This is a genomic window from Arthrobacter sp. K410C (assembly GCF_059090105.1).
Window position 1 is genome coordinate 1 of the sequence record NZ_JBNHFJ010000001.1, and the last position, 56390, is coordinate 56390.

The 56390-nt window shown below is 66.2% G+C and carries 53 protein-coding genes, 2 tRNA genes, 3 pseudogenes and 1 riboswitch (1 of these 59 running past the window's edge); of the genes and pseudogenes, 13 read left to right on the forward strand and 45 right to left on the reverse strand.

Going from position 1 to position 56390, the window contains the following annotated elements; genetic code table 11:
* Positions 1-220 precede the first annotated feature (220 nt).
* From AC5RU7_RS00005 to AC5RU7_RS00015, 3 genes and pseudogenes are all read left to right on the forward strand, one after another.
* Positions 221-376, forward strand: coding sequence for a hypothetical protein (locus AC5RU7_RS00005; protein WP_494050588.1), 156 nt, complete (start codon positions 221-223; stop codon positions 374-376).
* A 572-nt stretch (positions 377-948) separates the two neighbouring features.
* Entirely contained in the window at positions 949-1227 is a 279-nt protein-coding gene (locus tag AC5RU7_RS00010) for a hypothetical protein (RefSeq protein ID WP_494050589.1), read from the forward strand.
* A gap of 340 nt (positions 1228-1567) precedes the next feature.
* Positions 1568-1930: pseudogene (locus AC5RU7_RS00015) on the forward strand (AMIN-like domain-containing (lipo)protein); the annotation flags it as partial.
* Positions 1931-2003: 73 nt separating this feature from the next.
* On the opposite strand, the gene AC5RU7_RS00020 reads toward AC5RU7_RS00015, so the two are convergent.
* Positions 2004-2288 carry a hypothetical protein gene (locus tag AC5RU7_RS00020; protein ID WP_494050590.1) on the reverse strand — a complete coding sequence of 95 codons (285 nt, stop codon included), beginning with the start codon at positions 2286-2288 and terminating at the stop codon, positions 2004-2006.
* A 65-nt stretch (positions 2289-2353) separates the two neighbouring features.
* On the opposite strand from AC5RU7_RS00020, the gene AC5RU7_RS00025 reads away from it, so the two are divergent.
* Both AC5RU7_RS00025 and AC5RU7_RS00030 read left to right on the forward strand, forming a co-directional pair.
* Positions 2354-2869, forward strand: coding sequence for a hypothetical protein (locus AC5RU7_RS00025; RefSeq protein ID WP_494050591.1), 516 nt, complete (start codon positions 2354-2356; stop codon positions 2867-2869).
* Positions 2870-3139, forward strand: coding sequence for a hypothetical protein (locus AC5RU7_RS00030; RefSeq protein ID WP_494050592.1), 270 nt, complete (start codon positions 2870-2872; stop codon positions 3137-3139).
* A gap of 59 nt (positions 3140-3198) precedes the next feature.
* Here AC5RU7_RS00030 and AC5RU7_RS00035 read toward each other — a convergent pair.
* From AC5RU7_RS00035 to AC5RU7_RS00070, 8 genes and pseudogenes are all read right to left on the reverse strand, one after another.
* Positions 3199-3926: pseudogene (locus AC5RU7_RS00035) on the reverse strand (PspA/IM30 family protein).
* A 79-nt stretch (positions 3927-4005) separates the two neighbouring features.
* Positions 4006-4395 (reverse strand): hypothetical protein, encoded by a 390-nt coding sequence (locus tag AC5RU7_RS00040; RefSeq protein WP_494050593.1) that lies wholly within the window; start codon positions 4393-4395, stop codon positions 4006-4008.
* A 19-nt stretch (positions 4396-4414) separates the two neighbouring features.
* Complete coding sequence (locus AC5RU7_RS00045; protein ID WP_494050594.1) at positions 4415-5050, reverse strand: hypothetical protein; 636 nt, start codon at positions 5048-5050, stop codon at positions 4415-4417.
* Positions 5047-5658 (reverse strand): hypothetical protein, encoded by a 612-nt coding sequence (locus AC5RU7_RS00050; protein WP_494050595.1) that lies wholly within the window; start codon positions 5656-5658, stop codon positions 5047-5049. Before AC5RU7_RS00050 ends, AC5RU7_RS00045 begins: the two co-directional genes overlap by 4 nt.
* Positions 5655-6116, reverse strand: coding sequence for a hypothetical protein (locus tag AC5RU7_RS00055; RefSeq protein ID WP_494050596.1), 462 nt, complete (start codon positions 6114-6116; stop codon positions 5655-5657). Before AC5RU7_RS00055 ends, AC5RU7_RS00050 begins: the two co-directional genes overlap by 4 nt.
* The gene (locus tag AC5RU7_RS00060) at positions 6113-6343 is read right to left on the reverse strand and encodes a hypothetical protein (RefSeq protein WP_494051365.1); all 231 of its coding nucleotides are present in this window, start codon (positions 6341-6343) and stop codon (positions 6113-6115) included. Before AC5RU7_RS00060 ends, AC5RU7_RS00055 begins: the two co-directional genes overlap by 4 nt.
* The gene (locus AC5RU7_RS00065; protein ID WP_494051366.1) at positions 6316-6558 is read right to left on the reverse strand and encodes a hypothetical protein; all 243 of its coding nucleotides are present in this window, start codon (positions 6556-6558) and stop codon (positions 6316-6318) included. Before AC5RU7_RS00065 ends, AC5RU7_RS00060 begins: the two co-directional genes overlap by 28 nt.
* Positions 6551-7015, reverse strand: a pseudogene (locus AC5RU7_RS00070) (ATP-binding cassette domain-containing protein); the annotation flags it as partial. The pseudogene AC5RU7_RS00070 and the gene AC5RU7_RS00065, both read right to left, overlap by 8 nt.
* Positions 7016-7126: 111 nt before the next feature.
* On the opposite strand from AC5RU7_RS00070, the gene AC5RU7_RS00075 reads away from it, so the two are divergent.
* Positions 7127-7351 carry a hypothetical protein gene (locus AC5RU7_RS00075; protein WP_494050597.1) on the forward strand — a complete coding sequence of 75 codons (225 nt, stop codon included), beginning with the start codon at positions 7127-7129 and terminating at the stop codon, positions 7349-7351.
* 120 nt (positions 7352-7471) lie between these two features.
* Here AC5RU7_RS00075 and nrdF read toward each other — a convergent pair whose 3' ends face one another.
* The 4 genes from nrdF to nrdH form a co-directional block, all read right to left on the reverse strand.
* Positions 7472-8446: a class 1b ribonucleoside-diphosphate reductase subunit beta gene (nrdF, locus tag AC5RU7_RS00080; RefSeq protein WP_494050598.1), complete on the reverse strand. Its 975-nt coding sequence runs from the start codon at positions 8444-8446 to the stop codon at positions 7472-7474.
* A gap of 88 nt (positions 8447-8534) precedes the next feature.
* Positions 8535-10655, reverse strand: a complete 2121-nt coding sequence (gene nrdE / locus AC5RU7_RS00085; RefSeq protein ID WP_494051324.1) for a class 1b ribonucleoside-diphosphate reductase subunit alpha — start codon at positions 10653-10655, stop codon at positions 8535-8537.
* 20 nt (positions 10656-10675) lie between these two features.
* Positions 10676-11146 carry a class Ib ribonucleoside-diphosphate reductase assembly flavoprotein NrdI gene (gene nrdI / locus AC5RU7_RS00090; RefSeq protein ID WP_494051325.1) on the reverse strand — a complete coding sequence of 157 codons (471 nt, stop codon included), beginning with the start codon at positions 11144-11146 and terminating at the stop codon, positions 10676-10678.
* 109 nt (positions 11147-11255) lie between these two features.
* On the reverse strand, positions 11256-11501 hold the full coding sequence (nrdH, locus tag AC5RU7_RS00095; protein ID WP_013601222.1) for a glutaredoxin-like protein NrdH: 246 nt from the start codon (positions 11499-11501) through the stop codon (positions 11256-11258).
* 476 nt (positions 11502-11977) lie between these two features.
* Between nrdH and AC5RU7_RS00100 the strand changes: the two genes are divergently transcribed.
* Both AC5RU7_RS00100 and AC5RU7_RS00105 read left to right on the forward strand, forming a co-directional pair.
* Positions 11978-12895, forward strand: a complete 918-nt coding sequence (locus AC5RU7_RS00100) for a LysR family transcriptional regulator (RefSeq protein WP_494050599.1) — start codon at positions 11978-11980, stop codon at positions 12893-12895.
* Positions 12896-12940: 45 nt separating this feature from the next.
* Entirely contained in the window at positions 12941-13447 is a 507-nt protein-coding gene (locus AC5RU7_RS00105; RefSeq protein WP_494009368.1) for a DUF2004 domain-containing protein, read from the forward strand.
* Positions 13448-13575: 128 nt separating this feature from the next.
* Here the strand turns inward: AC5RU7_RS00105 and metE are convergent, their stop codons facing one another.
* The 8 genes from metE to AC5RU7_RS00145 form a co-directional block, all read right to left on the reverse strand.
* Positions 13576-15906: a 5-methyltetrahydropteroyltriglutamate--homocysteine S-methyltransferase gene (gene metE / locus AC5RU7_RS00110; protein WP_494050600.1), complete on the reverse strand. Its 2331-nt coding sequence runs from the start codon at positions 15904-15906 to the stop codon at positions 13576-13578.
* A gap of 114 nt (positions 15907-16020) precedes the next feature.
* Positions 16021-16983, reverse strand: a complete 963-nt coding sequence (locus tag AC5RU7_RS00115) for a methylenetetrahydrofolate reductase (RefSeq protein WP_494050601.1) — start codon at positions 16981-16983, stop codon at positions 16021-16023.
* A gap of 400 nt (positions 16984-17383) precedes the next feature.
* Positions 17384-18142: a hypothetical protein gene (locus tag AC5RU7_RS00120; RefSeq protein ID WP_494050602.1), complete on the reverse strand. Its 759-nt coding sequence runs from the start codon at positions 18140-18142 to the stop codon at positions 17384-17386.
* Positions 18139-19128, reverse strand: coding sequence for a VWA domain-containing protein (locus AC5RU7_RS00125; RefSeq protein ID WP_494050603.1), 990 nt, complete (start codon positions 19126-19128; stop codon positions 18139-18141). Before AC5RU7_RS00125 ends, AC5RU7_RS00120 begins: the two co-directional genes overlap by 4 nt.
* Positions 19125-20135 (reverse strand): vWA domain-containing protein, encoded by a 1011-nt coding sequence (locus tag AC5RU7_RS00130; RefSeq protein WP_494050604.1) that lies wholly within the window; start codon positions 20133-20135, stop codon positions 19125-19127. Before AC5RU7_RS00130 ends, AC5RU7_RS00125 begins: the two co-directional genes overlap by 4 nt.
* Positions 20126-20596, reverse strand: coding sequence for a hypothetical protein (locus tag AC5RU7_RS00135; RefSeq protein WP_494050605.1), 471 nt, complete (start codon positions 20594-20596; stop codon positions 20126-20128). The genes AC5RU7_RS00130 and AC5RU7_RS00135 overlap by 10 nt, the downstream gene beginning before the upstream one ends.
* Positions 20586-21482: a DUF58 domain-containing protein gene (locus tag AC5RU7_RS00140; protein ID WP_494050606.1), complete on the reverse strand. Its 897-nt coding sequence runs from the start codon at positions 21480-21482 to the stop codon at positions 20586-20588. Before AC5RU7_RS00140 ends, AC5RU7_RS00135 begins: the two co-directional genes overlap by 11 nt.
* A 7-nt stretch (positions 21483-21489) precedes the next feature.
* Positions 21490-22497, reverse strand: a complete 1008-nt coding sequence (locus AC5RU7_RS00145) for an AAA family ATPase (RefSeq protein ID WP_494050607.1) — start codon at positions 22495-22497, stop codon at positions 21490-21492.
* A 139-nt stretch (positions 22498-22636) separates the two neighbouring features.
* Here AC5RU7_RS00145 and AC5RU7_RS00150 point away from each other — a divergent pair, with 139 nt between their 5' ends.
* Positions 22637-22840, forward strand: coding sequence for a hypothetical protein (locus tag AC5RU7_RS00150; protein ID WP_494050608.1), 204 nt, complete (start codon positions 22637-22639; stop codon positions 22838-22840).
* 7 nt (positions 22841-22847) lie between these two features.
* Here AC5RU7_RS00150 and AC5RU7_RS00155 read toward each other — a convergent pair whose 3' ends face one another.
* The 6 genes from AC5RU7_RS00155 to AC5RU7_RS00180 form a co-directional block, all read right to left on the reverse strand.
* Positions 22848-23720, reverse strand: coding sequence for a carbohydrate ABC transporter permease (locus AC5RU7_RS00155; protein WP_494050609.1), 873 nt, complete (start codon positions 23718-23720; stop codon positions 22848-22850).
* Positions 23717-24598: a carbohydrate ABC transporter permease gene (locus tag AC5RU7_RS00160; protein ID WP_494050610.1), complete on the reverse strand. Its 882-nt coding sequence runs from the start codon at positions 24596-24598 to the stop codon at positions 23717-23719. Before AC5RU7_RS00160 ends, AC5RU7_RS00155 begins: the two co-directional genes overlap by 4 nt.
* Before the next feature lie 3 nt (positions 24599-24601).
* The gene (locus AC5RU7_RS00165) at positions 24602-25954 is read right to left on the reverse strand and encodes an extracellular solute-binding protein (RefSeq protein ID WP_494050611.1); all 1353 of its coding nucleotides are present in this window, start codon (positions 25952-25954) and stop codon (positions 24602-24604) included.
* 116 nt (positions 25955-26070) lie between these two features.
* Positions 26071-27273: an ROK family transcriptional regulator gene (locus AC5RU7_RS00170; protein ID WP_494051326.1), complete on the reverse strand. Its 1203-nt coding sequence runs from the start codon at positions 27271-27273 to the stop codon at positions 26071-26073.
* Positions 27274-27458: 185 nt separating this feature from the next.
* On the reverse strand, positions 27459-28625 hold the full coding sequence (locus AC5RU7_RS00175) for a class I SAM-dependent methyltransferase (protein WP_494050612.1): 1167 nt from the start codon (positions 28623-28625) through the stop codon (positions 27459-27461).
* A gap of 61 nt (positions 28626-28686) precedes the next feature.
* Complete coding sequence (locus tag AC5RU7_RS00180; protein ID WP_494050613.1) at positions 28687-29769, reverse strand: FAD-dependent oxidoreductase; 1083 nt, start codon at positions 29767-29769, stop codon at positions 28687-28689.
* Between the two features lie 116 nt (positions 29770-29885).
* Between AC5RU7_RS00180 and AC5RU7_RS00185 the strand changes: the two genes are divergently transcribed.
* Complete coding sequence (locus AC5RU7_RS00185) at positions 29886-31208, forward strand: class I SAM-dependent methyltransferase (protein ID WP_494050614.1); 1323 nt, start codon at positions 29886-29888, stop codon at positions 31206-31208.
* 81 nt (positions 31209-31289) lie between these two features.
* Here the strand turns inward: AC5RU7_RS00185 and AC5RU7_RS00190 are convergent.
* From AC5RU7_RS00190 to AC5RU7_RS00250, 13 genes are all read right to left on the reverse strand, one after another.
* Positions 31290-31362 (reverse strand) — tRNA-Ala (locus AC5RU7_RS00190).
* A gap of 210 nt (positions 31363-31572) precedes the next feature.
* A tRNA-Ala gene (locus tag AC5RU7_RS00195) sits at positions 31573-31645 on the reverse strand.
* A 115-nt stretch (positions 31646-31760) separates the two neighbouring features.
* Entirely contained in the window at positions 31761-32162 is a 402-nt protein-coding gene (gene rsfS / locus AC5RU7_RS00200) for a ribosome silencing factor (protein ID WP_479771346.1), read from the reverse strand.
* 39 nt (positions 32163-32201) lie between these two features.
* Complete coding sequence (locus AC5RU7_RS00205; RefSeq protein WP_494050615.1) at positions 32202-33536, reverse strand: hypothetical protein; 1335 nt, start codon at positions 33534-33536, stop codon at positions 32202-32204.
* Between the two features lie 7 nt (positions 33537-33543).
* The gene (nadD, locus tag AC5RU7_RS00210; RefSeq protein WP_494050616.1) at positions 33544-34200 is read right to left on the reverse strand and encodes a nicotinate-nucleotide adenylyltransferase; all 657 of its coding nucleotides are present in this window, start codon (positions 34198-34200) and stop codon (positions 33544-33546) included.
* Positions 34201-34213: 13 nt separating this feature from the next.
* A complete protein-coding gene (locus AC5RU7_RS00215) occupies positions 34214-34444 on the reverse strand; it encodes a hypothetical protein (RefSeq protein WP_494009386.1) in 231 nt (76 codons plus the stop codon).
* A gap of 80 nt (positions 34445-34524) precedes the next feature.
* Entirely contained in the window at positions 34525-35901 is a 1377-nt protein-coding gene (locus AC5RU7_RS00220; protein WP_494050617.1) for a glutamate-5-semialdehyde dehydrogenase, read from the reverse strand.
* A gap of 26 nt (positions 35902-35927) precedes the next feature.
* Positions 35928-37079: a glutamate 5-kinase gene (gene proB, locus AC5RU7_RS00225; protein WP_494050618.1), complete on the reverse strand. Its 1152-nt coding sequence runs from the start codon at positions 37077-37079 to the stop codon at positions 35928-35930.
* Positions 37069-38658 carry a GTPase ObgE gene (gene obgE, locus AC5RU7_RS00230; protein ID WP_494050619.1) on the reverse strand — a complete coding sequence of 530 codons (1590 nt, stop codon included), beginning with the start codon at positions 38656-38658 and terminating at the stop codon, positions 37069-37071. Before obgE ends, proB begins: the two co-directional genes overlap by 11 nt.
* 115 nt (positions 38659-38773) lie before the next feature.
* Positions 38774-39037, reverse strand: coding sequence for a 50S ribosomal protein L27 (rpmA, locus tag AC5RU7_RS00235; RefSeq protein WP_009372867.1), 264 nt, complete (start codon positions 39035-39037; stop codon positions 38774-38776).
* A 58-nt stretch (positions 39038-39095) separates the two neighbouring features.
* Positions 39096-39404, reverse strand: coding sequence for a 50S ribosomal protein L21 (rplU, locus tag AC5RU7_RS00240; protein WP_142045052.1), 309 nt, complete (start codon positions 39402-39404; stop codon positions 39096-39098).
* A 262-nt stretch (positions 39405-39666) separates the two neighbouring features.
* Positions 39667-41217, reverse strand: coding sequence for a bifunctional hydroxymethylpyrimidine kinase/phosphomethylpyrimidine kinase (gene thiD / locus AC5RU7_RS00245; protein WP_494051327.1), 1551 nt, complete (start codon positions 41215-41217; stop codon positions 39667-39669).
* Between the two features lie 7 nt (positions 41218-41224).
* Positions 41225-41322: riboswitch (TPP riboswitch) on the reverse strand.
* A gap of 151 nt (positions 41323-41473) precedes the next feature.
* Positions 41474-44815 (reverse strand): Rne/Rng family ribonuclease, encoded by a 3342-nt coding sequence (locus tag AC5RU7_RS00250; RefSeq protein WP_494050620.1) that lies wholly within the window; start codon positions 44813-44815, stop codon positions 41474-41476.
* Positions 44816-45253: 438 nt separating this feature from the next.
* Here AC5RU7_RS00250 and AC5RU7_RS00255 point away from each other — a divergent pair, with 438 nt between their 5' ends.
* Positions 45254-45922 carry a vitamin K epoxide reductase family protein gene (locus tag AC5RU7_RS00255; protein ID WP_494050621.1) on the forward strand — a complete coding sequence of 223 codons (669 nt, stop codon included), beginning with the start codon at positions 45254-45256 and terminating at the stop codon, positions 45920-45922.
* Between the two features lie 71 nt (positions 45923-45993).
* Here AC5RU7_RS00255 and ndk read toward each other — a convergent pair whose 3' ends face one another.
* The 4 genes from ndk to ileS all read right to left on the reverse strand — a co-directional run bounded on the left by ndk (position 45994) and on the right by ileS (position 51642).
* Positions 45994-46407 carry a nucleoside-diphosphate kinase gene (gene ndk / locus AC5RU7_RS00260; protein ID WP_494050622.1) on the reverse strand — a complete coding sequence of 138 codons (414 nt, stop codon included), beginning with the start codon at positions 46405-46407 and terminating at the stop codon, positions 45994-45996.
* 79 nt (positions 46408-46486) lie between these two features.
* Positions 46487-46951: a DUF4233 domain-containing protein gene (locus tag AC5RU7_RS00265; protein WP_494050623.1), complete on the reverse strand. Its 465-nt coding sequence runs from the start codon at positions 46949-46951 to the stop codon at positions 46487-46489.
* A 2-nt stretch (positions 46952-46953) separates the two neighbouring features.
* Positions 46954-48312 carry a bifunctional folylpolyglutamate synthase/dihydrofolate synthase gene (locus AC5RU7_RS00270; RefSeq protein ID WP_494050624.1) on the reverse strand — a complete coding sequence of 453 codons (1359 nt, stop codon included), beginning with the start codon at positions 48310-48312 and terminating at the stop codon, positions 46954-46956.
* Positions 48313-48315: 3 nt separating this feature from the next.
* Positions 48316-51642, reverse strand: a complete 3327-nt coding sequence (gene ileS / locus AC5RU7_RS00275) for an isoleucine--tRNA ligase (RefSeq protein ID WP_494050625.1) — start codon at positions 51640-51642, stop codon at positions 48316-48318.
* A 367-nt stretch (positions 51643-52009) separates the two neighbouring features.
* Here ileS and AC5RU7_RS00280 point away from each other — a divergent pair, with 367 nt between their 5' ends.
* Positions 52010-53026 carry an endonuclease/exonuclease/phosphatase family protein gene (locus AC5RU7_RS00280; protein WP_494050626.1) on the forward strand — a complete coding sequence of 339 codons (1017 nt, stop codon included), beginning with the start codon at positions 52010-52012 and terminating at the stop codon, positions 53024-53026.
* 21 nt (positions 53027-53047) lie between these two features.
* On the opposite strand, the gene AC5RU7_RS00285 is transcribed toward AC5RU7_RS00280, so the two are convergent.
* Positions 53048-53806: an SDR family oxidoreductase gene (locus tag AC5RU7_RS00285; RefSeq protein WP_494050627.1), complete on the reverse strand. Its 759-nt coding sequence runs from the start codon at positions 53804-53806 to the stop codon at positions 53048-53050.
* 178 nt (positions 53807-53984) lie between these two features.
* On the opposite strand from AC5RU7_RS00285, the gene valS reads away from it, so the two are divergent.
* A protein-coding gene (gene valS / locus AC5RU7_RS00290; protein WP_494050628.1) for a valine--tRNA ligase crosses the window boundary here: on the forward strand, positions 53985-56390 show its 5' portion. 216 nt of this gene lie beyond the right edge of the window; 2406 of the gene's 2622 nt are visible here — the first part of the coding sequence; it begins with the start codon at positions 53985-53987; its stop codon lies beyond the right edge, outside the window.

The window sequence follows — 56390 nt, forward strand, 5'->3', positions numbered from 1 at the left end:
GACAAAGCTCGAGGGCCTGAGCCCGGTGCAATACCGTGCTCAGGCCCTCGCGGCTTAGGCTCTTACTTACCCAGTCCAACTTTCGGGGACCAGTTCAGAACGGGGCGCACCCTTTCTGTGTGGTGAGCACCAACTGCAGGTTCCATCTCCTGCAAATTCCGGCGCTGACACTGCGGAGTTTCACCCGGGCCGCCCTGTGGCGGAGTCCTAGACTTTCGCCATGCACCCCCTAATGGCGATCGGCTTGGTGCTCCTCACTGGCCTCGCCGGGATGGTGACCGTCCTGACGTTGCTGATTGTCTTGACCAAGGCGCGCCGGCAGCCGCCAGCTGAAGCCCGAGAAGAAGAGATGCCAGACATATCAGACGCCGCATGAGGCTGACGGGCTCGTTCCCGTGAGCTGGCTCAGGGGCATGGGCTGCCGCTATTGACTCCGGACAACCTCCGCGCTATACCTCAACTAAGTCCAGCAGCAGGCCCAGCATCAGCTCAGCCGGAGACCGCTGTGACAGCCGCCAACTACCCCAGCACACCGCATAAGTCTGCCCCTGGAGGGCGGGCGCGGGCCTCACCCACTCCCCTACGAACTCCAAGGTTCAGCCTGGGCTTACGTCCAGGCCCAATAGCCCACACCTTCCGGGCAAACGGCCGAACCCTTCAGTTCTAGGAGAGGAGTCGCAGTGGACGCGCTTCCAGCAGTGCTCCTTGTCATCGGTGCGGCCTTTGCCTGGATCGGCCTGACCGCTTTCGCCGCCCTCCACCTTCGCCGCAGACGGAACGGGTCAACACGGGTCGCTTCCGCAACGGGAGGAACGGACCACCACGTGAAGCCATGGGGCGCCCGACTTCACCGACACCGTGCCGCTGCCCGCCCTCGGAGGGTGAGCCTTCGACGGGCCCGGGGCAGCAGCACCACCCACCACTCCGGATAACCCTTAGGAGCAATCGTTGAATGCCGAAACGATCTTCGGATTCAGCCTCGGATACCTTGCCGTCCTGGTCGGCATCTTCCTCATCTACCTGCCGTATCTGATCCTTTTCGTACTGTTGCTGATAGCGGCCGGGATCCTGTATCTGCTGCTGTTGCCTTTCGCCCTGCTGGTGGGGAATCTGCGGCGACGCAGGCCGCGGCCAACGGAGGACAGCTCGTGGATCCTAACCCCGCGCGACAGGCAGCCCTCTGACCCGATCCGGCTGCCCCAACGGCACACTGCGGCGCCCCAGTGAGGTGATCCCCGCCAGAGCTGAAGGAGTGTTGCGTGACGACCGTGGGCCGGTTCCCCCAACCACTGGAACCGGCCCACGGCGGCGGCCTTCCCTGCTCGGGGCCGCCATCACCCGCCGCCACATCCTCGGGGCAGCAGGTGGTCCTAGCCCGCTTCCGGGCACGGGTCATCACCGGGTCTTGGCACGGGAGGAATAATGCCCCCAGAGGACGCGGAACGGCGGGTTAGCTCACCATCCACAAGGCGAAGGAGCTCCTGCGCCGCGGCCGACCTGTCCGTCTCGATCCTGAGGACGAACGCATGCCTTAGCCGGAGGAGTTCCGATACCGGCACGGCCGGCCGACCGGATGGTGGTTGACCTCAACGGCCCCGCGAAGGGCTACACGGTCCGCTACGTCCCGGAAATCATCCAGGACGGCACCGCGTTCACAATCCCGGTCTACGGCAACGCACGCCTGCAGGTCGTCGTGAACGCACCCTCCTACGACCAGAACGGCAACGTTACCTACAACCCGGCAGCGAAGGCTGAGCTGTCCAACGTGGCCGGCTACAAGACATTCCGGCAAGTGGTCTATGCGAATAGTTTCGAAGGTTCCACGAGTATCGGCCTGGGCGTCCGCGCCCGGCTGCCCTTCCGGGTCTTCACCTTGGACGGCCCAGGGTCCGGTTCCCGGCTGATTGTGGACGTCGCCCACTCCTGGTGACGAGCACGAAAGGTGCCGCGCTCCGCTGACCCGGGGTGCGGCACCTTTTCTGTCCGGCCAGGCTGTCCAGAGGCTACATCTGAAGCCGGAAGAAACTCTTCGGGTCGTCGGCGCCCAGTAGGCCGTGGTGGAAGACGATGGCGTCCACCGGCCGGGTGTCAACGAACAGGACCGCAACCTCCCGGGAGTGAACCACGGTGTAGCGGGTGAGGTCTTCCACCCACGAATGGATCCCGGTGTACTCCTGAACTTCCAACCCGTCACCGAGCAGGCCCCGCTCCTGAAGCAGGTCGTAGACAACATTCCAGGCGAGATCCAGTAGTTCGTGGATCGCCGCCTCAACAGTTGGAGCCGTCATAGGACCATGGTCCTCCCGGGCACCGACAGGACCGCGGAGCGACGCGCAGCTGTTAACGTGGAGGCATGACATTGGGGGATGCCGCTGTGGTGGCAATGGATCCGCGCGCACAGGCTTTTGGCTATGCGCAGCGCCGGGTGTGGGTCTTCTTTGCCTGGGGGTACGGGGCAATCATTGCGATAGCTGGCGCCGTCTATGCTGCATTGAGTGCACTCGTGGGTCAGGACCCGGAGACGGGGACGATCATGTTCCTGCTTGGTGCAGGGCTCTCAGTACTGGGCTGGCTGGTGACGTTGGGTGTCCGGTTCTCCAAAAAGACCCCGAAGCCTGCCTCCGACATCCCGCGCGTCGAGCAGGGCATCCGAATCAACCCCAAGGTCATTAAATTCTCCGTGGCCGGCGCCATCGTGATCGCTGCCGCCTTGATCCTGTTCACACCCAACGGCAGGTCTCCAGAGGTGCTCCCCATTACCGGGCTCATCGCCGCGGCACAGCTGAGCATCACCGGCGGCGTGGCCTACTCCGGGTGGCTGTTTAAGAACAGTGGCGAGCTGTACGCCCGCTGGCTGGAGCGCCGCTAAGTGGCCAACATTGAGGCCCGCCTCAAAAAGTTTTTGCGAAACGCCCACGCCAGGGTTTTCCTGATTGGCCTAGGCATGCTGCCGATCGGGTGGGTTCTTTTTGAACCCCTCGGCGGCCGTTCCAGCCAGGAGCAGTACCGCAGCAACGAGGACCTCTACACGTTGCTGTCACTGGTCGGCGTGCTGATTTTGGCCATCGGTTTGGTGTGCATCCTCGTCAGCATCTACGAGTGGGTGAGAGAGCTGTTTCGGGCAACGCGCGTGCGTTGAGCACTCCATACGCGTAAGGCTCCGGACCGTAAGGGGCCAGGGCCTTATGCGATGAGTTCCTAGTAGTCGATGGCCTTCCGGTCCATGGACTTCAGTGCGGCGAGTCGGGCTTCCACTTCGGTCTGCTCTCCGAGGTCTTCCAGGGATGCGAACTGGGCGTCCAGGGATGAGGCGGCGAGTTCCTGCTGTCCGCGGACGGTGGCTTCCTGGCGGCGGATGTTCTCTTCGTACCGGCCGATGGCCGAGGTCGGGTCTCCGGCATCCAGTGACTTGAGGGCGTCGTGGACCTGGGACTGGGCGGCAGCGACCCTGGCCCGGTTGACGAGCTGGTTCCGCTTGGCGGTCAGCTCATTGAGCTTGCCCCGCATCTGGTCCAGGCCCTGCTTGAGCTTGTCGACGACCTCGTTCTGCGCCGCCAGGCCGGGTGCCTGTGCCTTGGCGGTGGATTCGGCGGTCATCTGGCGCTGAAGGGCGAGCTTGGCGAGGGCATCGAACTTGTCGGCGTCCACACTGTTCCCGGCGGCGCGGAGCTCGTCGGCTTTGCGGGAGGCGGCGATGGCCTTGTTGCCCCAGGAGTTGGCGTCGTTCACAGCCCTGGCGTGGTCGTCCTCGGCCATGCGCAGGTTGCCGATCGTCTGTGCAACGGCTGCTCGGCTTCACGGATGTTCGCCGAGTAGTCCCGGACCATCTGGTCCAGCATCTTCTGCGGGTCTTCCGCGGAATCCAGGAGCGCGTTCAGGTTGGCCTTGGCGAGCTGGGCAACGCGGGCGAAAATACTCTGCTTCACGGGGGTCTTTCTATCGGGAATGATTCAAATTTTATGTGTACGGCAGCGCGGTGACCACACCCCGCACCCCTCGGCCCTACTACTCCCGCTGCCGGCGGCCGCGCACACGGATGACCTCGGCGATCCCGGCCAGGGCCAGCGGGAAGGCAACGGCGGCGGCCACGTGGCGCTTCAGGTCGTACGGGGAATCCAGCGTCGCCCAGCCCACCAAAATCCCCGGCAGCCCGACGCAGACGGTCACCCAGAGGGTGCTGCCTCGAAGGTGTGACCAGGTGGCGGCCGCGAGGGACAGCGCGCATCCGGCGAAGATGTAGCGGTTACCGACCCAGACCTCTTCCTGATCCGTCGAACGTGGCAGCCAGATGTGCCAGCCGGCGTGCCATATGCCGTAGCCGATCAGGACCAGCGAAGCGAGGACAAGCAGGAACCAGGCGAGCGTACTGATCCATCGCCGTTTTGCTTCTGACATGGCCTTGAACGCTGTCACCTTAGAGCGGCCCGTACCCGGCGTTGCCGTGGGGGTCACGCCAGGTGGCCAGGTCCTCTTCCACGGCTTTCCGCACGTTCGGGTCAGTGTGGAGCCGCCGACGGAAGGACTGCCGGGCCCGGCCCATCACTGTTGCGGGGGCTACGATGCACGCGCCCATGAGAGCCACGATGAGAAGGTACGCTCCGATCACTGCAACGCTTGTACCGTTCTCCACGGCGGTCGGGAGGGTTGTGGCCATACCGGCGCCAATGGCGGCGGACAGGACGGCGACTATGATGATGCCGCCGCGGGCGCTGCCAGGACCTCGTGTGATGAGCACTTTGTCCGCATTGGGCAGTCTGCCACGGACCCGCTTCCAGGCGATCAGGCCATGCACCAGGAGGGCGACACCCACGGGGCCGAGCACCAATACCGCGGCAGGGTGTCCATATACGGCTGAGAAGAATACGCCCGCCACGGCCAGGACAGGTCCGCCGGCGATCGCGCCACTCCAGGCCGCCGCCAGAGTGCCCTGGGCATCAGCCAGCTGCCGGAGGCGTGATGGGGCTTCCGTCGGAGTGACTCGGGCGAGTTCCGGGGAAAGCCAGTACTCGAGGGGGTGGGCCGGCTGCGCCGCTTCGTGAATAGGGTTCACTTTGGGCTTCCTTTCTGATCAACCGGAACAGTGGTTGCCCCACAGGTGAGTTGAAGTCCACCGGAGGTCTCCAAGCTGCAGTCCTGATCTTCCACCCGCGGCCAGCCGGAGATCTCGGGAGCGTCCCGGACCCGCTTGTAGTGGTACTCGTCGTGCTCCGTGTGGATGATGACGATGTCGCCGTCGAACCCATCCTGGGTGACAAGGACCGAGGTCCCGTCCGCGGCGGTGACTTTCACGGTGTCACTCACCCCGAACGCGCCAAGGACAGCGAAGAAAAAGTAGACGCCGAAAAAGGGAACGCAGGCCGCGGCGGCCACCCCGGTGGTCCAGCCGATGGTGCGCCGGCCGACCTTCTTGGGGACCCGGCTGATCAAGGCCGGGAGCAGGAGCGACAGCCCGACGGCCCCGGACAGGAGCGCCACAACCAGAAACCAGGAGGCGATGGAGTGCCCGGGAATTCCGATATAGAGGAGCAGTCCCTCCCGGACCGCTGCCCGGTATGCCGCATAAATGGCCTGGTACGCCCAGACGCACGGAGCCGCAGCGACGATGAGGCCGATCCCCCAGGCCTCGCGGCGGGTAAGGCGTCTCTTCCAGCCACTCACCGGCGGAACTTCAGCCGGTCGTCGGCCATGTCCGGGTCCCCGAGCCAGTACAGGAGTCTGCGGTCCGGGCCTCGGCCCTCGAAAGTCAGCTCAAACACCCGTCCACCTCCGGGTATTTGGCAGTAGACCTTGACCACTGGCTGAGCCCACATGAGTGATTGCTCCACCGACCACGTACCTACGTGGTCGGTTCGGTTCTCCCAGCGGAGTTTCGCTGTTTCGGCAAAGTCGTCGAAGAGGCCGTCAGGAACTCCATACCACGTGAGCGTCCCGTCCGGCCGTAACTCAAGGTCAGTCCTCTTCCCGTCTCCGTTGTCCGTGTGCCAGCTGCCAGTGACATCCGCTGCCGTCACGTTTTCAGGCGGCTGCGAGGGCTCCACAAGCCAGCACCCGGTGACGAGGGCGACAGTGGCGACCAGGCCCAGTACCCGCACGAGCAGCCTGCGCGGGATCATCATTTGGCGGCGGGTTCTTTGCGGCGGAAGGTCCCGGCGATAGAGAGCTTCTTGCCGTATTCGATGGAGCCGTAGCGGAAGAGGTGGACGGCGAGGTGGAGGATGAGGAGCCCGACGATGAACAGTTCGGCGATGACGATGGTGGCCTCCGTGCCGGAGAGGGTTCCGAAGCCGTTGCGGAGCATGGCGGTGACCGGTGCGGTCAGCGGGAAGTAGGTGAAGACCTGCACACGATCAGGGATTCCGGGTCGGAGATGATCAGGCTGTAGGCGTAGAAGGGGATGAACATCGCGGCCATGAGCGGGCCGAAGATGGTACCGGCTTCCTTCGCGGTGGGCATGATCGCGCCGATGGCTACGAGCACGCCGGTGAACAGGGTGAACCCGCCCAGGAGCAGCAGCGCGCCGATGATGAAGGGCCCGGGCTCGAAGACCAGGATGGACAATGGTCACGCCCAGTTGGACCTTCTGCTGCTGGCCGCCGGAGAGCTTGTCCAGCCGGGCCGTGGCTTTGTCGGCCAGGCCGACCCGCTCCAGGTAATCCTGGGACCAGGTCCGGGCCGCTGAATTGGACAGGCCCTTTAGCCAGCCGAAGTAAACCATCACGTCCAGGACGGCTTCCTTCTTGTAGAGGCCGCGCTCCTCCGGCAGGTACCCGAGGGGGGCACCGTCACGGGGTTCGAAGGTCTTCCCGCCGATGCGCAGGGTCCCGGCCGTTGGCTGGTAGATGCCCAGCAGGGCCCGCAGTGTCGTGGTCTTCCCGGAACCGTTGGAGCCGAGGAACCCGAAGGTCTCCCCTGCCCTCACATCGAAGGACAGGTCCTTGATGACCGTGGCGTCCCCGAAATCCATCCGGAAGTTTTGAATGTGCACAAGCGGCTCCGCCGCGTCCCCCAACGTCATGGCCCCAGCCTATCTGCCGTCGCCTCCGTCATTTATGACCGGCATGCGTAGCCCGATACTCACAGACGAAACGTCGCGCGATCCAAGGGCCAGGGACGTGTATGCCAAGTTTTGGACGAGGAAATCTTCGAGCTGCTTCTCCATCTGGAAGGCCAGCTGGCCCTGCAGCACGGTCGAGAGAGCCTGCACGAGGGACTCCGCGTGCGCGCCCAGTTGCGTGAGGGTGGTGACCTCGGCGTTGTGAGCCTCCAGCTGAAAGGCCGTCATGGCACCCCGGTGCTGGCGGCCAGGAGCGGGCTCATGTCGTCCCTGCAGGTCAAGCCCTTCCAAACTTAGTTGGCGCCGCGCCGATTTGATTGTCACGGCGCCAATTAACTTGTCAGTGGTGCCAACTAGGTCGTCAACTCACAGGTTTTCCAGTCCTGAATCGCCACTTCCGATCTCACAGGACGGACTTTAGAAGTCCCAGTCCTCGTCTTCGGTGTTGACGGCCTTGCCGATCACGTACGAGGAACCGGACCCGGAGAAGAAGTCGTGGTTCTCGTCGGCGTTCGGGGACAAGGCCGAGAGGATGGCCGGGTTCACGTCGGTGACGGAAGACGGGAACATCGCCTCGTAGCCCAGGTTCATGAGCGCCTTGTTGGCGTTGTAGTGCAGGAACTTCTTGACGTCCTCGGCCAGGCCCACGCCGTCGTAGAGGTCGTGCGTGTACTGGACCTCGTTCTCGTACAGCTCGAAGAGCAGCTCGAACGTGTAGTCCTTAATCTCCTGGCGGCGCTCCTCGGAAAGCGTCTCCAGTCCGCGCTGGAACTTGTAGCCGATGTAGTAGCCGTGGACGGCCTCGTCGCGGATGATCAGGCGGATCAGGTCGGCCGTGTTCGTGAGCTTGGCGCGCGAGGACCAGTACATGGGCAGGTAGAAGCCCGAGTAGAACAGGAAGCTCTCCAGCAGCGTGGAGGCCACCTTGCGCTTCAGGGGGTCATCGCCCTGGTAGTAGTCCATGACGATCTGGGCCTTCTTCTGAAGGTTCTCGTTCTCGGTGGACCAGCGGAACGCCTCGTCGATCTCCTTGGTGGAGGCCAGTGTGGAGAAGATGGACGAGTAGCTCTTGGCGTGCACCGATTCCATGAACGCGATGTTCGTATAAACGGCTTCCTCGTGCGGGGTCAGCGCATCGGGGATGAGGGAGACGGCGCCGACGGTGCCCTGGATGGTGTCCAGCAGAGTCAGGCCGGTGAAGACGCGCATGGTGAGCTGCTGCTCGGCCGGCGTCAGGGTGTTCCAGGACTGGACGTCGTTGGACAGCGGCACCTTTTCCGGCAGCCAGAAGTTGTTGACGAGCCGGTTCCAGACCTCCACGTCCTTGTCGTCCTGGATGCGGTTCCAGTTGATGGCCTCGACGTGGCTCAGAAGCTTGACCTTCTCGGTCATGTCATCCCCTCATTGTTGGGTGGTTCTCTAAGTTAAAGCGTACGACGGCGGGCGGTTGCCCGCCGTCGTAATCAACCTAAAACGGTTGTCATAGTGCGCAGCTGACGCAACCCTCAACCTCGGTCCCTTCCAGCGCGAGCTGGCGGAGGCGGATGTAGTAGAGCGTCTTGATGCCCTTGCGCCATGCGTAGATCTGGGCCTTGTTGATGTCGCGGGTGGTGGCGGTGTCCTTGAAGAACAGCGTCAGGGACAGGCCCTGGTCCACGTGCTGCGTGGCAGCAGCGTAGGTGTCGATGATCTTTTCGTAGCCGATCTCGTACGCGTCCTGGTAGTAGTCCAGGTTGTCGTTGGTGAGGTACGGGGCCGGGTAGTAGACGCGGCCGATCTTGCCTTCCTTGCGGATCTCGATCTTGGCGGCCACCGGGTGGATGGAGGACGTCGAGTTGTTGATGTAGGAGATCGACCCCGTGGGCGGGACAGCCTGCAGATTCTGGTTGTAGATGCCGTGCTCCATGACGGAAGCCTTCAGCTCGCGCCAGTCATCCTGGGTAGGGATGTGGTGGCCGGCGAACAGATCGCGGACGCGCTCAGTCTCCGGGAGCCATTCCTGCTCGGTGTACTTGTCGAAGAACTCACCGCTCGCGTACTTGGAATTCTCGAAACCGCCGAACTTCTGGCCGGTCTCGATGGCGAGCCTGTTGGACGCACGCAGGGCGTGGAACAGCACCGTGTAGAAGTAGATGTTGGTGAAGTCCAGGCCTTCTTCGGAGCCGTAGTGGACCCGCTCCCGCGCCAGGTAGCCGTGCAGGTTCATCTGGCCCAGGCCGATTGCGTGGGACTTCGCATTGCCCTCGGCCACGGACGGCACCGAGTTGATGTAGGACATGTCCGACACAGCACTGAGCGCGCGGATGGCCGTTTCGATGGAGGCACCAAAGTCCGGCGAGTCCATGGTCTTGGCGATGTTCATCGAACCCAGGTTGCAGGAGATGTCCTTGCCGACGGTCTGGTACGTGAGGTCCTCGTTGTACAGGGACGGCGTGGAGACCTGCAGGATCTCCGAGCAGAGGTTGCTCATGGTGATCTTGCCGGCGATCGGGTTGGCCCGGTTCACGGTGTCCTCGAACATGATGTACGGGTAGCCGGACTCGAACTGGATCTCCGCGAGGGTCTGGAAGAACTCGCGGGCGCTGATCTTGGTCTTCTTGATCCGGGAATCGTCCACCATCTCGTAGTACTTCTCGGTGACCGAGACGTCCGAGAACGGCACGCCGTAGACGCGTTCGACGTCGTACGGCGAGAACAGGTACATGTCCTCGTTCTTCTTGGCCAGCTCGAACGTGATGTCCGGAATGACGACGCCCAGTGAAAGGGTCTTGATACGGATCTTCTCGTCCGCGTTCTCCCGCTTGGTGTCCAGGAACCGGTAGATGTCCGGGTGGTGCGCGTGCAGGTACACGGCACCGGCGCCCTGGCGGGCACCAAGCTGGTTGGCGTAGGAGAAGCTGTCTTCGAGGAGCTTCATCACCGGGATGACGCCGGAGGACTGGTTTTCGATCTGCTTGATCGGCGCGCCGTGCTCGCGGATGTTGGTCAGCGACAGGGCCACGCCGCCGCCGCGCTTGGACAGCTGCAGCGCGGAGTTGATGCCGCGGGCGATCGACTCCATGTTGTCCTCGATGCGCAGCAGGAAGCAGGAGACGAGTTCGCCACGCTGCGCCTTGCCGGCGTTGAGGAAGGTGGGCGTTGCGGGCTGGAAGCGGCCGTCAATGATTTCATCCACCAGGCGGGTGGCAAGTTCCTCGTTGCCGCGGGCCAGGTGCATGGCCGCCATGCAGACGCGGTCCTCGTAGCGCTCCAGGTAGCGCTTGCCGTCGAACGTCTTCAGCGTGTAGGAGGTGTAGAACTTGAACGCGCCCAGGAAGGTCTCGAAGCGGAACTTCTTCTTGTAGGCACGGTTGAACAGTTCACGGATGAAGTTCATCGTGTACTGGTCCAGTGTTTCGCGCTCGTAGTACTGGTTCTTCACCAGGTAGTCGAGCTTCTCCTCCAGGTCATGGAAGAACACGGTGTTGTTGTTAACGTGCTGCAGGAAGTATTGGTGGGCGGCCTCACGGTCCGCCTCGAACTGGATTTCGCCGCTGGGTCCGTAGAGGTTCAGCATGGCGTTCAGCTCGTGATAGCCCAGGCCCTTGTAGGCGGCCGGCAACTCCGGCTTCTTGGCCCTGGTTACTTCTGTGTCTGCGACAGTCGTGTCCAAAACGTGTCCAATCCCTGGTTGACCCTGGCAACGTCTTCCGGCGTTCCCATGAGTTCGAATCGATAAAGGTGGGGTACCTGGCATTTGGCGGCGATGATGTCCGCTGCCAGGCAGTAGTTGTCCCCGAAGTTTGTGTTGCCGGCCCCGATCACGCCGCGGAGCAGCTGCCTGTTCTGCGGGTTGTTCAGGAACCGGATGACCTGCTTTGGGACGGACCCCTCTCCCCCGGTGCCGCCATAGGTGGGCACCACCAGCACGAACGGCCGGGTGGCAAGCAGGGGTGCGTCCCTGGAGTAGAGCGGGATCCGGGCCACCTCGCGGCCGAGCTTCAAGACGAAGCGGCTGGTGTTCTCGGATGCCGAGGAAAAATAGATGAGCTGGCTGTCTGTCCGGACTGGTTCCGGGCTATTCAGGAGCCGGGCCGGCGGGGACACCTCCACGCGCTGAGCCGCGTGGATCTGCGAAGCCGTGTAGCCTTGCTGTGCTGTTGGTGCTGCCGTGGGAGCCACCTCAGCTGGTTGATTGTTGCCGGCAGGAAAAGCAGGGCTCCTAGGCCACGGAGGAAACGGCCGAGAGGGCCAGTTCTTCGATCTTGTCCGGGCGGAAGCCTGACCAGTGGTCCTGGTCGGTGACCACAACGGGTGCCTGCATGTAGCCCAGGGCCTTCAGGCGCTCGAGGGCCTCGGCGTCCTGGGAGATGTCAACGCTCTGGTAGGTGATGCCCTTCTTGTCGAGCGCACGGTAGGTGGCGTTGCACTGAACACAAGCAGGCTTGGTGTAAACCGTTACGGTCATGGTCGCTGTCCCCTTTTGTCGAAATCGTCGCTGGCCCGGTGTCCCCGTCCAAGCTGTATGTCGATACTACATGTAGTGCAGACGCCTCTTTGGAACCCCAAGATGATGTATTACAAGTATGTCATTTAATGCACCGTTAATCCACAGGCAGGCCCCTTCAAAATGTCCGGAATCACGGCTTTTTCACGGACGGAATCCACACCCTGTGGAGTAGTTAGGCACAATTAACGCCCAGCGTGTCGCGCGAAAGACGGCGTGTCGTGACCTCCGTGCCGGACTGCGAAAGGGCCGAAAAGGGGCTCCGAAGTGACCTTCGGAACCCCCTTGGTGACCAACCGCACACGCCATGGCGGCCACTTGTACTGACGCCTGGAGGCACCCGACCCCCATCACCACCCCTAGTAGCTGCAGCCGCACAATTGCCTGTAGAGGGGAGGCGGCTTCTTCGCCAGCTGCTCCCGGAGTAGTGTGGGCTGGTGGTAAATCCGGTACACCTGAAGACCCTGATGGAGGTCACGCGGCTGGGCTCGTTCGCGGCTGCCGCATCAACCCTTGGCTACACGGCTTCGGCCGTATCGCAGCAGATGTCCGCCCTGGAGCGGGACACCGGGGTGGTCCTGTTCCAGCGTTCGGCGCGGAGCGTGGTTCCCACGGAAGCCGCCGTCGTCATGACCCGGCACGCAGCCAAGGTGCTGACGGACATCGAAGCGCTGATGGCTGCCGCCGCCAAGACCCAGGACAGCACCAGCCAGGAGCTCCGGCTGGGAATCTTCCCCAGCCTTGCCACATATGTCCTGCCGCGGATCCTGAAGAATCCGGCGTGGAAGAACCTGGGCATCGACCTCAGGGTGTCCGTGGCCGAACCAGGCCAGACCATTCAGGGGCTGCGCACCGGCGGCGACCTGGACCTTGCCGTGGTGTTCCAGGTTGGCCAGACCGGCGTGGCCTGGCCGGCCACCATCAACCGGCAATGGATCGGCGACGACGATTTCCGGGTGGTCCTGCCCGCCGGCTGGGGTTTCCGGCCGGACGCGAAGGTGGCGGCGGACCATCTCTCCGAGATGCCGTGGATCATGCACCATCCCGGGACCAGCGACGCCATGGTGATCGAGCGGCTCTTCGCCGGCTGCAACCTCCATCCCCGGGTGGTGGCGCACAGCGACGACTTCCACGCCAGCCTCGAAATGGCTGCCGCGGGGCTGGGGGCGGCACTGGTGCCCGAGCTCGCGCTGCGGAACAAGCCTGCCGGCGTGGTGGTCCTGGACGTTCCCGAGATCCGGCTGGCCCGCAACGTCTTCGCGCTGCTGATTAACGACAGGAAAACCGCCCGGGTGCAGCTCTTCGTCGACCTGCTGGCCGAGACCCTGGCCGGGATGCGGGCGTCGGTGAATTAGGCCTGAATGCTGGAATGCACTGCTCTTCGGGTCTATGTTGAGACTATGAGCAAGGTAGCGAGCCAGCACTTTGGAGAGATAGAGCTCAACCACGGCAGGGACCACTCCATCGCCGCGAAGCATGAGCTGCGCGGCCATCCGCTGGAACTCGACCTGAACATCACCGCCCACGACCACTTCGACGAAGCCGCACTGCGCAAGGTGGACTACCGGCTGCGGTTCCTGCCGGAACTGGTGGACGAAGTCCGGGACATGATCGCCGAGGAACTGGAGCAGGAAGGCACCAGCCCGCAGGAGTACCTGCATTTCCACTGCAATGCCCTCAAGGACGAGCACCTGCAGAAGGTCTTCGGCGTGGAGGAACGCAGCCAGCTCACCAACGCCGTGTTCCTCAAAGCATTGAAACTGGGGCATGTGGGCATCTACCCCGGCCAGCCCGAACGCTACTTCGTTTTGGATTTCACCCTCGGCGAGCACTTCACGGACGAAGTCCTGGTGGCCTCCGCGGATGAGGACGGTGTTGTTGACGACGAGATCCTCTGGGAGTCCTGAAACACCTGCTTGTTAAAGCACGACGCCGGCCGGCCACCTTTCGGTGACCAGCCGGCCGATCGCCCGCCTCTCAGGTCCGGCGCGCTGGGCGCACCGGACCTTGAGTCTCTGCGGGCTCTCTTAGTTCCCTATTTGGCCGATTCCAGCAGTTCCGCGCGGACCGTCTGGGTTGCCTTGACCAGGTTGCGCAGTGACTCTTCGGTCTCGGCGTAGCCGCGGGTCTTCAGGCCGCAGTCAGGGTTGACCCAGAGCTGGCGGGACGGGACGTGCTTCACGGCGGTGCTGAGCAGTTCGGTGACTTCCTGCTCCCCCGGTACGCGCGGCGAGTGGATGTCGTAGACACCGGGGCCGACGCCGCGGCCAAAGCCGTGCGACTCAAGGTCGTGGACAACCTCCATGCGGGAGCGGGCCGCCTCGATGGACGTCACGTCGGCGTCGAGGCCGTCGATCGCGTCGATGATCACCCCGAACTCCGAGTAGCAGAGGTGGGTGTGGATCTGGGTGGCGTCTTGGGCGCCCGCGGTCGCGAGCCGGAAAGAGTCCACGGACCACTTCAGGTAGTCGGCGTGGTCGGCCTTGCGCAGCGGAAGGAGTTCGCGCAGCGCAGGCTCGTCCACCTGGATGACCTTGATGCCCGCTGCTTCGAGGTCGGCGATCTCGTCACGCAGCGCCAGGCCAACCTGGTTGGCGGTCTCCGCCAGCGGCTGGTCGTCGCGGACGAAGGACCAGGCCAGGATGGTGACCGGACCAGTGAGCATGCCCTTCATCGGCTTGCTGGTCAGGGACTGTGCGTACTTCGCCCATTCCACCGTGATGGGGGCGGAACGTGTGACGTCTCCCCAGAGAATGGAGGGGCGGGTGCAGCGTGAGCCGTAGGACTGGACCCAGCCGTGCACCGTCACGTCGAAGCCTTCGAGGTTTTCCGCGAAGTACTGCACCATGTCGTTACGCTCGGGCTCGCCATGAACCAGGACGTCGTAGCCCAGTTCTTCCTGCAGGTCCACCACGCGCTTGATTTCATCCTTCATGAGCTGCTGGTACTGCTCGTCGCTCAGCTCGCCCTTGGTGTTGCGGGCACGGGCCGAGCGGATTTCGGACGTCTGCGGGAAGGAGCCGATGGTGGTGGTGGGCAGCGGCGGCAGGTCCAGCGCTTCCTCCTGGGCGGCTGCCCGGACCTCGTACTCGGCGCGGGTGAAGTCGGCGGCGGTCAGGGCTTCGGTGCGGACCCGCACGTCGGCGCGGCGCACGCCGTCGGCGGTGGCGCGGGAAGCGATGACGGCAGTTGCCTCGTCGATCGCGGCCTTCGCGGAGGCGGGATCCGCCAGGTAGGACGCCAGGGTCTTCACCTCGACGGCCTTCTGGTCGGAGAACGCCAGCCAGCTGCGGAGCTGTTCGGACAGCTGGGTTTCCTCGGCGACGTCGTGCGGGACGTGCTGGGTGGAGGTGGACGTGGAGACGGCGATCCTGCCGGCGGCAGCCTTCAGTGCGTCCAGCTTCACGGCCGAAGCGGCGAGGTCGTTGCGCCAGATGTTGTGGCCATCAACCACACCGGCAACCAAGATCTTGTTGCCCAGGCCCGCAAGGGCTGCCTCGGACGGAACGGCGCCCTTGAAGACGTCGATGTGCAGGGCCTCGACGTTGGTCGCCGCGAGGGTACCGAGCTGGTTGTCCAGGGAACCGTACGGCGTGGAAACGAGGATCTGGGGGCGGTTGGCGGCAGCGGTGAGGACCTCGTAGGCCCGTGCCACCCCTGCTTCAACTTCAGCGGCCGGGGTGTCCTGGTCAACGACCAGTGCGGGCTCATCCAGCTGGACCCAGCTGGCACCGGCGGCAGCGAGCTTCTCCAGTAGCTGGACATAGACGGGCAGGATGTCCTCGAGGCGGGACAGCGGCGCGAACCCGGCCGGGGCGTCGTCGGAGGCCTTGGACAGCAGCAGGTAGGTGACCGGGCCAACGATGTAGGGGCGGGTCTCGATGCCGTTGGCCAGGGCGTGGGCAAACTCGTCCACCTTGGCGGTGGAAGCCAGCGTGAACTTGGTCTCCGGACCGATTTCGGGAACCAGGTAGTGGTAGTTGGTGTCGAACCACTTGGTCATTTCCAGCGGCTGCTGCTCCTTGTTGCCGCGGGCCAGGGTGAAGTAACCGTCGATGTCGAGCTGGCCCTCGGCGTTGAGGAGCTGGCCGAAGCGGGCGGGCACGGCACCGAGGTGTGCGGTGGCGTCCAGGACCTGGTCGTAGTAGGAGAAGGTGCCGGGGACGGCTGCGGCCTCGGTCAGGCCGAGTTCCTGCAGACGCTTTGCGATGGTCAGCTGGATGTCCTTGGCTGCGGCGTCCAGGGCGGCAGCGTCGATCTTGCCGGCCCAGTAGGCTTCGATGGCCTTCTTGAGCTCGCGGCGGCGGCCGATGCGGGGGTAGCCGAGGAGTGAGGCGGACGGGAAAGGAGTGTTCTTTTCAGTCACGGCTAAGTCCTAAAGTTCGTAGTGCTGTGCATCGAAGGCACAGGGAGAAAGAGGGCAGCGCGGAGCTGCCGGACGCGGACAGCGTTCAGCTGTCAGGCCGGCAAGCGTGCTGCGTTAGCTGGCGAGCTGGCTGCGGACCGTTGAGGCCGCGCTGACGCCGGCACGGCCGCGTCGCGGAAGGGCGAGCTTGTCCAACACCTCCAGCGCGCTTTGGTGCTCGTTGAAGGTGTAGATGTGGATACCCGGCGCCCCGGCATCGAGGGCTGCGTTGGAAAGGTCGACGGTGGCGTCGACGCCTATGTGGAGTCGTTCCAGGTCGCTGTCGGCCGCCGCCAGCCTGGCCATCAGTTCGGGAGCCGGTTCCACGCCGGTCAGTTCACCCAGGCGGTTGAGCCGGCGGAGGCTGGTCAGAGGCATGACACCCGGGATGATCGGGATGGTGACCCCGGCCCGGCGAGCCCTGGTGAGGAGGTCGGCGTACTGATCCGCGTGGAAGAACACCTGGGTGATGGCGAAGTCGGCACCGGAACGCTGCTTGGCGAGCAGCACCTCGACGTCGTGCTCCTCGCTCGGCGATTCGGGGTGGCGCGCAGGGTAAGCCGCCACGCCAACGGCGATCTTTCCGGCACAAAGTAATGCCGAACGGCGCTGCTCCACCCGGCGGATGAGCTCGATCAGGTCCTGGGCATAGCGGAGCGAGCCGTCCGTATGCTGGCCGTCGCTCGGCAGGTCGCCGCGCAAGGCCAGGATGCCGCGCACCCCGGTGTCCAGCAGCTGGCCGATGACGCCCGCCAGTTCCTGCGGCGTGTTTCCGACGCAGGTCAGGTGGGCCAGTGGCCGAAGCGTGGTTTCGAGCAGGAGCCGGTTGATGAGCTCGACGGCGGTGTCCCGGTTGGATCCGCTGGCACCATACGTGACGGAGACATAGTCCGGCTCGGTGGTTTCGAGTTCACGGATGGTGGTCCAGAGCGTCTCTGCGGCTGCCGGCGAACGGGGCGGGAACAGCTCGTAGGAGAGCGCCACCGGAGCGGCGTCGGATAGATTCGGATGTGTCTCAATAAGGCTAGGTGGTGACATTTGCGTCCTTGGCTTTGGGCCATTGAGGTCTGCAGCCACAAACGTGACGGCAGTCGGCAATGAATTGAGTTTGGGGAACACACGGGAGAACTCCGCAGGACGCAGCCGCGACTGTTGCGCCTGAAATGAAGTTGTCCGTGAGCAAATGTCAGGCCCACATGGGGGCACCCACACCCTCCGGCACGGAGGATCGCTGACACGTTACCGCGGTAACTTGTATAAGACTCTAGGAGCGGGCGCCCGAGCATTCAAGTTGGCCTCCGAATTAAGACGCAGTCTTACGCCTTGTTTCATTGCTGAAACGGAATTTTCTTCGCCTGGATGGCTGCTTTCGCCTCCGGCTGCAGTCGTCCCCCGGGCCCTGCCCACACCTGGACAGTGATTGTCGCCTGCTGCAGCGCTACCAGGGTCGGTCAGGCCTCGTCTCCCCGCCGGTATCGCGCAGGTAGTCATCCCGCTCGCGGGCCGCGTTGCGTTCGCGCTCCGCCTGCCGGGCATTCTCCTCAAGCTGTTGCAGTTGGCTTTGCCGCGGAGAAGGCTGCTCCTCGGAGCTGTCCTCCTGTTGCGGGTCTCCCGGCGCCTCTGCCGGCTCCGCTGCGGCGGCAAGTTTCTCGGTCAGGCGACGCTCAGCCTCGGTCAGCTGCTTGCCGGCGTCCCGGGCATGGGCCCCGGAAAAGCATCCCGCCGGCGCAGCCTCCGCCACGTCCAGGGCTTCCGCATAAAGGGCAGCGGCCGACGACGGGTCCTCCGCCCGCAGCCTGCCGTCACCGATCATTTCAGTAGCGAGGCTGAGATTGACCCGTACGATGCAGTCGTCAAAAGAGCCGACCGGCGCGCCGGCCAGTGCGTCCTGGAAGAGGATCCGGGCGGCAGGGTAGTCTCCGGCCAGGGCTTTGGCGTCGCCGGCTGCGAACGGAGCCTTGTGCCGTTCGACGACGTTGGCCAGGTTCAACCCGTCAGCTGCCGCTCTGACAGCTGCAGCGTCTTTGGCGGCATATGCTTCCGCGGCCTGGCCGGCAAGCAGCCCAAGGCTGAAGAGCTTTGCGGCGATGCCGACTAGAACCAGCACCGGTACGGCGGACCACAGCAGAAGCCGCCGGCGGCGCAGCCGGATCCTGCTGTCCTCCGACGCGGCATGTGCCGGAATGGAAGGAATCATCGAACGTCCTCCCTGGCTTCGCCGGGGCGCCGGTCCATGCGGCTCCCCGCCGCGGCTCCGGGTGCCTTGGCGGGTTGCAGGGCGCGGAACCTGCGAATGACCACGCTGAATTCCACCAGCGCCAAGGCAAACGCGCAGGCCGCGAAGACCCAGTACAGCTCTGTCCTTCCCGGCAGCGAGGAATCATTCGAGGAAGACCCGGGGGTGCCGGGGCGGGCCTGCTGCAGCATGGGTGCAGCGGGATCGCCGGCAGCCCGGTGCACATACGGCACCTGCAGCTGCGACGCAATCTCCCGGAGCCTGCCTTCGTCGATGACCGATACTGCATCCCGCCCCTCCGCGTCCCGGACGTACCGGGAGTCCCGGGCGCCGCCGTCGGACGCCATGCCTGTGTTCTCCTTCATCCGTCCGCCAGCCGGGGTACCGTAACCGAGCACCGCTCCCCCGGACACCAGGCCGTTGCCCAGGCCCAGCGGCTGGGGTGCAGCGGAGCTGGTCTGCTCGCCATCGCCCAGGTAGAAGACGAGCCGCGGCCGTTCAGGGTGGCTGTCGCGTGCTGCGGCAAGGCGTTCGGCGAGAACCTGCCTGGCCGCGCTGATGCTGCTCCCCTTGGCGTAGGCAGTGACCTGGGGCTCGAGGACAGACGTGATCGTTTCCAGGGCAAGGGTGTCGGTGGTCAGCGGCATCCGGATGTGACCTTCGGTGTCAAACGTAAGCACGGAGAAGCGTGCACCCGGCAGCTCTGCCGCGATAGCCATGATGTCCCGCCGCACGCCGTCCATCCGGGTCCCGTTCCCGTGGTCTTCGGCCATCATGCTGGTGGTGGTGTCCACTACGAAGAACACGTTGAGGTCCGACGTCGCCGCCTGGGCTGTACCGCCGGGCAGGCCCGGACGGACCAGGGCCAGGAGCAGGAGCGCTGCCAGCAGGCCGCGGCGCAGCCAGGCACGCGAGGGCATCCTCAGGGGAATCCGCAGCCCGCTCATAGCCGCAACCGCCATAACGCGATGCACAGGACCAGCCCCGACAGGAGCGCAGCCGCCAGCGGGACCGCCGGCTCATCCGAGACAACGGCACGCGGAGCACCCTTAATTGCTGCTGTCTCCGTCTCCTCCACCGCCGACACTATCCCCGGGATGGCATCCGGATTGTCCAGCGCGTAATAGGCTCCGCCGGTGGATTCTGCGGCCGTCCGGAGCTGGGCGCCGGGCTGGCCGGAACCGGCGCCGTAGTCGAGGTCAGCCGGGTTCAGCGCGTAGACCCGTACGGCCCGGCCCGCCGCCAGCTGCGCAGCTTCCGCCAACGTCATGATGGGCTCGCCGGACAGGAGGTTGTCCGTGGCAAGGACCACCGACCGCGAGCGCTGGGAAGTGCCTGGTGCACCGCCGGCGCCGTTGTCCGGCTCCGGGAAACTGTTCAGGCAGGATGCCAGCCCGTCACCGATCAGGGACGAGCCGCGGCCGCTCCAGGTGCCGTCGAGGAACCCGGAGCTTCCGGGCTTTCCATCGAACGCGTCCCTCGCCAGCTGCAACTGTTCCTGGACGTAGCCGTAGTCATCAGTCAGGGGAAAGACCTGGATGGCCGTGCTGTCGAAAATGGTCAGTCCGATCCGTTCGCCGTCGAATCCGCGGGCCAGCCCCGCGTAGGTGTCCACCACCGCCGCGTCAGCGCTGCTCATGGAACCTGACGCGTCCAGGCACAGCATGATGTCCCGGTTGTGCTGTTCCGGCCGGACCATTGTGAGGCTAACCGGTCGGGCCGCCGCCACAGCTGTGGACACCAGGACTGACGCGCAGGCGAGTGCAGCAACCGCCAGCCACCGCCGGTGGCGGCGCAGCGCGGCCTGGTATTCCGGCAGCAGGGTGAGCCGGCCAGCGTGCGCTGCGGGCCGACGTCGGCCGCTGCCCTTGGTGCCGGCCCGGAAAGCGGCTATGCCGACGGCAGCGGCGGCGACCACCGCCAGCGGCAGCAGCCACCAGAACATCAGCCCCATGTGCTCACCGTCTCCCGTGCCCTGGCAGCGGCGTTGGCCACCGGGGGCAACGGCTCCTGGCCGAATTCACCCGGATATAACGCGCCGACGGCGGACGCGGCGGCAGGCAGCGGGTGCCGCTCCAGGTCCTGCCGGGTCATCCGGAGTGCGTCCACACCTGAGGCGTCCCGGATGAAGCTGCGCAGCAGGCGGCTGATCTCCTGATGGCTGGCACGCACGCCGCGGTGGCCGGCCGCGGCCTCGCGTTCCACGTCGTCGATGCGTTGCAGGTAGGCCGCCTTGAGCGCGGGAAGCTCAGTGAGGGGTACCGGGGGCGGGCTGTGTGCTGCCGTCCGCGGATGCCGGGTCGCAGCAAAGACGAAGACGTACCAGCTTGCCGCCACTGCCAGGAGTGCCACGCCGGCCCACATCCATACCGGGCTGTACTGGAGCGGCCCGTAGAAGTCGGGTTCAGCCGGCACGGCGGTGCCTCTCCAGGAGCGCGAACAGCGCGGTGACCACGTCCTGGCTGCCGCCCACTTCGCCTTCCGTGATGCCTGCCTGCCGCAGCATCTCCCTGCGTGCGGCATCCCGCTCGGCGAGCGCCTTCCCGTACGCGGCCACGACGGATGCGGACTGTGCCAGGTGCGCGGGTAGAAGGGTGGAGTCGGCAACGCTGTAGAAGTCCGCGACGGCGCCGCCCGGGCCGGGTTGCCTTGGCGCCAGTTCCGCGTCACGCACCGTGAGCCATAGGATTTCGTGCTGCGCGCGAAGGCGGCGCAGCAACCCGGCCAGGGCAGGGGTGGCGGCCACTTCGTCCGCGACGACGAACAGCAGGTTCCGCCCCTTCACCGTCCTGGCCACCTGATCCAGCTGGTCTTCGATCCTGCTGGGTGCCGCCCCAATACCGGAGTCCCCGTGCACCTGCCGGAGAAGCCGCTCCAGATGGGCCTCGCCCGCCTTGGCGGGAATGGAACGGGTGCCGGAGGAGTCGCCGCTGACCAGCCCCACCACGTCGCCATGCCGGTGGGCCAGGTAGCCCATCACCCCGAGTGCCATGACGGCGATGTCCTTCTTCGCCTCGCCCGTCCGGGAGACGGCCGCCATGTTGCGTCCGGTATCGGTGAGCAGCAGGAGCGTCTGGCGGCGGACCGCAACGTACCGTTTGATCAGCGGCGAGCCGTGGCGCGCCGACGCCTTCCAGTCAATGTCCCGGACCTCGTCTCCGGGCACGTAGGCGCGGAGATCGTCAAAGTCCAGGCTCCGGCCGCGGAACACTGACCCGTACTCGCCGTCGAGCAGGCCGCGAGCTTTGCGGTGGGCGAAGATCGCCATCTTCGATTTCACCCGCAGGAGGAGGCTGGCCATGCCGGCCTCAGGGGGTCTGGACGGCAGCGACGACGGCGTCGATCACCGATTCCACGGGCACCTGCTCGGCCACCGCATCGAAGTTGAGGATCAGCCGGTGGCGCAGCACCCGGTGGGCCAGCGCCTTGACATCCTCCGGTATGACATGGTCCCTGCCGTTCAGCAGGGCGACGGCCCGAGCTGCCTGGCTGAAGGCGATGCTGGCACGCGGGCTGGCGCCGAATTCGATGAATCCGGCGAGCCGCTGGTCGATGTACTGGTGGGCGTTGCGGGTGACGAAGACCAGCCCCACGATGTAGTTGATGATGGCGGGGTCGATGTAGATGCGGCGGACGATCTCCTGCACTTCGGCCACCGAATCCAGCGATGCTGCTGCCGCGGGTGCCTGCTCCGGAGTGTAGACGCCGGCGTCGATCCGCCGGATGATTTCGGCTTCCTCGGCCTGGGACGGGTAGCCCAGCACGTCCTTGAGCATGAACCGGTCCATCTGGGCTTCGGGGAGCTGGTAGGTGCCTTCCTGCTCAATCGGGTTCTGGGTGGCGAGCACCAGGAACGGTGACGGCAGCCTGTAGTCCTGGCCGCCGATCGAGGTTTGGCGCTCCTGCATTGCCTCCAGCATGGCGCTCTGGGTCTTGGCGCTGGAGCGGTTGATCTCGTCCAGCAGGACGATGTTGGCGTGGACCGGACCCAGCTGCGTGATGAAGGTCCCCTTGGCGGCGTCGTAGACCTGCGTTCCCACGATGTCGCTGGGCAGCAGGTCCGGGGTGCATTGGATCCTGCGGAAGTCCGCGCTGACCGCTTCAGCCACCGTTTGCGCCGCGGTGGTCTTGGCAAGGCCCGGGACGCTTTCCAGCAGGATGTGGCCACCAGTCAGCAGCCCCACCAGCAGTGACTCCCGCAGCCGGGACTGGCCCACGACCTTGGCTTCAAAGCTCCGGGAGATACTGGCGGCCACCTGTTGTGCCCGTGCCAGCTCCGCCGGTTCGATCCTCGCGGACGCACTGGTTTGAAGCACTGTCAATCCCCCTGGTGGCTGTTCGCGGCCGTGCCTGCCGGACGGCTGCACTCCGCCGCCATCCTATCCAAGTCCCAGGCCGGGGTTCCGGCAATGGGGACCCCTCCCCATCAGGGCTGCGCAGGTCTATCCTTTTGCCATGATTGAGCTTCCAGCCAGTTACAAGGAATTTCTTGCCGATAAGAGCGAGATGTTCGTCAGCACTGTAAGGCCTGTCCTGATGCAGTCCGCAGCAGACAAGCTCCATGGGGTCCGGGTAACCTACAACCCCGGCTCCACCGGCCACCAGGCCCACCTCGATGACAGCATTCCCTACGGGGTTGTGGTCGAGGACATCGACTGAGCAGACCCTAGCCCCGCACCGCTCCGGAAAGGGCGAAGGAACTGCCGGACCACCTTGCCACAATGATGTACAGGGCCAGGACCGGCAGTGAATAGAGGATCGAGAATGCGGCCAGCTGGCCGTACGCGACTGCCCCGTGCTGTCCGAAGAAGCTGTAGATGGACACGGCGGCGGGCTGCCGCGTCTCGGACAGCAGCAACACGAACGGGACGAAGAAGTTCCCCCACGCCTGGATGAACACGAAGATAAAGACGACGCCAAGGCCCTGGCGCATGAGTGGCAGCACGATGGTGCGCAGCGCCGTCATCCTTGAGGCACCATCCACCCAGGCGGCCTCCTCCAGGGACACCGGCACGCCATCCATGAAGTTCCTGGTCATCCAGATGGCCATGGGCAGTGTGGTGGTGGCCATGAAGAATATGGTGGCCGGCATGGAGTCCAGCAGTTCCAGCTGGACGAACAGTCCGTACACCGGAACCATGATGGCCGTGATGGGCAGGCAGGTGCCGAACAGGACCGCGTACAGGAACGGCGTGTTGAACCGGGACCGGTAACGGGACAGCGGATACGCCGCAAGCACGGCGGCCACCAGCGTGACGGCCCCGGTCCCGGCGGACAGCACCATGCTGTTCCACAGCGGCTGCAGCAGCAGTTCCGGGGTCAGGACGGCGGCGAAGTTCTCCAGCCCGGGCTGCCGCGGAACCCTGGTTTCGTGTCCGGCCTGCGGGTCCAGGGAACCCAGGACAAGCCACAGGAGTGGCAGCAGGAAGCACGCCCCCACCAGCAGCAGGACCAGGTCCGCCGGGGTGGTGCCGCGCCTGCGGCGGGGTGGCAGCGCCTGCACCCCGCGGGGCGGCAGCGTCCTGGCCGGGGCGGTCATGTCCGCGGCTCCTTCAGCAGCCGGATGTACACCACGCCGAACACAGCGCCGATCAGGATGAGCACGGAGGCCACTGCCGTCCCGTACCCGATATCACCGAACTTGAAGGCCTCCTGGTAGGCGAGGATGGGCAGCGTGGTGCTGGCGTTGGCCGGTCCGCCGGCCGTCATCACCCAGACAAGGGTGAACACCGCCAGGGTCTGCAGCGTGATCAGCATCAGGTTGGTGGCGATGCTGCCCCGGATCATGGGCAGCGTGATGAAGACCAGCCGCTGCCAGCCCCGGGCGCCGTCCATCTGGGCGGCCTCCGTTACCTCGGTGGGAACGTCGTTGAGTGCGGCCTTGTACACGAGCATGGAGAAGGCCGTGCCACGCCACACATTGGCCAGCATCACGGCCACCATCGGGAACGCATACAGCCATTCCGGCCTGCCGAAACCCAGGCTCCCGAGCAGCTGGTTGAGCGTCCCGTCCTTGCTGAAGTACGCGTAGGCGGCGAAGGCAGCCACGATTTCGGGCAGCACCCATGCGGCCACCACGGCCGTTCCAACGACGGACGAGACCGCAGGGCGTGCCCGGCGCATCAGTACTGCGATGGCCAGGCCCAGCAGGTTCTGGCCAAGCACCGCAGATCCTCCCACGAACAGGACCGTGAGCCACAGGGAGAGCGGGAAGACAGGGTCCGTGAGCAGCCGCTGGTAGTTTTCCGGGCCCACCCATTCAGGATTCCTCGCGCTGCGGCCGGTCAGTCCGGCGTTGGTCAGCGAGGCCTGGAAGGCCCAGAGCACGGGGCCGGCGAGGAACACCAGCAGGAGCAGGACGGCAGGAAGGACCGGCAGGTAGCGGACCAGCTGCCGTGCCCGGTGGCTCAGCAGCACAGGCTACTTCCGGACGGTCTTGTCGCCGCCCACTATATCCGTGACTGCTGCATCGTAGTCGGCGGCGGCCTGCTCGGGCGTCCGGCTGCCGGTGATGACCGCCTCGGTTGCCTCCTGGACCGCAGCGGAGATCCGGGGGTAATCAGACGTGGCCGGCCGGTACCGGGTGACCTTTACAAGCTCAGAGACATCCTTCACGAAGGGGTTCGCACCCTGGTAGCCGGGGTCCGCGGCGACGTCCGTCCGGACGGCGATCTGCGAGCTCTCCACGGTGAAAGCCAGGGAGTTCTTCTGGTTCAGCGCCGTGGAAAGGAACTTGAACGCCAGGTCCGGCTCCTTGGTTTCGGCGCCCACGGCCAGGGTCCAGCCGCCGGACATGCTGACTGAGCCGGGAGCGTCACCGTTCTGGGTGGGGAACGGGGCCACTCCCATGTCCTCTTCGTAGCCGGGCCAGGCGTAGCTGCCGCCCTCCTGCCAGAACGACGGCGCGTAGGAGCCTTCCACGGTGGCGCCCAGCTTTCCGTTGGGGAACCATTCGCCGAACACCTTCTTCCAGACGTTCGCGTCCAGTGCCTCCGCGGGCGTGACGGCCAGCTGTTCGTCATAGAGCGTCTTGAGGAAGCCCAGCGAGTCCTTGAACCCGGCCGAACCGACTACCCACTTCTTGGATTCCTCGTCGTAGAGGCTGGATCCGGTGCCGTAGAGCAGCTCGTAGAACCCCTGCATGACGGTGCCCTCGCCGGTTCCCTTGCCCGCGTACATGTTGAACGGGATGGCCGAGGGATCGTTGGCTTTGATCTTCCTGGCGGCGTCGAGGATGTCCTGCCAGCTGCGCGGCTGCCAGGGCTCACTGATGCCTGCGGCCGCGAGGACTTTCTTGTTGTACCAGATGGCCCGGGTATCGGTGCCGAGCGGCACCGCGTACGTGCCGCCGTCGTCCGCGCGGCCCGCTGCCTTGGCGGCGTCGTCGTATTTGTCCCAGTCCTCCCACCCCTCAAGGTGGGAGTCAAGCTTCAGGAGGTAGCCGGCGTCGACGTCCGAGCGGACCTTGAACGTGTCCTCGTAGAACACGTCGGGCGCGGTGGACGGCGAGCGCAGGGCGAGGGCCAGTTTGGTGCCGTAATCATCGTCGTTGCCCTGGATGGGCTGAAGCTCAACCGTGACGCCCTGGTTCGCCGCTTCGAACTCCTCCTTGGCTGCCTGGAACATCGTGTCCAGCGCGGTGAAGGAATCCGTCTTCTGGTAGGCGACTTTCAGGGTCTTGGACCCCTCATCCGGAGTACCCGGACTGCAGGCCGCCAAAGCAACCAGTGCCGCAGCGAATAATGACACGTTTTTCAGGGCCCGGCGACGCATGGTGCTCCATTCAGTTAATGCTGCGGACCCCGTTGTCAGCGGGCCCCAGCCGCGGCAATAAGCACATGCTAGATGGGTCGGATGCCGCAATCAAGGCACTGGTCCAATGCGTCGGATCAGCTCTCCAGGAGCAGCCGCTGGGCGCGGGGGGCAAGGGTGTGTTCAAGCACCAGCGAGGCGGCGCCAATGGCACCCACGTCCTCCCCCACCCCGGTGCCCACCACCTCGATGGGGTGGATCAGCCGGGCCGCACTGTTGGCGTCCAGCACCGGCGGGACCTTCGCCAGGAAACGTTCTGCCATGCCGCTCCAGAAGGGGCCGCCGAAGACCACCCGCTCCACGTCAAGGGTGTTGGTGACCACCGATACCGCCCGGGCAACCAGCACGGCGGACTTGTCGATGATGGCTGCGGCGCGCTGGTCACCGGCGTCGGCCAGTTCGCAGAGCCTGGCGAAGCTTTGCTGGATTTCGGCGCCGCTGTTCCCGGAACGGGAGCTGTCCAGGATCCCTGCAGCCTCGGCTTCCGCCACGAGGACCTGGGGGATGCAGGAGGATTTCACGCAGCCGCGCAACCCGCAGTCGCACTGGGGCCCGTCCGGGTCCACCACGATGTGGCCGATTTCGCCGGCATTGCCGGACGTTCCCCGCACCACTTCGTCATTGAGTACGATGCCGCAGCCGATGCCGGTACCCATGTACATGAAGACAAAGCTGCCGGCCCCGCTGGGCCCGCCGGCCCATGTTTCAGCGACAGCCGCGCTGGTGACGTCCTTGTCCATCAGGACCGAGTAGCCCGTGGCGTCCGACAGCGCGTTGCGCAGCTCCACGCGGTCCCAGCCCGGCAGGAGCGGCGGGTCCACCACATTCCCGTTGTCCAGGTCGATGGGACCCGGCGCCGCGACCCCGAGGCCGGCGATCCGGTCCCGGTCTACCCCGGAGTCCTCCACAAGCTGGGCGATCTCGGCCGCGATGGTGCTGATCACAGCGGACGGATCATTTCCTCCCGGCGTCCGGATCCGGGAGTGCCGGACAACGGCCCCCACCAGGTCAAGGACCACGAAGGTTGTCACGGCCGGATCAAGGTGGACGCCCAGGGCGTACATGCCGCGGGGGTTGAGGCGGAGGATGGTGCGCGGTTTTCCGGGCCCGGTGCCTTCCTTGCCGGCCTCCACGATGAGGTTCTGGTCAAGCAGCCGGCGGGAAATGTTGGAAATGGTCTGCGGAGACAGGCCCACGATCTGCGCGAGTTCAACCCGGCTGAGTCCGCCCGAGGACCTGCGGATGGCGTCGAGGATCACCGTGAGGTTGAAGTCGCCCATCCGGGGCAGGTTTGTTCCGCGCCTCGGTGAGGATTGGCGGATCTCGGTCACGGTGTCCCCTAAACTTCTTCGGCCACGTGGTTGTGGTGCTGCTTGAATCGTACGTTACGCGTGGACGCAGCCCCATAGGGCGCGACGGCGGTGCGGCCTACTTTGCGCATACATTTACCGGACCTTGCGTACCTTTACCGGAACTTGTGCTTGATGCTCCGGGTCACCAGGAACTTCGGGTTCTGCCCTTTGACCTCAGTGGGTCCCACCTGGCGCTCCAGCGCCGGCAGGTAGGGCAGATGCCGGTTATACACGGTCCACAATTCGCCTTCCGGAGCCAGCACCCGCCCTGCGGCTTCAATCATTTTCAGCCCGGCACCGGCATGCACGCCGGCCCCGACGTGGAACGGCGGATTGAGCAGCACCAGGTCGGCGCTGCCTGCCTCCATGGTGCTGAGCGCGTCATCCTGCAGGACGCGGATGCGCTCCTGCAGGCCGTTAGCGCGGGCAGTGGCCAGGGCGGAGGCCACGGCAGCGGCCGACTGGTCCGTGGCGGTCACGGTGGATCCGGGTGAATTCCTGGCGTACATGGCGGCGAGGATGCCCGTTCCGCAGCCGAGGTCAACAGCGTGGCGGGCCGGTTTCATGGCCGGCAGGAAGGTCAGCAGGAACCGGGTGCCGATGTCCAGTTTCGGGCCGGCAAAGACGGCCCCGTGCGCGGCGACCTCCAGGTCCAGTTCGGCAATATGCCCGACAACGGGAAAGCGCTCCGGTTCTTCGGTTGCCTTCACACCGGTGGCAAGGATGACACGGGACTTTTGCCGGGCGAGCTGCGGCTGGACCAAATCGAAGTATCTTTCCAGGACAGCATTCATACCGAGGGACATGTGTTTCACCCGGCCCCCGGCCAGCAGGATCACTCCTGCGGGCGCATGCCGGGCCACCGCAGCCACAATCTCCTCCAGCTCCGCCAGGGTCTTCGGCAGCTGCAGGAGCACGGCGTGCGCGTCTGCCAGGAGCCCGGGGCCAAGTGGCACCTGCTCAAAGGCCGGCACCGTGGCGGTGCCGCCGTCGTGCCCAGAAGCCAGCCACTCCGCCGCGTTGAGGCGCAGCGCCCGCTCCCCCGTGATCAGGTCCTGGTGCACGCGGACGGCTGCCGGCTCCAGCACCGCAAGCGCGCCGAGGGTCAGTGCGCCGTAGCGGTCACCGATGACAGCCACCTGGCTGCCCGGGACAACATGCTCCCGGGCAGTGTCCAGCAGCAGCCGGTCCGTGGCGTCCCACGCCTGGAGGTTGGGGGCCTCGACGTCGGGCCGCCGCCGGAGCAATTGGAAGACATCCTCGAGACGGTTGGTTGCCACTGATGCTGCTTTCTGCTGGTCCTGGGGCCCCGGCCTGCGCTCTTTGTGCCTGCGAGCGGGGTCAGCCCCACGTTACCGTCTCCGCTGCGGGAGCTATTCCGGGCAGTTTCAGGATGGCGGCCACGGCCGCACGGCCTGCCCGGTTGGCACCAATGGTGGACGACGACGGCCCGTAACCCACCAGGTGGACGCGCGGTTCGGCGGCCACCTGTGTCCCGTCCATGACGATTCCGCCGCCGGGACCGCGCAGGTGCAGCGGCGCCAGATGCTCAAGCTCCGCGCGGAATCCCGTGGCCCAGAGGATGACGTCGGCTCTCAGGAGACTCCCGTCTGCCAGGCGCACGCCGTCCGGCTCGATCGCCGTGAACATGGGTTGCCGCTCCAGCGCGCCGCGTGCCGCCGCAGCCCGGAGGGCGGGCGTCCAGATCAGCCCCGTCACCGACACCACGCTCTGCGGCGGCAGCCCCTTGCGGACCCGCTCCTCCACAAGCGCCACCGCGTCGTGTCCCGCCCGAGAGTCAAACTCCGCATCCCGCCACACCGGTTCCCGCCTGGTGAACCAGCTGGTGGAGGTCACCCGCGAAATTTCGTCCAAAAGTCCGACGGCGGAGATCCCGCCGCCCACGACGATGACGTGCAGGCCCGCGAACTGCTCGGCGGCCACGTAGTCCGCCACGTGGAGCTGCGTGCCGCGGAAGGTGGACTGCCCCGGGTAGATGGGCCAGAACGGCCGGGTCCAGGTGCCCGTGGCGTTGATGACCGCCTTTGCCGCCCACTCGCCGTCGGAAGTGGAAATCTCCAGCCTGCCCGCCGGGCCATCGTCTTCACGGCTGACCGAGCGGACCTTCACGGGGCGCCGGACGGCAAGGCCCAGTTCTTCCTCGTAATCCCGGAAGTAGCGGGTCAGGAATTCGGAACTCGGTTCGGAGGGGTCAACGGCGGGCTTCGCGATGCCGGGAAGGTCGCTGATCCCGTTGACGCTGGCCATCCGAAGGCTCCTCCACCGGTGCCGCCAGGCACCTCCCGGTCCTTCTTCGGCGTCGAGCACCACGTAGTGGAGCCCGCGGCGCTGCAGATGGTAGGCGGCTGAGAGCCCCGCCTGGCCCGCTCCGATCACGACGACGTCGACCCGGGCAGAATTCACTCCCCCATGATAGTCCGGCGGGGGGTTCCGGCTTTAGGGTAGGCCCAAGGGACCGGCCCGGAAGGGCACGGCAAGGTCACCCGGGGCGGCCCGGGCTGTACAGGAAGGCAGCCACCATGACGAGAGACCACGGTGCGGCAGCAAAACTGGCCAGGGCAATGGGCATCGTGCTGGGAACGGACCAGATACCACTGCGCCTGAAGGCCTGGGACGGCTCCGAAGCCGGCCCAGAGGGGGCACCCGTCCTGGAATTCCGTTCCCGCCGGGCCCTGCGCCGGATGCTCTGGTCACCAGGGCAGCTGGGGCTCAGCAGGGCTTACGTTGCCGGCGAGATCGATGCGCCCGGGGACGTCTTTGAGGCGTTCTCGGCGTTGAGTTCGGCCGGAAAGTTCGCCGAACCCGGCCCGTTCCGGCCGCCCACCCCCGCTGAACTCTGGTCCCTGGTCCGCACCGCCATCCGGCTGGGGGCCGTGGGCCCCAATCCGGCGCCACCGCCCGAGGAGGCACGGATCCAGCGCAAAGGCAGGCTGCACTCGCGCCGCCGGGACTCGGCCGCCATCTCACACCACTACGACGTCGGCAACGACTTCTACGCCCTGGTGCTGGGACCATCAATGGTTTACTCATGCGCCGTCTGGCCAGGGGATACCGGGGCTACGCGGGGCCCGGCCACAGGTGCCCGCCTCGTGGAGGGGCTGGACGCCGCCCAGGAAGCGAAGCTGGACCTTGTCTGCCGGAAACTGGAGCTGAAACCCGGAATGCGCGTGCTGGACGTGGGCTGCGGCTGGGGCAGTTTCGCACTGCAGGCGGCGGGAAAGTACGGTGCCACCGTGGTGGGCGTAACGCTTTCGGCGGAACAGGCCGTGCTGGCCCGGAAGCGCGCAGCCGACGCCGGGCTGACGGACAAGGTGGACATCCGGGTCCAGGATTACCGGGACATTCCAGACGGGCCGTTTGACGCAATCAGTTCCATCGGCATGTCTGAGCATGTGGGGCGTGAACAGACCCCCGGCTACGCGGCGGCACTGTTTGCGCTGCTGCGGCCCGGCGGCCGCCTGCTCAATCACGCCATTTCCTGGAACGCCGGTCCCACAAACCCGGACCCGGATTCGTTCATCCCCCGGTATGTCTTTCCTGACGGTGAAATGATCAGCCTCGGCGAGATGGTCACAGCCCTGGAGTCCGCCGGTTTCGAGGTCCTGGACGTGGAGGCGCTGCGCCGGCACTATGCCTTGACGCTGCGCGCATGGGTCCGGCGGCTGGAAGAGAACTGGGACCAGGCAGCCGCGCTCGCCGGGCTGGGCCGCGCCCGGGTGTGGCGGCTGTACATGGCTTCCAGTGCTCTGGGTTTTGAGAACAACCTGACCGGAGTGAACCAGGTCCTGGTGCAGCGGCCGGGCGGGGAGGAACCTCCACTGCGCCGGACAGCCTGGCTCTGACACCCACTCTGTCCTTAAAGCAGAAGAGGAACCATCCTTGACGGATGGTTCCTCTTCTTTTTCTCCTGATGGAGGATTGCGTGGAGCTGAGGGGACTCGAACCCCTGACCCCCTGCATGCCATGCAGGTGCGCTACCAGCTGCGCCACAGCCCCGAACTCTTGCCGTTCCGGTCGAATTCCCCGGAGCAACCTGACCAGCTTAATGCACTTTTGCGGCTGCGCCAAATCGGGGAAATCTTGGGGGTACGGGGGCTGCTGAGGGGGTATGAAACCCGTCCTGGGGACCGCATCCGGAGTCCGCGTACACCCAGGTAAAAAACAAAAAATCCGCCGGAATCATACGATTCCGGCGGATTTGCCCGGTGGAGCTGAGGGGACTCGAACCCCTGACCCCCTGCATGCCATGCAGGTGCGCTACCAGCTGCGCCACAGCCCCGGATTGTTGCTGCTCTTGCAAGCTTTTCCGGGTGTACCCCGAAGCAACTCAAATATCTTAGAACAGCAATTCCGAAAATTCCAAATCCGGAATATTCGCCGTGCTGGTGCGGCGGCTACTCGCCTTCGGAAGCTGCCGCTGCCTTCGCGGAGGCGTCATCACCGAGCTGGAGGTCCACCACGGGGCAGTCCTTCCAGAGACGCTCTAGTGCGTAGAACACCCGATCCTCTTCATGTTGGACATGGATCACAATGTCGGAGTAGTCCAGCAGGACCCAGCGGCCACCCGAGCGGCCTTCACGGCGCACCGGCCGCAGGTCCTGCTTGGCCAGCTCTTCCTCGATGCCGTCAACAATGGCGTTGACCTGGCGTTCGCTCGGCGCGGAGGCGATGAGGAACACGTCTGCCAGCGCCAGCCGCTCACTGACGTCAAGGGCCACGATGTCCTGGGCAATCTTGTCCGCGGCTGCCTTTGCGGCGGTGCGGGCTATGGTGATGGATGAATTCGATGCAGTCACGGGACTCCTTGTTGATTAAAAGTGTGGGGGGCTCGCCGGTCAGCTGGACATGCCGCTGACGATCAGGAAAATGCCGGAGACGAGGGCCACGATGCCGAAAAGCAGGATGCAGAGCTGCAGTACCCGGTTCCGCTTTGCCCTGGCCAGCCCGGCGGTGGCAGCGTCCAGGGGGTCCAGCCCGTAGGCCGAGCTGGCTGGGACCCTGGGCAGTTCCTCGACGAGTCCCTCGGACTGGTCTTCCGGGAAGACAACAGCCTTGGGACGGGTGGCCGCGCGGGCGGCAGCCTCGGCACGGGCGATGACCTGCGATCGGCCGGATGCGCTGTCCGCCGCAGCCTGGTTGGAACGGCTGGCCGGACGCCGCTGCTTCCCGGTGCCGGCAGGCTGGACCTTCGTACCGGGGCGGGTTGCAACGGGAACGTGGGAAGTGGCCGGGGGCTTCATCACGGGGCGGTCAACGCCGGGCACCTGCACGAACTCAAGCGGAGTGACCATGGCCAGGTTACTGGCTGTTGACGGGCCGGGCCGCACCCGGGAAGCGGTGTCTTTGGAGGCCGGATCCTTCCCCGGGACCGGTGGCGTGCCGGCCTGTTCGGCGAGTTTTTGCTTGGCCAGGGCACGGCGGTTCATGACGGCGGCGCGTTCGGCGAGGGCAATCTGCTCCGCCAGGATATCGGGGTCCACCGCTTCCGGATCCGTGGAGGCAATGTGCTCCATTTTGGCAATCTGGTTCCTGGCCTGCTCCGCGATCAGGGCCCTGGCGGCAAGGGCCTGCTCGACCGTCATTCCCTCAGGGCCGCCCGAACGGGCAGGGGCAACCGGCCCTCCTGCGGCGGCGGGCGGGTTCTTCGAGGCGAGCGGGGTCTTCGCGGCAGGCGGGGTCTTTGCGGCGGGCAAAGCAGCGCCTTGTGCTGCCTCCTCCTTCCCGTCAGTAGCGGCGGCGGGTCCGGAGGCACCGGCCGAAGGACCCACGGCAGGCGGCACGATGGGGTTGGCGGCGGTCAGCGCCTGTTCCTTGAGCTGCTGCAGGCGGAGCTGGCGGCGGGTGGGCGGACCACCGGCGGCGAGCTGGCCTTCTTTTTCTTCGAGCTCCTTGATGGTGCGCAAGGCTGCGCGGTCCCGAGCCCGGATCTGGGATGACCGCTGCATGGAGGCCGGTTCGGCAGTCTTGGCGGAAGCCGCCTCCCCGGCGGCAGCAGGAAGGCTCGCATCAGGGCCCGGGCCGGCCGGGCGCTTGGTGCCGGGCAGCGTGGCAGGCTGCCGGTCAGTGGCAGGGGCCAGCAGCTCCGGGCCTGTGGACACGGTCGCCTGCTGGGCATCCCTTGCCTTCCGGAGTTCCCGGCGGCTGCGGATGGGGGGCTGTTCCTGACTCATTGAGAACTCATTCAGTACTGGCTGGTTCACGTGCTTCGGCGGATGGCTGGTTTCGGCCCGCCGGCACCTGGGCATAGAGACCGTACTTGGCGATGTACTGCACCACGCCGTCCGGCACCAGGTACCAGACGGGGTCGTGTGCCGCTACCCGGGCCCGGCAGTCTGTGGACGAGATGGCCATGGCGGGCACTTCGAGCAGGCTCACGTCGTCCCGCCCCATGCCGTCCAGCACATGGCCCGGCCGGGTGACGCCAACGAAATGGGCCAGCGACCACAGTTCATCGATGTCCTTCCAGGACAGGATCTGGGCCAGGGCGTCCGCCCCGGTGATGAAGAAGAGATCCGCGTCCGGACGCTGCGCGCGCAGGTCACGGAGGGTGTCAATGGTGTAGGTGGGGCCGGGACGCTCGATGTCCACCCGGCTCACGGTAAACCGCGGATTCGAGGCCGTGGCGATGACCGTCATGAGGTACCGGTGTTCGGGCTCGCTGACCTGCTTGTGGGACTTCTGCCACGGCTGGCCGGTGGGGACGAAAACCACCTCGTCCAGGTCGAACTCGGCGGCAACTTCGCTGGCTGCAACCAGGTGGCCGTGATGGATGGGATCGAATGTCCCACCCATCACGCCCAGGCGCAGCCTGCGGTGGGGGCCGCTGTGGCGCAAAACGCGGGAGATGTTAGTGGCCCTGCCCGTGATCGTGCTTGTTCGGGTGCTGGCGGTGCGGATCCGCGTGCTCTTCGGTGGCAGAGTGGCGGTTGCCCAGGTTCTTATAGGAGAGTGTGACGAACATCAGCACCAGGAAGATGGCGAAGATAACCACGCCGAAGACCCACGGCTCAGCCCACAACGGCGCGAGTTCGTGTTCTTCGCCTTCGGCGACGGTCATGGCGATCTGCTGGAGCAGCATGTTCTCCCCTAGAGTTTCAAAGGTTGGTGGCAGCGGAAAAGTCCGCTGCTTTCTGGCGTCTGGTCTATGTTACCGCGTTGCTACCCGCGGACTTGGCCCTCGCCCTGCACGATCCACTTGGTGGTGGTGAGTTCGGTCAGGCCCATCGGACCGCGGGCATGCAGTTTCTGCGTGGAAATGCCCACCTCGGCACCCAGCCCCAGTTCCCCGCCGTCGGTGAACCGCGTGGACGCGTTGACGATGACGGCTGCCGAATCAACTTCGGCGATGAACCGTTCAGCGTTGGCCAGGTTGTTGGTGAGGATGGCCTCGGTGTGGCCGGTGGACCAGGCACGGATGTGGCTGACGGCCTCATCGAGGCTGTCCACCATGGCCACCGCCAGGTCGAGGTTCATGTACTCCGTGCCCCAGTCCTCATCCGTCGCCGGTTCCGACTCGATGGAGTCAGGCAGGGCGGCGCGGATGCGGTCGTCCGCGTGCAGCCGTACCCCGGCCTTGCTCAAGGCGGCAGCGACGGCGGGCAGCACGGTGGACCCGGAGTGGACCAGGAGCGTTTCAACAGTGTTGCAGACGCTGGGCCGCTGGGTCTTGGCGTTGAGCAGGATCTCCACGGCCATCTCTTCGCCGGCTGATTCGTCAATGAAGATATGCACGTTGCCCTCCCCCGTCTCGATGACGGGGACGGCGGAGTTATTGACCACTGTCTGGATGAGGTCGCGGCCGCCGCGGGGAATCAGGACGTCCACCCTGCCGCGGGCCCGCATGAGGACGTTGGCGCCGGCGCGTCCGTACGGGTCCACGGTCTGCACGGCGTCGGCAGGCAGGCCCACGGATTCGAGGGCCTCGCGCAGCACCCGCACCAGCACCTCGTTGGTGGCCTCCGCAGCGCTGCCGCCGCGCAGGATCACGGCGTTGCCGCTCTTGAGGGCCAGGCCGGCGATGTCAACGGTGACGTTGGGGCGGGCTTCGTAGATGGCGGCCACCACGCCCATGGGGACATTCACCTGGCGCAGGCGCAGGCCGTTGGGCAGGGTCTGGCCGCGGACCACGTTGCCGACGGGGTCCGGCAGGTTGGCCAGGTTTTCCAGTGCTGCCACCAGCCCGGCGATACGGGCCTCGGTCAGGGTCAAGCGGTCAAGCATGGCAGCAGAGGTGCCGTTGGCCTTGCCGGCGGCGACGTCCCTGGCGTTGGCGGCCAGGATTGCCTGGGCGTTCTCCTCCAGGGCGGCGCCCACTGCCCGCAGCGCCCGGTCCTTCCAGGCACGGTTGGCCATGGCCATCCGGCGGGCGGCGGTGCGTGAGCGATCCGCGATGGCGTGGACTGCGGCCTGGACGTCCGCATCGGAGAGCGGAACCGAAGCGGATTCCGGCGCTGCTGCAGGCGTGACCGGCTGCGCACCGGCAGCGGCAGCGTCTACGGAATTGTCAGCAGTGTTGGAAATCAGGGCCTCAGTCATGTTCCCAGTTTAGGCGAGCCCGCGGCTCAGACCAGAACCAGGTCGTCAACATGAACAACTTCGCGGTCGTAGCCGGTGCCCAGTTCCTCCCCAAGGTCCCGGGTGGACCGGCCGAGCATGCGGGGCAATTCCACGGACGAGTAATTCACCAGCCCGCGCGCCACCACGGTGCCGTCGGCACCTGCGATCTCGACGGCGTCGCCCGCTTCAAAATCCCCGTGCACCGCTGAAATGCCCGCCGGCAGCAGGGAGGTGCGGTGGTGCCGGACGGCCCGCACCGCGCCGTCGTCGAGGACCAGGCGGCCCTGCACGGACGCCACGTGCGCCAGCCAGAGGAGACGCACAGGCTTGCGCGCCCCGTTGACCGTGAACCAGGTGCCCACGTCCTCGCCATTCAGGGCGGCGGCCGCGTTGGGCGTGGAGGTGACCAGGGCGTGGATGCCGGAACCGGCGGCCATGGTAGCGGCCTCCACCTTGGTCATCATGCCGCCGGTGCCGACGCCGGCTTTGCCCGCCTTGCCGATGGTGACGCCTTCGAGGTCATGCGGGCCTTCGACCAGGGGAATCCGCTTCGCCCCGAGCGACGGCGGGCCGTCGTAGAGCGAGTCAACGTCGGACAGCAGCACCAGCGCGTCGGCCCGGACCAGGTGGGCCACCAAGGCCGCGAGGCGGTCGTTGTCACCAAACCGGATTTCGTGCGTGGCCACGGTGTCGTTTTCATTGACGACCGGAACCACGCCCAGGTTCAGGAGCCGGTTAAGGGCCCGGAAGGCGTTGGTGTGCTGGCTGCGGCGCATCAGGTCTTCAGCGGTGAGCAAAACCTGGCTGACCGTCACGCCGTGCGCGCCGAAGGCCTGCGTGTAGCGCGCCATCAGCAGTCCCTGCCCCACGCTGGCCGCGGCCTGCTGGGTTGCAAGGTCCCGCGGCCGCTTGGCAAGGCCCAGCGGGGCCAGCCCGGCGGCAATGGCACCGGAGGACACCAGGATCAGTTCCGTGCCCGCGTTGCGCTTGGCGGCCAGGGCGTCGGCGAGGGCGACGAGCGATTCCTCCGAGATGCCGCCCTTGATGCTCGTCAGCGACGACGAACCGACTTTCACCACCACCCGCCGGGCGTTGGCAAGCACACTCCTGTCCACCGAACCGGTGACCGGTTCCGTGGCGGCAGCCCTAGAACTCATTGTCTGCGTCCAGTCCACTCTCCTTGAGCGGCTTGGCAACGCGGCGGCTGCTCACGGACTCAGTCCAGATGCCGGCCTTACGCTCAGCTTCGAGTTCAGCGCGCGCGGCGGCCTTGGCATCCTTGCGTTCCTGCTGTTCCCCACGCTTCTGGTTGCGGGTGGGCCGGTCGCCGATATCGGCAAAACGGACATCCGTGCCGCGTGGCGAGGCCAAGAGTTCGGCGCCCGCCATCATGGTGGGCTCCCAGTCGAAGACGACGCCGTCATCCTCGCCGATCACCACGGTGTCGCCGGGCTTGGCGCCCTGCTTGAACAGTTCCGTTTCCACGCCGAGCTTCGCCAGGCGGTCGGCGAGGTAGCCGATGGCTTCCTCGTTGGTGAAATCGGTCTGCTTGACCCAGCGCACGGGCTTTTCGCCCAGGACGCGGAACAGCGGCTCGAGGTTCTTTTCCTCGCGGCGGATCCGGAAGCCGGTTTCGTTGACGGCGCGGGGCCGCAGCACGGCAGGCTGCACCTTGGGCGGCGCAGCTGCCACTGCGTCCCTGGCAGCCTTGACGATTTCTGCCATGGCAAAACCGAGCTGGCGGAGGCCTTCATGGCTGGTGGCGGACACCTCGAACACCCGGTACCCGCGGGATTCCAGCTCCGGCCGGACAAATTCCGCCATGTCCTTGCCGTCCGGCAGGTCCACCTTGTTGAGGGCAACCAGGCGAGGCCGGTGGTTCAACGGAACCACTTCGCCGTCCTGGCCGGCGTAGCTCATGTCCACGGCGTACTTTTCGAGCTCGGCCTCGATGATGGCGAGGTCGCTGAGGGGGTCGCGGTCCGATTCCAGGGTGCCGCAGTCAAGGACGTGGACCAGCGCGGCGCAGCGCTCCACGTGGCGCAGGAAGTTGTGGCCGAGGCCCTTGCCTTCGCTGGCGCCCTCGATCAGCCCGGGAACGTCGGCAATGGTGAAGCGGACGTCCCCTGCCTGCACAACACCCAGGTTGGGCACCAGGGTGGTGAACGGGTAATCGGCGATTTTGGGGCGGGCGGCAGACATGGCGGCGATGAGGCTTGATTTGCCCGCTGACGGGAACCCGACAAGCGCGATGTCGGCGATGGACTTCAGTTCCAGGACGATGTCCCGGGACTCACCCTCGATGCCGAGCAGCGCGAAGCCCGGCGCACGGCGCTTCTGGGATGCGAGAGCAGCGTTGCCCAGGCCGCCAATGCCGCCGGCCGCGGCCACATACTCGGCACCTTCGCCAACGAGGTCGGCCAGGACGGTGCCGTCCTTGGACTTGACCACGGTGCCGTCGGGCACAGGCAGCACGAGGGTTTCGCCGTTCTTGCCGCCGCGCCAGTCACCCATGCCGGGGCCCCCGTTGGTGGCGTGGCGGTGCGGTGCGTGGTGGTAGTCCAGGAGGGTGGTGGTCTGGTGGTCCACGCGCAGGATGACGTCGCCGCCGTTGCCGCCGTTGCCGCCGTCGGGCCCGCCGAGGGGCTTGAACTTCTCCCGGTGGACGGAGACGCACCCGTGGCCGCCGCTACCGCCGGATACGTGCAGTACTACCCGGTCTACAAAGCTGGCCACGTAAATCTCCTCAGTGCTGTTTTCGCGGCGCCGAAAGCGCCATCACGATTGTAATGCGGTTAAAAGAACAGTGGAGCGGGCCATCAGGCCCGCTCCACCGCTTTGATGCTGGTTGTTACTCTGCAGCTGCAGCAGCAACGATGTTGACGACGCGGCGACCGCGGCGGGTACCGAATTCAACGGCGCCCGGGGTCAGTGCGAACAGGGTGTCGTCGCCGCCACGGCCCACGCCAGCGCCCGGGTGGAAGTGGGTGCCGCGCTGGCGGACGATGATCTCGCCAGCGGAAACAACCTGGCCGCCGAAGCGCTTTACGCCGAGGTACTGAGCGTTGGAATCACGACCGTTGCGAGTGGAGCTCGCGCCCTTTTTATGTGCCATTTGAAATGCCTGCCTCTAAGTTCTGGGGATCTGCTAAAAACCTGAACAGTAACGAAGGTTACTGGATACCAGTGATCTTGACCTTGGTCAGTTCCTGGCGGTGACCCTGGCGCTTCTTGTAACCGGTCTTGTTCTTGAACTTCTGGATCACAATCTTCGGACCACGGAGGTCGTTCAGGATCTCAGCTGTAACAGTTACCTTGGCCAGGTCAGCAGCGGCAGAGGTGACCTTGTCACCGTCAACCAGGAGCAGTGCGGGCAGCTGAATGGTGCTGCCAGCCCCACCGGCGACGCGGTTCAGGGTAACGAAGTCTCCGACGGAAACCTTCTCTTGGCGGCCGCCTGCGCGGACAATCGCGTACACCACTTGGGAACTCACTTCTCTCGACGTTTCTAACTAAATTTGCGTGCGGAACCGGCTCTAACAGGCTGGCTTCTCGCTGTGCCTCAACGCCGTGGGGTCATAACCCAAGTGTTGGCGTAAGCACCGAAGAACTAGACTACGCTAATTTTGTCTTCGGCCGCAAATGAGGCTGGCTCCTGCGCGCCGGCTGTGATAGGAACCACAGGCCGGCCGGACAGCGGGGCCGCGCACCAACCATGGTACCGGCGGGACGGGCGCCACAGGCTCAGGCGTGCAGCCGCGGCGCGTCGAAAAAGTCCACTTCCAGGCGGCAGGACTGCTTGAAGGCCGTGACCATGTCCGCCCGCTCGGCGTCCGAGCCGCTTCGCCCGGCCGCATCCACAATGGCAATGGCCTTCCGGGTCGCTTCGGCGAAATCCTCGTCAGCGTACGTCCGGAGCCACTCCGCGTACGGGTGGCCGGCCGGTTCGCCCGCGGCGAGGAACTGGGCGTGGAGGGTCTTGCCCACCTCCGCATACAGCCAGAAGCACGGCAGGACGGCCGCGGCGAGCACCGCGTAACTGCCCGACGCGGAGGCCGCCGTGAGGTGGTCGACGTAGGACTTTGTCACGGGGCCAAGTTCGGCCTGGACGGGGCGCGTGCTGAGCCAGGATCGGTGCAGCTCGGACTCAACCTCCAGGCACTGCTGCGCGGATCCGGCCCAGAACAGCTGCTCCGCCTCCGTGGGGGCCAAGGCGCTTGCCCGTGCCAGCACGCGGGAGTAGCCGTTCAGGTAGATGGCGTCCTGGGCCAGGTAATAGGCAAATTCCTTCTCCGGCAGGCTGCCCGAGACCAGGCCGCGGATGAAGTCCAGGCGGTAGATGGCGTCCAGGTCCGCTTCAGCTTCAGTCCAGAGCAGGGCTTCGAATGACCCCGGCTGCGGAACTGCCCGCAGGTGGTGGAAGTGGTGCACGGGCCCGTTGCCGGCTCCTACCTCAAGCCGGGCGGAGTCCGCGAGCGCCCCCGCCAGCCAGGGCTTCACTTCCCGCAGCGACGCCTCCCAGTCCCCCCGCCGAGCCTGCACCGTGGCCATTGCAGAGGACAGCGAGCACCCCGTTCCGTGGCTGTTCCTGGTGGCCACCCGCTCCCCCGGTACCTCGATGACCTCCGCCCGCAGCAGGCCGGCGGTGTTGACCAGGGCGTCCGGGCATTGCGCACCTGACAGGTGGCCGCCCTTCACAAGCACGGTTGCTCCGGTGGCATCGGCCAGCTTTCGCCCTTGTTCCAGGGCCCCGGCCCAGGAATCCCGGGGTTCTTCGCCCACGAGCATGGCAAGTTCGGCCAGGTTCGGGGTGATGAGGTGGGCCAGCGGCAGCAGATCGCGGAGCGCTGCCTCGGCGGATTCCTGGAGCAACCGGTCACCGCTGGTGGCCACCATTACCGGGTCAAGGACCACGACGGCGGGACGCACCTTCTCCAGCCAGGTCCGGACCGTGGCGATCACCCCGGCGTCGCCCAGCATGCCGATTTTGACGGCGTCGATGCTGATGTCGTCACTGATGGCATCCAGCTGGCAGGCGAGGAAGGACGCGGGCGGCAGGTGGACGGCAGCCACGCCGCGGGTGTTCTGCGCGGTGAGGGCGGTGATGGCAGCCATGCCGTAGCCGCCGTGCGCCGCAATGCTTTTCAGGTCCGCCTGGATGCCGGCGCCGCCGGACGGGTCCGAACCGGCAATGGACAGGACGCGCGGCACGTCCCGGCGCAGCGCTGGCTGGGCGGGCGCGGCCTGGACGGTCGCATCCGGGATTGCGTCGGGCTGGGAAGTTTCCGCGGGCATAAAGAGGGTCGAAGACAAAGGACATCCCTTCGCCGGTACTAGCCGGACAGGTTCAACGGGTCTGGATCTCAGCCGGCCCTTCGCGCGGCACCCCGTGTCGGTTACCCAGCCTAGCCGCTGACCTGGGAGCCCGGGAAAAGTGACAGCCACCGCATGCAGGAAAGTCCCCGCCTTATGGGCCGTTCCCCCCGGAATACGGAGGGGAACGGTCCACGAGACGGGGACTTCCCGGGTTACCCAGTGGCCCTGCCTGGGCTTAAAGCTCAGAGGCAGGAACCCCCACGCCCAGGATGATGGGCGCCTCGGCGGGCTTGGGCGCGCCTTCCTTGCGTTCCTGCGAGGCCGATGCGGGTTCCGGGGCCTTGGCAGCATGGCTGTGTCCGGCGCTGGGTGCCGGAACGTTCTCGTGCTGCTGCACGCTGGTTTCGTTGGCGGCACCCTGGGCGCGGCTAGCGCTGCGGTTGCGCCGCGGCCGCCGCTGGCGGGACTGGTCCACCGTGTGGTCAGACCAGTCCTTCTCAGCTTCCGCAGGGGCAGCCGGCTGTTCCGCCTGTGCCGGAACCGCCTCGGGCCGCGTGGCTTCCTGTTCTTCCGCGGGGGTTTCGGCGGCAGGCGCCGGTTCGCCCAGGTGGGCGAAGGCTTCCGCGAGCCTGTCCAGGGTGAGGGCAGGGCGGGGCTGCTGCTCCTCCGCGTGCTCCACGAAGGGCAGGGCAACCTTCTCGCCGCCGAAGGTCAGGACAGCCGCAGGCCGTGGCGGGGTACCGGCGTCGTGCTTCTCTTCCACGGCAGGCGCCGCGGGCTGGGCCGACTGGGCCTGCCTGGCCGCCGCGACCTCGTCGTCGTGCAGGTGCGCCGCATGCGCAGCCGCCGCGATGTTGGCAAGGGCCAGCCTGGTGGCTTCAGCCTTGGCGTGGCGCTCGGCGTCGGCCGGGTCCGGGTGGACCGTGTGGACATGCACAGCGGGCGCCGGCGCAGCATCGGGTTGCTGGCCGCCGCGTCCGCGCCGCCGCTTGCGATCCGGGCGTCCCCCGGGCTGGCTGCTGTCGGTCCGCTGGCCCTCGTTCCGGTGGCTTTCGGCACGGGATTCCGGCCGGCTGTCGGTGCGCTGCACGTGGTGCTCGGCAGCAACGATGTTGGCGCGGCGGTGCTCCACGGGGTCGTCGTGGGTGACAACGCCGCGTCCGGCGCAGGCCTCGCACTGCTCGCCAAAGACCTCCAGGAGCCCGGTGCCCATGCGCTTCCGGGTCATCTGGACCAGGCCCAGGGACGTGACTTCGGCAACCTGGTGCTTGGTGCGGTCGCGGCCCAGGCATTCCACCAGGCGGCGCAGCACCAGGTCCCGGTTGGATTCAAGGACCATGTCGATGAAGTCGATGACGATGATGCCGCCGATGTCCCGGAGGCGGAGCTGGCGCACCACTTCCTCGGCTGCTTCGAGGTTGTTCTTGGTGACGGTTTCCTCAAGGTTGCCGCCGCTGCCCGTGAACTTGCCCGTATTGACGTCAACCACGGTCATGGCTTCGGTGCGGTCGATCACCAGGGAACCGCCGGACGGCAGGAAGACCTTCCGTTCCAGGGCCTTGTGGATCTGCTCGTCGATCCGCCAGGCGGCGAAGATGTCCTGGTCCTTGGTCCACTTCTCGAGCCGGCCCACCAGGTCCGGGGCAACGTAGGTGACGTAGGCCTCGATGGTGTCCCAGGCCTCTTCACCGGACACGATCAGCTTGGAGAAGTCCTCGTTGAAGACGTCGCGGACCACCTTGATGGTGAGGTCCGGTTCGCCGTACAGCAGTTCGGGGGCCAGCACCTTGGTGGAGGTGGACTGGCTTTCGATGCCTTCCCACTGGGCGCGGAGCCGGTTGATGTCGTGCGTCAGCTCTTCCTCGGACGCCCCTTCGGCCGCGGTGCGCACAATGACGCCGGCCTGCTCCGGGAGGCGGTCCTTGAGGATGCGCTTGAGGCGGTTGCGTTCGACGTCGGGCAGCTTGCGTGAGATGCCGGTCATGGACCCGCCGGGAACGTACACGAGGTAGCGGCCGGGCAGCGAGATCTGGCTGGTCAGGCGAGCGCCCTTGTGACCCACCGGGTCCTTGGTCACCTGGACCAGGACGGTGTCGCCGGACTTGAGCGCGTTTTCGATCCGGCGCTGCTTGCCTTCGAGGTTGACGGCCTCCCAGTTCACCTCACCGGCGTACAGGACGGCGTTGCGGCCGCGCCCGATGTCCACGAATGCTGCCTCCATGGAGGGCAGCACGTTCTGGACCTTGCCCAGGTAGACGTTGCCGATCAGCGAGTCCTGCTGGGTCTTGGAGACGAAGTGCTCGGCGAGGACACCGTCCTCGAGGACGGCAATCTGGATTCTGTCGTCGCGCTGGCGGACGATCATCTGGCGGTCCACGGATTCCCTGCGGGCCAGGAACTCCGCCTCGGTGATGACGGTGCGGCGCCGGCCGGTATCGCGGGACTCACGCCGGCGCTGCTTCTTCGCTTCCAGGCGGGTGGAACCCTTGACGCTGGTCACGCGGTTGCTGGCGGCCTGCTCGGTCACCGCGCGCGGGGCGCGGACACGGGTGACGGTGTTGGGGGGATCGTCGTCCCCGCCGCCGGTCAGTTCGAGGTCCTGGTCGCCGCGGCGCCGCCGGCGCCGCCGGCGGGATGTGACGCCCTCTTCCAGGAGGGCGGACGCTTCGTCGCCCTCCGCTTCGGCGTCGTCGCCGGCTTCGCCGTCAGTGGCAGCCTCCGCGTCACGATCTTCGAGGCGGCTGCGGCTGCGGCGGCCGCGGCTGCGGCGCCTGCGGCGGCCGGCGGAATCGTCGGCGTCGCCGTCCTCGGCGTCGTCCTCTTCCACATCCTCCGGGACGGCCGGAGCCGGGCGCACCACAGTGCTCAGGTCCGGGGCCTGGAACAGTACGGAAGTGGGGGAAGCCGGTTCCAGGAACAGTGAGGCAAAGGCGCTGGCAGCTTCCTTCGCAGGCTCCTCCGTTTCGGCGGGCTCCCCTGCAGCGGCGTGTTGCGGCGCGTCGCCTGCAGCGGCCGCGTCCGACGGCGCCCGGCCGGCGTCGTGGGCTGCCGGTGCCTCTTCCGGCGCTGCCTCAGGTGATTGCTCCTCGGCAGATGCTGCGGCGGGGGCACCGGTTTCTACTGCCTCGCCAGCAGTTGCCGACTCCAGTTGCGCCGGAGCAGCTTCCGCAGCGGGCGCTGCTGCAGCTTCGGCTGCCGGGGCAGCTGCCTTCCGGGTGGCAACCCGACGGCGGCGGACGGGTTTCTCTGCCACTTCCGTTTCCGGGGCAGCAGGCGCGCCCTCCGCGGTGTCAGCCGCAGCGGCTCCAGTCTCTGCGGCATCCCCGGCGAAGGCCGGGAGGGGCTCCGCGGCGTCAACCTTTTTACGGGCGCGGGTGCGGCGGTCCGGCGCCTTGGTTTCCTCGGCCGCAGCCTCAACGTTCTCCGCGGTGGCGGGGTCGGCCGGAACGATGCCTTCCGCGGCAGTACCGGCGTCGTCGGTTTTCGTTACCGCCTTGCGGCGGGTCCTCTTGGGTGCGACGGGGGCCTCGGAGGCCGGCGCATCGCCGTTAACGGCCAGGTCTTGCTCGTTTTCCATATGCAGCTACACTCCTGCCCCTGACGCACCGCCACATCCGGCACCCATTGGGGCACATATTGTCAAAACCCGCAGGCGTTGACAGAAGTCAAGTGGATACTCCCAGGTTCGCACCGGCATTGGGGTGCGGCAGCCCGTGGGAGCCGGGGGATGTCCTGAAACCCGTTGTTCTACATGCCACAACCAGGTGCCGTCCAATGGAGTCGCGGGAGTGCCGTCAGCCTTCGAAGCCTGCCCTGCTCATCATTGGCGGTCTTGAGAACAGTCCACCGGACCGGAGTCCGAATGTGGATCGGCTTCCAACCAGGTTCATTCTCTCACATCCGGACTAAATCACGGCGGAGGCGGAGGCTGCTGCCCCTTTTTCCTGGGAATGGCTTCCAGCCCGCGGCGTTACAATCGGGCTAAGGAGCACCGGACGAAAAGGACGCCAAACCAATGCCCAGCATCTCCCCCGCCAGCGGCACCGAAGCCCCGGACCGGACCACCGGCCCGGACAGCAGTTCCGCGGCCGTGCCCTTCATGGCCCGCAACCAGCCTTTCGGCTGGCTGCTGGTGATCACCGGCGCCGTCGGCTGGCTGGCCTCGGGAACGCTGGTCCTGGAAAAGCTTGCAGTGCTCCAGGACCCGAACCACACCACGGTATGCGACGTCAATCCCTGGATTTCCTGCGGGGATGTGATGAAGACGTGGCAGAGCTCCCTGTTCGGCTTCCCCAACATGTTTATCGGGATCGTGGCGTTCGCCGTCATCATCACCGTGGGCATGGCACTGCTGTCCGGCGCCACCTTTGCCCGCTGGTTCTGGGTGGGCCTGCAGACGGGCGTCACGCTCGGATTCGCCTTCGTGGTGTGGCTGTGGTCGCAGGCCCTCTACGACATCCACATCCTGTGCCCCTTCTGCATGATCGTGTGGGCCGCCATGATCCCCCTCTTCATCTGGGTGACCATCCGGAACATCAGCGCCGGAATCATCCCCATCCGCACTGGCGCTGCCCGCCTGGTGGCTGATTCCGGCTGGATCATCGTGGCCCTGCTCTACGTGGCCGTGGCCGCCAGCATCTTCTTCGCGTTCATCCAGGTGTTCGCCGGGACGTCAGGTTTCTAGCCGCAACGACAGCAAAGGGAAGGCCGGTGTTCTGATGAACACCGGCCTTCCCTTTGCTTCGTTCAGGTCCTTTAGAACCAGATCTTGATCTCCCGCTCGGCTGAATCGGTGGAGTCGGAGCCGTGCACCAGGTTCTGCTGGACCTTCAGGCCCCAGTCCCGGCCGAAGTCGCCGCGGATGGTGCCCGGGGCCGCCGTCGTGGGATCGGTGGTGCCGGCCAGCGAGCGGAAGCCTTCGATGACGCGGTGGCCCTCGAAGATGGCCGCCACCACGGGCCCGCTGAGCATGAATTCAACCAGCGGCTCATAGAACGGCTTGCCAACGTGCTCCTCGTAGTGCTGCTCGAGCAGTTCGCGGGTGGCATCCACCTTCTTCAGTTCAGCAAGGGTGTATCCCTTGGCTTCGACGCGGGCCAGGATGGCACCGGTGAGGTTACGGGCGACGCCGTCGGGCTTGATCAGGACGAGGGTGCGCTCAGTGGTCACAACTGCTCCAATGCGTTGGTGGGGTTTCGGGACAAGTCTACGGGGACCCGCCGGCAGGGTCCGGTCGGTTCAGTCCGGTTCAGGGGGTCTGCGGCTGGCCGGGCCCGGCGGCCTGGTCCGGATGGGCCGCTTCCCACTCGGCCTGCTCGCGCTCCCGCTGGGCGGCTTCGCGGTCCAGCCGGATGCCGGTCCTGATTCCGTACCACCAGGCAAGTGCGAACAAGGCCCCCACGAGGAACATGGCGGGTTCGAAGATGCCGGTCAGGATCAGCACGATCTGCAGTATCCAGCCGAGCCCGATGCCCCAGGGCTTTGACAGGACTGCACAGGCCAGGACCATGACCACGCTCAGGCCAATGCCGACGCCCAGGATCAGCGCCGGCGGAAACTCGCCGCGGCGCAGGCCGAATACCGCCAGGGTGGCGAAGAACATCACGAATGCTTCCAGGAGCAGCACCGTGGAGGCGAACATGACCTTGGTGGAGCGGCGCTTCCTGGGCATGCCTGGACGCCACTGCCGCTGTGCCTTGGTGAGCCGGGCCATCCTTACGCCTCCGTCTTTCCGAGCAGGATGCGGGCTTCCGCCACCAGCGTGATGGAGCCGGTCACCAGGACGCCGCCGGAGAGGTCGTCATTGGCTTCGGCCCGCTCCACGGCCCATTCAAGGGCGTCGTCCAGCTTCTCGGCGATGTGCACGTTGTCCTCGCCGAAGCCGAGGTCAACGGCCAGTTCGGCGAGTTCGGCGGCCGGAACGGCGCGCGGCGAGTTCGACTGCGTGAAGCAGTATTCCTCGGCAACGCCACCCAGGGATTCCTTGAGCTGGCGCAGGATCTCCTCGGCGTCCTTTTCCTTGAGCACGCCCACCACGGGAACAAGGCGGGTGAACGTGAAGGCTTCCTGCAGTGCGGCGGCTGACGCCTTGATGCCGTCCGGGTTGTGGGCGGCGTCCACAATGATGGTGGGCGCAGTGCGCACCACTTCCAGCCGGCCGGGGGACGTCACCGCGGCGAAGCCCTCCTGCAGCACCTCGAAGTTGAGTTCCTTTTCCCCGCCGAAGAATGCCTCCAGCGCGGCCACCGCCACGGCCGCGTTCTGGGCCTGGTGGGCGCCGTGCAGGGGCACCAGCAGGTCCGGGTACCGGCCGGCGATGCCCTGGATGGTGACCATCTGGCCGCCGACCGCCACGCTCCGGGACTCGACGCCGAACTCCACGCCCTCGAAGCGGAACGGCACGCCCACGTCCTTGGCTTTCTCGAGGAGCACCTGCGCGGCGTCCAGCGGCTGCGCTGCGCTCACCAGGTAGCCGCCCGGCTTGATGATTCCGGCCTTCTCCAGTGCGATGTCGCCGGGGGTGTCCCCCAGCAGATCGGTGTGGTCCAGCGAAATCGGGGTGACGACCGAGACCTGGCCGTCGCCCACGTTCGTGGCGTCGGTGATGCCGCCCAGGCCCACCTCGATGATGGCCACGTTGACCGGCTGGTCCGCGAAAACAGCGAAGCCCAGGATGGTAAGGCACTCGAAGTACGTGAGGCGCGGCTGCCCCTCCGCTTCCAGTTCGGCGTCCACGATCTGCAGGTAGGGGCGGATCTCGTCCCAGATCCGGACGAACGTCTCGTCAGCGACCGGATGCCCGTCAATGCTGATGCGCTCGGTGACCTTGGAAAGGTGCGGGCTAGTGTAGCGGCCCGTGCTCAGCCCGTGTGCGCGGAGCACGGCTTCGATCATGCGGGAGGTGGAGGTCTTGCCGTTGGTGCCCGTCACGTGGATGATCGGGTACGCCTTGTTGGGTTCGCCCAGCACCTCCATGGCCCGGAAGAGCGGAGCCAGCCGGGGTTCCATCTTGTTTTCCGGTGCCCGGCCGAGCAGTTCGGCGTAGACACTTTCCACTGAGAAGTGATCGGTCATGTCCTAAGCCTCCACTTTTTCGACGGCGACGGCGGGTTCGGCCAGGTCGGCAGGTTCCGCAGCAAGGTCCACGGTCAGCGTTTCACCCTTGACCAGGTCCGCGTTCCCCAGCAGGGCGTCCACCACGTTCTGCGGTGCCGTCACCGTGGTGCGGATCCGGTCGCTGACGTTGAGTCCGGCGTCCTTGCGGGCCTGCTGGATGGCGCGGACCATGTCGCGTGCCAGGCCTTCGGCCTCGAGTTCCGGTGTGACCTCGGTGTTGAGGACCACGAAGCCGCCGCCCGCAAGCACTGCGACGGACGCCGAACCGCGGTCGGATTCTGCCACGACGGTCTCCAGAGTGTACTCCTGGGGTTCCAGCTGGAGCCCACCCGCGGTCACGACGCCGGCATCATCCACGGACCAGTCACCGGACTTGGATCCCTTGATGGCCACCTGGACGTTCTTGCCCAGGCGGGGTCCGGCAGCGCGGGCGTTGACCACCAGCTTCTGCTGGATGCCGAACTCCTCGGGGGAAGCAGTGGCGGCGTCCAGCAGCCGGACCGAGCGGATGTTGAGTTCGTCCGCGACGACGGCGGCGAAGCCCTCCAGCGCATCGGCACCGGGTGCCACCACGGTGAGTTCCTGGAGCGGCAGGCGGACACGCAGGTTCGCTGCCTTGCGCAGGGACGAACCGGTGGAGCAGATCTGCTGCACCCGGTCCATGGCCTGGACCAGGTCCGGGTTGGCCGGGAACAGTGCGGCGTCGGGCCAGTCCGCCAGGTGCACGGAGCGGCCGCCGGTGAGCCCGCGCCAGATTTCCTCGGTGACCAGCGGCAGCAGCGATGCGGCGGCACGGGAGACAGCCTCCAGGGCGGTGTACAGGGCGTCGAAGGCGTCCCGGTCCTCGTCGAAGAAGCGCTGGCGGCTGCGGCGGACGTACCAGTTGGTGAGCATGTCCAGGTAGCTGCGGAGCTCGTCGCACGCACCGGAGATGTCGTAGGTGTCCAGCTGCCCGGTCATGTTCCGCACCAGCTCGCCCGTGTTGGCGAGCAGGTACTGGTCCAGGGTGTCCGTGTACCCGTCGTAGCGCAGCTGAGCGTCATAGCCGGCGCCGTCGTTGGCGGCATTGGTGTAGAGCGTGAAGAAGCTGTACACGTTCCACAGCGGCAGGATGACCTGCCGGACGCCGTCGCGGATGCCCTGCTCGGTGACGATCAGGTTGCCGCCGCGCAGGATGGGGCTGGACATCAGGAACCAGCGCATGGCGTCCGACCCGTCGCGGTCCAGTACTTCGGACACGTCCGGGTAGTTGCGCAGGCTCTTGGACATCTTCTGCCCGTCGGACCCGAGCACGATGCCGTGGCTGATCACGTTCCGGAATGCAGGCCGGTCGAACAGGGCCGTGGAGAGGATGTGCAGCATGTAGAACCAGCCGCGGGTCTGCCCGATGTATTCGACGATGAAGTCTGCCGGGTTGTGGGTGTCGAACCAGGCTTCGTTCTGGAACGGGTAGTGCACCTGGCCGTAGGGCATGGAGCCGGAGTCGAACCAGACGTCCAGGACGTCCTCCACCCGGCGCATGACGGACTGGCCTTCTTCGGGCGTGCGCGGATCATCCGGGTTGGGACGGGTGAGTTCGTCGATGAACGGGCGGTGCAGGTCCACCTGGCCGTCCTTGTTCAGGGGCAGCCGGCCGAAGTCGGCCTCGATTTCCGCCAGTGAGCCGTAGACGTCGGTGCGGGGGTATTCGGGGTCGCTGGACTGCCACACCGGGATGGGGCTGCCCCAGTAGCGGTTGCGGCTGATGGACCAGTCACGGGCGTTTTCCAGCCACTTGCCGAACTGCCCGTCCTTGACGTTGCCGGGGATCCAGTTGATCTCCTGGTTCAGTTCGGACATCCGGTCCTTGAACTTGGTGACCTCTACGTACCAGGAGGAGACGGCGCGGTAGATCAGCGGGTTGCGGCACCGCCAGCAGTGCGGGTAGCTGTGCTCGTAGCTTGCCTGCTTGACCAGCCGGCCCTGGGCGCGCAGGACCTGGGTGATGGGTTTGTTGGCCTCGAAGACCTGCAGGCCCACGATGTCGTGGAGGTCGCCGTGCTTGAACAGGGGCAGGAACTTGGCGCCTTCATCCACGGACAGGATCACCGGGATCCCGGCTTCCTCGCAGACCTTCTGGTCGTCCTCGCCGTAGGCGGGGGCCTGGTGCACGATGCCCGTGCCGTCGGTGGTGGTGACGTAATCGGCCGCCAGGAAGCGCCAGGCGTTCTCCATGCCGTACTTTTCGTTGTCGGCAAAGTCATGCCACAGCGGCTCGTAGGCCAGGCCCTCCAGCTCTGCGCCGGTGTGGGTGGACACCACGGCGGCCTGCGCGGCTTCGAAGCCGTCATAGCCCAGGTCCTTTGCGTAGCTGCCCACCAGGTCGGCGGCCAGCAGGAAGCTGCCGGTGACGGGCGCGTCCGCGGACGCAGCCTTGATGCCGTTCGGACCGGCCGGCAGTACGGCGTAGGTGATGGAAGGGCCGACGGCGAGCGCGGCGTTGGTGGGCAGGGTCCAGGGCGTGGTGGTCCAGGCGAGCGCCTGGACGCCCGCGAGCTGCTTCGACAGGTCCGACTGCCCGGCGGTGATGGGGAACGTGACCGTGACGGTCTGGTCCTGCCGGTTCTTGTAGACGTCGTCGTCCATGCGGAGCTCGTGGTTGGACAGCGGCGTCTCGTCCTTCCAGCAGTATGGAAGCACGCGGTAGCCGTTGTAGGTCAGGCCCTTCTCGTGCAGCTGCTTGAAAGCCCAGAGGACCGACTCCATGTACTCGACGTTGAGCGTCTTGTAGTCGTTGTCGAAGTCCACCCAGCGTGCCTGGCGGGTGACGTAGCTGCGCCATTCGTCGGCATATTTCATGACGGATGCCCGGCAGGCGTCATTGAACCTGTCGATGCCCATGGCTTCGATCTGGGTCTTGTCGGTCATGCCCAGCTGCTTCATGGCTTCCAGTTCGGCGGGGAGCCCGTGGGTGTCCCAGCCGAAGCGGCGCTCGACGCGCTTGCCGCGCTGGGTCTGGTACCGGCCCACCAGGTCCTTGGCGTAGCCGGTGAGGAGGTGGCCGTAGTGCGGCAGTCCGTTGGCGAAGGGCGGGCCGTCGTAGAACACGAACTCGTTGCTGCCGGGTTCACCGCCGGGGGCGTCGGCGCTGCGCTGGTCGATGCTGGCCTGGAAGGTGCCGTCCTGGTCCCAGTACTTCAGGATGCGCTCTTCGATCTCCGGGAACCTCACGGAGGCGGACACAGCGGCACCGCCGACGGACGACGCGCTGGTGGAAGTACTGGCTGAGGCCTTGGGGTAATACGTCATGTCGACATCCTGGGTTGAGCTTGGCGAACTGCCGGCTTGCGCCTTCTGTTCCGTTCAGGATGCGAGGACGGCTTCCGTGTTGTCCGCCGGACTCCACGCTCACCGCGGTACCACCTCACTTACCGCGTTGCGCGTTCCGGAAGGAACGTACGCGACGACGGCCACTCATTACTGCTGTGACGGGCTTACCCGTCCGGTTCTACTGGCGCGTACCGGGGATGCCAGGTTCGACAAGCCCGTCCGCGTGTTCTTCCGGAAGCTCACCGGTGATTGCCGGGTCATAGCCGGTTTCGATTCTACTATCCATCGGGCGAAGGTTTCCATTCAGCACGCCCGCTTCCCGCCGGCAGTCCCTACAATCGGAGGCATGAGTGACGCGGCCCCGGTCCCGCCCGCCCGGCTTCGTGGCGCCCGGGCATTCCGCTGGGCCTCGGCAGCCGCCGCCGCTCCCGTTGCCCTGATTGGCTTGCTGCGCGCGATTCCCGCTGACTGGCCTGTGCTGGCCGTGCAGTTGCTGGCCTTTGTTCCCTGGTTCACGGTGCCGGCCGCCGTGGCCTTCCTGCTGTCCATTCCCGCGCGCAGCAGGCCGCTGCAACTGGTGACCGCGGCGCTCCTCGGTGTCCAGGTGCTGTGGCTGTTTCCCCCGGCGACGGCTGTGCCCGAAACTGCCCACGCCGGCCAGCCGGTGGTGGAAGTGAAGGCCATGGCCATCAATGCGGAGTTGGGCAGGGCGGACGCGGCCGGCATCGTGGGCCTGGTGGAGGAACACCAGGTGGACCTGCTGGTGGTGGCGGAATACACCCGGGAACTGGCGGACAGGCTGTCCGCGGCAGGCTTGCCAGGCCTGCTCCCCCAACAGGTAGAGCATCCCTGGCGCAGGGCCGGGGGCGCTGCCATCTTTTCCTCGCTTCCGCTCCGGGAGGTGGGGGTTGTGCCCGACAGCCCGTTCACGATGCCCGTGGTCAGCGTCGACCTGTCGGCTGCGGGGCAGGAAGCGGCCCTGCGGGTGGTGGCCGTCCATACCCTCGCACCGGTGGATGACGGCCTGGCCCAATGGCGCAGCGACCTGGCGGCACTGGACCGGATCGACGCCGGGGCGGGACCGCTCCTGCTGGCGGGCGATTTCAACGCCACCCTCGACCACCGGGAGTTCCGGGAACTGCTGGCAGGGGGCGGCGGGACAAGGCCACTGGTGGACGTCTCCGCAGCCGCGGGCAGCCGCCTGGTCCCCACCTGGCCGATGCGCGGCTTCTACCTTCCCGGGGTGACGCTGGACCATCTGGTCACGAGCCCGGACATCACGGGTTCGAACTACTCGGTCCGCCGGGTGGCGGGCACGGACCACGCCGCCGTCCTGGCCACGTTGGCGGTCCGGGTGAAGTAGGCCTGGTCCTGCCCGCCCGGGCTAGCCCTTCCGGATGAGCTTGTAGTTGGAGGCCTGGGCCACCGGCCGGATGACAATCTGGTCCAGGTTGACGTGGTGGGGGGCGCTGACAGCGTACCGGACCACGTCCGCCACGTCCCCGGCCGTCAGGGGCTTCTCCACTCCCTGATAGACCTTGTCCGCAGCCTGCCGGTTTCCGAGCCGGTTGAGGGCGAATTCCTCGGTGTGGACCAGTCCCGGCGCAACTTCGATGACGCGGACGTTGTGTTCGGCTTCTTCGAGCCGCAGCGCCTCGGTCATGGCACGCTGGGCGTATTTTGCGGCGTTGTAGCCCCCGCCGCCTTCGTACGCTGCAAGGCCGGCGGTGGAGGTGAGGTTCAGCACCGTTCCCTCCCCGTTTGCACGCAGCATGGGCAGGAAGGCGCGGGTCAGCTTCATGGTGCCCAGGACATTCACCCGGTACATCCAGTCCCAGTCCTCCGTGCTGGCCTCCGCGATCCTGTCTGCGCCCCTGGCACCACCGGCGATATTGATGAGGGTGTCGATGCCGCCTGCTTCGGTGACCCGGCTGAGCAGCCGGGACACGTCCTCGTCCACGGAAATATCAGCAGGAATAGCGATTGCTCCGGTTTCGGCCGCCAGTGCCTCAAGGCGGTCCGCCCGGCGGGCGACGGCAAAGACTGTCCATCCGCCGGATGCCAGGGCGCGCACGGCGGCTTCCCCGATCCCGCTGCTCGCGCCGGTCACCAAAGCTGCTTTCTTGTGCACATCGTCAGTCATGGCACCACCCTAGCCGCCCGCTGCCCGAAGCCTGTCCGTCAGGACCCGGCAGCCGTCGTCGTCCGCCGGCGGATCGTAGATCCGTTTTACAACGAAGCCGGCTCCTTTGGCACCCATGGGCGGCATGCTGGTCCGCCGCGGTTCTGTGCGATGCAACGGAGCATGAAAGAATTGCCCAATGGCTGAAGACACGCAGGGTACAGACACGCCCACCACCGCCCCCATCAACGTTCCTGACAAGCCGGCCCTCGAGGGCCTCGAAGCTGCTCTGACGCAGCGCTGGCTGGCCGAGGGAACCTACAAGTTCAACCCCGACACCACCCGGGAGCAGGTCTACTCGATCGACACTCCCCCGCCCACCGCTTCGGGGTCGCTGCATGTGGGGCACATGTTCTCCTACACCCAGACCGACGTGCTGGCCCGCTACCAGCGCATGACCGGCAAGAACGTCTTCTACCCCATGGGCTGGGACGACAACGGCTTGCCCACCGAACGCCGGGTGCAGAACTACTACGGCGTCCGCTGCGACCCTGCCATCCCCTACAACCCGGACTACCGCCCGCCGGCCCAGCCGGCCAAGAACCAGCGGGACTTCGACGTGGTCTCCCGCCGGAACTTCATCGAACTGTGTGAAGAACTGGCAGTCGAGGACGAGAAGGTCTTTGAGAACCTGTTCCAGACACTGGGCCTGTCTGTCGACTGGAAACTGACGTACCGGACCATCGACGACAATTCGCGCGCCGCCTCCCAGCGTGCCTTCCTGGCCAACCTCGCTGCCGGCGACGCCTACATGGCCGAGGCCCCCACCCTGTGGGACATCACCTTCCGGACCGCCGTGGCGCAGGCCGAACTCGAAGACCGCGAAGTGCCCGGCGCCTACTACCGCTACCCCTTCTTCACCGAGGACGGGGAAAAGATTTACATCGAGACCACCCGTCCCGAGCTCCTGGCTGCCTGCGCGGCGCTCGTGGCCAACCCTGACGACGAACGGTACCAGCCGCTGTTCGGCAAGAAGGTCACTTCCCCCGTCTTCGGCGTCGAGGTTGAGGTCAAGGCCCACCCGCTCGCTAAGGCGGACAAGGGCTCCGGCATCGCCATGGTGTGCACCTTCGGCGACCTGACGGACGTTACCTGGTGGCGCGAACTCCAGCTGCCCACCCGCGCGATCGTGGGCCGCGACGGCCGGATTGTCGGGGAAACCCCGGAGTGGATCACCACCGACGCCGGCCGTGAGGCCTTCGCGAAGATCGCTGGCAAGACGGTCTTCAGCGCCAAGGAAGGCGTGGTGGAGCTCCTGGCCGCCGCGGACCTCCTGGAGGGTGAGCCGAAGAAGATCATGCACCCGGTGAACTTCTACGAGAAGGGCGACAAACCGCTCGAGGTTGTCACCTCCCGGCAGTGGTACATCCGCAACGGCGGCCGCGACGAGGACCGCCGCGAGCGGCTGATTTCGCGCGGCCACGAGATCGACTTCCACCCCTCCTTTATGCGCTCACGCTACGAGAACTGGATTTCGGGGCTCAACGGCGACTGGCTGGTCTCCCGGCAGCGCTTCTTCGGCGTGCCCATCCCCGTCTGGTACCCGCTGGATAATGCAGGCAACCCAAACTACGACGCACCCATCGTTCCCTCGGATGCGCAGCTTCCAGTGGACCCGATGGCCGACGCCGCACCGGGCTACGAGGAATCCCAGCGCGATGTGCCGGGCGGCTTCACCGGCGACGCCGACATCTTTGACACCTGGGCCACGTCCTCGCTGACTCCCCAGATTGTGGGCGGCTGGAGCCGCGACGAGGACCTCTTCGCCAAGGTCTACCCGTTCGACCTGCGCCCGCAGGGCCATGACATCATCCGGACCTGGCTCTTCTCCTCGGTGGTGCGTGCCGACGCACTGCAGAAGAACGCGCCGTGGAAGCACGCTGCGATCTCCGGCTGGATCCTGGACCCGGACCGCAAGAAGATGTCCAAGTCCAAGGGCAACGTGGTGGTTCCCACCGACGTCCTGGACGAGTATGGTTCCGATGCCGTCCGCTACTGGGCAGCCTCCGCCCGTCTCGGCGCCGACACTGCGTACGAGATCGCCCAGATGAAGATCGGCCGCCGCCTGGCCATCAAGCTGCTCAACGCCTCCAAGTTCGTCCTCAACCTGGGGGCCACGGAAAACTCGGTTGTTCGTGCGGACCTGGCCGTGCTCACCAATCCCCTGGACCGGGCGCTGCTGGCCCAGCTCGGCGAGGTTGTGCGGGAGTCCACCAAGGCGTTCGACAACTACGACTACGCCCGGGCGCTCCAGATCACGGAGAGCTTCTTCTGGCAGTTCACCGACGATTACGTTGAACTCGTCAAGGACCGTGCGTACGGCGCGGCCGGCGAGGCCGAGCAGGCTTCGGTGCTGGCGGCCCTGGCCACCACCCTGGACACCCTGCTGCGGCTGTTCGCGCCGTTCCTGCCTTTCGCCACCGAAGAGGTGTGGAGCTGGTGGCGCAATGGTTCAGTCCACCGCGCCGAGTGGCCCACGGGGCTGGAGGTTCCCGGCGGGGACACCACCATGCTGGCCACCGTGGGACTCGCACTGAGCGGTGTC

Coding starts and splice junctions, on each gene's coding strand:
- AC5RU7_RS00005 (WP_494050588.1), top strand. CDS start 221: ATGCACCCCCTAATGGCGATCGGCTTGGTGCTCCTCACTGGCCTCGCC.
- AC5RU7_RS00020 (WP_494050590.1), bottom strand. CDS start 2,288: ATGACGGCTCCAACTGTTGAGGCGGCGATCCACGAACTACTGGATCTC.
- AC5RU7_RS00025 (WP_494050591.1), top strand. CDS start 2,354: ATGACATTGGGGGATGCCGCTGTGGTGGCAATGGATCCGCGCGCACAG.
- AC5RU7_RS00040 (WP_494050593.1), bottom strand. CDS start 4,395: ATGTCAGAAGCAAAACGGCGATGGATCAGTACGCTCGCCTGGTTCCTG.
- AC5RU7_RS00055 (WP_494050596.1), bottom strand. CDS start 6,116: ATGATGATCCCGCGCAGGCTGCTCGTGCGGGTACTGGGCCTGGTCGCC.
- nrdF (WP_494050598.1), bottom strand. CDS start 8,446: ATGACCGAGAAGGTCAAGCTTCTGAGCCACGTCGAGGCCATCAACTGG.
- nrdH (WP_013601222.1), bottom strand. CDS start 11,501: ATGACCGTAACGGTTTACACCAAGCCTGCTTGTGTTCAGTGCAACGCC.
- AC5RU7_RS00105 (WP_494009368.1), top strand. CDS start 12,941: ATGAGCAAGGTAGCGAGCCAGCACTTTGGAGAGATAGAGCTCAACCAC.
- AC5RU7_RS00115 (WP_494050601.1), bottom strand. CDS start 16,983: ATGTCACCACCTAGCCTTATTGAGACACATCCGAATCTATCCGACGCC.
- AC5RU7_RS00120 (WP_494050602.1), bottom strand. CDS start 18,142: ATGATTCCTTCCATTCCGGCACATGCCGCGTCGGAGGACAGCAGGATC.
- AC5RU7_RS00125 (WP_494050603.1), bottom strand. CDS start 19,128: ATGAGCGGGCTGCGGATTCCCCTGAGGATGCCCTCGCGTGCCTGGCTG.
- AC5RU7_RS00130 (WP_494050604.1), bottom strand. CDS start 20,135: ATGGGGCTGATGTTCTGGTGGCTGCTGCCGCTGGCGGTGGTCGCCGCC.
- AC5RU7_RS00140 (WP_494050606.1), bottom strand. CDS start 21,482: ATGGCCAGCCTCCTCCTGCGGGTGAAATCGAAGATGGCGATCTTCGCC.
- AC5RU7_RS00150 (WP_494050608.1), top strand. CDS start 22,637: ATGATTGAGCTTCCAGCCAGTTACAAGGAATTTCTTGCCGATAAGAGC.
- AC5RU7_RS00155 (WP_494050609.1), bottom strand. CDS start 23,720: ATGACCGCCCCGGCCAGGACGCTGCCGCCCCGCGGGGTGCAGGCGCTG.
- AC5RU7_RS00165 (WP_494050611.1), bottom strand. CDS start 25,954: ATGCGTCGCCGGGCCCTGAAAAACGTGTCATTATTCGCTGCGGCACTG.
- AC5RU7_RS00170 (WP_494051326.1), bottom strand. CDS start 27,273: ATGGGCGACTTCAACCTCACGGTGATCCTCGACGCCATCCGCAGGTCC.
- AC5RU7_RS00185 (WP_494050614.1), top strand. CDS start 29,886: ATGACGAGAGACCACGGTGCGGCAGCAAAACTGGCCAGGGCAATGGGC.
- AC5RU7_RS00205 (WP_494050615.1), bottom strand. CDS start 33,536: ATGAGTCAGGAACAGCCCCCCATCCGCAGCCGCCGGGAACTCCGGAAG.
- AC5RU7_RS00215 (WP_494009386.1), bottom strand. CDS start 34,444: ATGCTGCTCCAGCAGATCGCCATGACCGTCGCCGAAGGCGAAGAACAC.
- AC5RU7_RS00220 (WP_494050617.1), bottom strand. CDS start 35,901: ATGACTGAGGCCCTGATTTCCAACACTGCTGACAATTCCGTAGACGCT.
- proB (WP_494050618.1), bottom strand. CDS start 37,079: ATGAGTTCTAGGGCTGCCGCCACGGAACCGGTCACCGGTTCGGTGGAC.
- rpmA (WP_009372867.1), bottom strand. CDS start 39,037: ATGGCACATAAAAAGGGCGCGAGCTCCACTCGCAACGGTCGTGATTCC.
- thiD (WP_494051327.1), bottom strand. CDS start 41,217: ATGCCCGCGGAAACTTCCCAGCCCGACGCAATCCCGGATGCGACCGTC.
- AC5RU7_RS00250 (WP_494050620.1), bottom strand. CDS start 44,815: ATGGAAAACGAGCAAGACCTGGCCGTTAACGGCGATGCGCCGGCCTCC.
- AC5RU7_RS00255 (WP_494050621.1), top strand. CDS start 45,254: ATGCCCAGCATCTCCCCCGCCAGCGGCACCGAAGCCCCGGACCGGACC.
- AC5RU7_RS00265 (WP_494050623.1), bottom strand. CDS start 46,951: ATGGCCCGGCTCACCAAGGCACAGCGGCAGTGGCGTCCAGGCATGCCC.
- AC5RU7_RS00270 (WP_494050624.1), bottom strand. CDS start 48,312: ATGACCGATCACTTCTCAGTGGAAAGTGTCTACGCCGAACTGCTCGGC.
- ileS (WP_494050625.1), bottom strand. CDS start 51,642: ATGACGTATTACCCCAAGGCCTCAGCCAGTACTTCCACCAGCGCGTCG.
- AC5RU7_RS00280 (WP_494050626.1), top strand. CDS start 52,010: ATGAGTGACGCGGCCCCGGTCCCGCCCGCCCGGCTTCGTGGCGCCCGG.
- AC5RU7_RS00285 (WP_494050627.1), bottom strand. CDS start 53,806: ATGACTGACGATGTGCACAAGAAAGCAGCTTTGGTGACCGGCGCGAGC.